This window comes from Sorangium sp. So ce590 (assembly GCF_051521365.1).
GTDB lineage: Bacteria > Myxococcota_A > Polyangia > Polyangiales > Polyangiaceae > Sorangium.
In genome coordinates, this window is the sequence record NZ_CP150346.1 from 8939893 (window position 1) to 8996067 (window position 56175).

General features: G+C 70.1%; 53 protein-coding genes (2 of these 53 cut by a window edge). 26 read left to right on the forward strand and 27 right to left on the reverse strand.

What is annotated here, in order from left to right:
• The 5 genes from WMF28_RS33715 to WMF28_RS33735 all read left to right on the forward strand — a co-directional run.
• Positions 1 to 145: the 3' portion of a transcriptional regulator gene (locus WMF28_RS33715; RefSeq protein WP_437597591.1), read on the forward strand. The gene continues 92 nt to the left of window position 1, outside the view; only the last 145 of its 237 coding nucleotides appear in the window; its start codon lies beyond the left edge, outside the window; it ends in the stop codon at positions 143 to 145.
• A complete protein-coding gene (locus WMF28_RS33720; RefSeq protein WP_437597592.1) occupies positions 142 to 702 on the forward strand; it encodes an RNA polymerase sigma factor in 561 nt (186 codons plus the stop codon). The genes WMF28_RS33715 and WMF28_RS33720 overlap by 4 nt, the downstream gene beginning before the upstream one ends.
• Positions 699 to 947, forward strand: a complete 249-nt coding sequence (locus tag WMF28_RS33725) for a hypothetical protein (RefSeq protein WP_437597594.1) — start codon at positions 699 to 701, stop codon at positions 945 to 947. The genes WMF28_RS33720 and WMF28_RS33725 overlap by 4 nt, the downstream gene beginning before the upstream one ends.
• A gap of 231 nt (positions 948 to 1178) precedes the next feature.
• Complete coding sequence (locus WMF28_RS33730) at positions 1179 to 2030, forward strand: hypothetical protein (protein WP_437597595.1); 852 nt, start codon at positions 1179 to 1181, stop codon at positions 2028 to 2030.
• 1 nt (position 2031) lies between these two features.
• Positions 2032 to 2526: a Panacea domain-containing protein gene (locus WMF28_RS33735; RefSeq protein ID WP_437597596.1), complete on the forward strand. Its 495-nt coding sequence runs from the start codon at positions 2032 to 2034 to the stop codon at positions 2524 to 2526.
• A gap of 93 nt (positions 2527 to 2619) precedes the next feature.
• Here the strand turns inward: WMF28_RS33735 and WMF28_RS33740 are convergent, their stop codons facing one another.
• On the reverse strand, positions 2620 to 3675 hold the full coding sequence (locus WMF28_RS33740; RefSeq protein WP_437597597.1) for an IS1 family transposase: 1056 nt from the start codon (positions 3673 to 3675) through the stop codon (positions 2620 to 2622).
• A gap of 841 nt (positions 3676 to 4516) precedes the next feature.
• On the opposite strand from WMF28_RS33740, the gene WMF28_RS33745 reads away from it, so the two are divergent.
• Complete coding sequence (locus tag WMF28_RS33745; protein ID WP_437597598.1) at positions 4517 to 5521, forward strand: hypothetical protein; 1005 nt, start codon at positions 4517 to 4519, stop codon at positions 5519 to 5521.
• A gap of 246 nt (positions 5522 to 5767) precedes the next feature.
• Complete coding sequence (locus tag WMF28_RS33750; RefSeq protein WP_437597599.1) at positions 5768 to 6175, forward strand: hypothetical protein; 408 nt, start codon at positions 5768 to 5770, stop codon at positions 6173 to 6175.
• 50 nt (positions 6176 to 6225) lie between these two features.
• Here the strand turns inward: WMF28_RS33750 and WMF28_RS33755 are convergent, their stop codons facing one another.
• Positions 6226 to 7470: a cytochrome P450 gene (locus WMF28_RS33755; RefSeq protein WP_437597600.1), complete on the reverse strand. Its 1245-nt coding sequence runs from the start codon at positions 7468 to 7470 to the stop codon at positions 6226 to 6228.
• Positions 7471 to 7664: 194 nt separating this feature from the next.
• Here WMF28_RS33755 and WMF28_RS33760 point away from each other — a divergent pair, with 194 nt between their 5' ends.
• Together WMF28_RS33760 and WMF28_RS33765 are read left to right on the forward strand one after the other, a co-directional pair.
• Positions 7665 to 8399, forward strand: a complete 735-nt coding sequence (locus WMF28_RS33760) for a TVP38/TMEM64 family protein (RefSeq protein ID WP_437597602.1) — start codon at positions 7665 to 7667, stop codon at positions 8397 to 8399.
• A gap of 56 nt (positions 8400 to 8455) precedes the next feature.
• Positions 8456 to 9553, forward strand: a complete 1098-nt coding sequence (locus tag WMF28_RS33765; protein WP_437597604.1) for an IS630 family transposase — start codon at positions 8456 to 8458, stop codon at positions 9551 to 9553.
• Between the two features lie 326 nt (positions 9554 to 9879).
• Here the strand turns inward: WMF28_RS33765 and WMF28_RS33770 are convergent, their stop codons facing one another.
• The 4 genes from WMF28_RS33770 to WMF28_RS33785 form a co-directional block, all read right to left on the reverse strand.
• Positions 9880 to 10092 (reverse strand): hypothetical protein, encoded by a 213-nt coding sequence (locus tag WMF28_RS33770; RefSeq protein ID WP_437597605.1) that lies wholly within the window; start codon positions 10090 to 10092, stop codon positions 9880 to 9882.
• A gap of 73 nt (positions 10093 to 10165) precedes the next feature.
• Positions 10166 to 10774, reverse strand: coding sequence for a hypothetical protein (locus WMF28_RS33775; RefSeq protein ID WP_437597606.1), 609 nt, complete (start codon positions 10772 to 10774; stop codon positions 10166 to 10168).
• Between the two features lie 172 nt (positions 10775 to 10946).
• Positions 10947 to 11411 (reverse strand): hypothetical protein, encoded by a 465-nt coding sequence (locus tag WMF28_RS33780; RefSeq protein WP_437597607.1) that lies wholly within the window; start codon positions 11409 to 11411, stop codon positions 10947 to 10949.
• Between the two features lie 1774 nt (positions 11412 to 13185).
• On the reverse strand, positions 13186 to 13335 hold the full coding sequence (locus tag WMF28_RS33785) for a hypothetical protein (protein WP_437597608.1): 150 nt from the start codon (positions 13333 to 13335) through the stop codon (positions 13186 to 13188).
• A gap of 248 nt (positions 13336 to 13583) precedes the next feature.
• Here WMF28_RS33785 and WMF28_RS33790 point away from each other — a divergent pair, with 248 nt between their 5' ends.
• On the forward strand, positions 13584 to 13844 hold the full coding sequence (locus WMF28_RS33790; RefSeq protein ID WP_437604390.1) for a hypothetical protein: 261 nt from the start codon (positions 13584 to 13586) through the stop codon (positions 13842 to 13844).
• A gap of 53 nt (positions 13845 to 13897) precedes the next feature.
• On the opposite strand, the gene WMF28_RS33795 is transcribed toward WMF28_RS33790, so the two are convergent.
• The 3 genes from WMF28_RS33795 to WMF28_RS33805 form a co-directional block, all read right to left on the reverse strand.
• A complete protein-coding gene (locus WMF28_RS33795) occupies positions 13898 to 14050 on the reverse strand; it encodes a hypothetical protein (protein WP_437597609.1) in 153 nt (50 codons plus the stop codon).
• Positions 14051 to 14116: 66 nt separating this feature from the next.
• Positions 14117 to 14560: a hypothetical protein gene (locus WMF28_RS33800; RefSeq protein ID WP_437597610.1), complete on the reverse strand. Its 444-nt coding sequence runs from the start codon at positions 14558 to 14560 to the stop codon at positions 14117 to 14119.
• 184 nt (positions 14561 to 14744) lie between these two features.
• Positions 14745 to 15686, reverse strand: coding sequence for an FHA domain-containing protein (locus tag WMF28_RS33805; RefSeq protein WP_437597611.1), 942 nt, complete (start codon positions 15684 to 15686; stop codon positions 14745 to 14747).
• A gap of 113 nt (positions 15687 to 15799) precedes the next feature.
• On the opposite strand from WMF28_RS33805, the gene WMF28_RS33810 reads away from it, so the two are divergent.
• Positions 15800 to 17317, forward strand: a complete 1518-nt coding sequence (locus WMF28_RS33810; RefSeq protein WP_437597612.1) for a hypothetical protein — start codon at positions 15800 to 15802, stop codon at positions 17315 to 17317.
• A 6-nt stretch (positions 17318 to 17323) separates the two neighbouring features.
• Here the strand turns inward: WMF28_RS33810 and WMF28_RS33815 are convergent, their stop codons facing one another.
• From WMF28_RS33815 to WMF28_RS33845, 7 genes are all read right to left on the reverse strand, one after another.
• Positions 17324 to 19777 (reverse strand): protein kinase domain-containing protein, encoded by a 2454-nt coding sequence (locus WMF28_RS33815; protein WP_437597613.1) that lies wholly within the window; start codon positions 19775 to 19777, stop codon positions 17324 to 17326.
• A 488-nt stretch (positions 19778 to 20265) separates the two neighbouring features.
• Complete coding sequence (locus WMF28_RS33820) at positions 20266 to 20739, reverse strand: SRPBCC family protein (RefSeq protein WP_129572587.1); 474 nt, start codon at positions 20737 to 20739, stop codon at positions 20266 to 20268.
• A gap of 37 nt (positions 20740 to 20776) precedes the next feature.
• Positions 20777 to 21133, reverse strand: coding sequence for an ArsR/SmtB family transcription factor (locus WMF28_RS33825; RefSeq protein WP_437597615.1), 357 nt, complete (start codon positions 21131 to 21133; stop codon positions 20777 to 20779).
• A 229-nt stretch (positions 21134 to 21362) separates the two neighbouring features.
• A complete protein-coding gene (locus WMF28_RS33830; RefSeq protein WP_437597616.1) occupies positions 21363 to 22253 on the reverse strand; it encodes a transposase in 891 nt (296 codons plus the stop codon).
• Positions 22254 to 22457: 204 nt separating this feature from the next.
• Complete coding sequence (locus WMF28_RS33835; RefSeq protein WP_437597618.1) at positions 22458 to 25343, reverse strand: poly(A) polymerase; 2886 nt, start codon at positions 25341 to 25343, stop codon at positions 22458 to 22460.
• Positions 25344 to 25363: 20 nt separating this feature from the next.
• Positions 25364 to 25585, reverse strand: coding sequence for a hypothetical protein (locus WMF28_RS33840; protein WP_437597620.1), 222 nt, complete (start codon positions 25583 to 25585; stop codon positions 25364 to 25366).
• Positions 25586 to 26072: 487 nt separating this feature from the next.
• On the reverse strand, positions 26073 to 26840 hold the full coding sequence (locus tag WMF28_RS33845) for a hypothetical protein (protein ID WP_437597621.1): 768 nt from the start codon (positions 26838 to 26840) through the stop codon (positions 26073 to 26075).
• A gap of 539 nt (positions 26841 to 27379) precedes the next feature.
• On the opposite strand from WMF28_RS33845, the gene WMF28_RS33850 reads away from it, so the two are divergent.
• Together WMF28_RS33850 and WMF28_RS33855 are read left to right on the forward strand one after the other, a co-directional pair.
• Positions 27380 to 29002, forward strand: coding sequence for a hypothetical protein (locus WMF28_RS33850; protein ID WP_437597622.1), 1623 nt, complete (start codon positions 27380 to 27382; stop codon positions 29000 to 29002).
• A 31-nt stretch (positions 29003 to 29033) separates the two neighbouring features.
• A complete protein-coding gene (locus WMF28_RS33855; protein ID WP_437597623.1) occupies positions 29034 to 30314 on the forward strand; it encodes a hypothetical protein in 1281 nt (426 codons plus the stop codon).
• Between the two features lie 201 nt (positions 30315 to 30515).
• Here the strand turns inward: WMF28_RS33855 and WMF28_RS33860 are convergent, their stop codons facing one another.
• Positions 30516 to 30638: a hypothetical protein gene (locus WMF28_RS33860; RefSeq protein WP_437597624.1), complete on the reverse strand. Its 123-nt coding sequence runs from the start codon at positions 30636 to 30638 to the stop codon at positions 30516 to 30518.
• 1784 nt (positions 30639 to 32422) lie between these two features.
• On the opposite strand from WMF28_RS33860, the gene WMF28_RS33865 reads away from it, so the two are divergent.
• The 3 genes from WMF28_RS33865 to WMF28_RS33875 all read left to right on the forward strand — a co-directional run bounded on the left by WMF28_RS33865 (position 32423) and on the right by WMF28_RS33875 (position 35815).
• Positions 32423 to 32869, forward strand: a complete 447-nt coding sequence (locus tag WMF28_RS33865) for a DUF2147 domain-containing protein (RefSeq protein ID WP_437597625.1) — start codon at positions 32423 to 32425, stop codon at positions 32867 to 32869.
• 119 nt (positions 32870 to 32988) lie between these two features.
• Positions 32989 to 33648, forward strand: coding sequence for a response regulator transcription factor (locus WMF28_RS33870; RefSeq protein WP_437597627.1), 660 nt, complete (start codon positions 32989 to 32991; stop codon positions 33646 to 33648).
• Positions 33649 to 34654: 1006 nt separating this feature from the next.
• On the forward strand, positions 34655 to 35815 hold the full coding sequence (locus tag WMF28_RS33875; protein ID WP_437597628.1) for a Kelch repeat-containing protein: 1161 nt from the start codon (positions 34655 to 34657) through the stop codon (positions 35813 to 35815).
• Positions 35816 to 36205: 390 nt separating this feature from the next.
• On the opposite strand, the gene WMF28_RS33880 is transcribed toward WMF28_RS33875, so the two are convergent.
• The gene (locus WMF28_RS33880) at positions 36206 to 37435 is read right to left on the reverse strand and encodes a flavin-dependent oxidoreductase (RefSeq protein WP_437597629.1); all 1230 of its coding nucleotides are present in this window, start codon (positions 37433 to 37435) and stop codon (positions 36206 to 36208) included.
• A gap of 342 nt (positions 37436 to 37777) precedes the next feature.
• Here WMF28_RS33880 and WMF28_RS33885 point away from each other — a divergent pair, with 342 nt between their 5' ends.
• Positions 37778 to 37978, forward strand: coding sequence for a hypothetical protein (locus tag WMF28_RS33885; protein ID WP_437597630.1), 201 nt, complete (start codon positions 37778 to 37780; stop codon positions 37976 to 37978).
• Positions 37979 to 38805: 827 nt separating this feature from the next.
• Positions 38806 to 39633 (forward strand): hypothetical protein, encoded by an 828-nt coding sequence (locus WMF28_RS33890; protein WP_437597631.1) that lies wholly within the window; start codon positions 38806 to 38808, stop codon positions 39631 to 39633.
• 51 nt (positions 39634 to 39684) lie between these two features.
• Here WMF28_RS33890 and WMF28_RS33895 read toward each other — a convergent pair whose 3' ends face one another.
• A complete protein-coding gene (locus WMF28_RS33895) occupies positions 39685 to 40704 on the reverse strand; it encodes a matrixin family metalloprotease (protein WP_437597632.1) in 1020 nt (339 codons plus the stop codon).
• An 18-nt stretch (positions 40705 to 40722) separates the two neighbouring features.
• Between WMF28_RS33895 and WMF28_RS33900 the strand changes: the two genes are divergently transcribed.
• Entirely contained in the window at positions 40723 to 41424 is a 702-nt protein-coding gene (locus tag WMF28_RS33900) for a Mut7-C RNAse domain-containing protein (RefSeq protein ID WP_437597633.1), read from the forward strand.
• A gap of 52 nt (positions 41425 to 41476) precedes the next feature.
• Here WMF28_RS33900 and WMF28_RS33905 read toward each other — a convergent pair whose 3' ends face one another.
• Positions 41477 to 42253, reverse strand: coding sequence for a hypothetical protein (locus tag WMF28_RS33905; RefSeq protein ID WP_437597634.1), 777 nt, complete (start codon positions 42251 to 42253; stop codon positions 41477 to 41479).
• Between the two features lie 254 nt (positions 42254 to 42507).
• Entirely contained in the window at positions 42508 to 44103 is a 1596-nt protein-coding gene (locus WMF28_RS33910) for an MYXO-CTERM sorting domain-containing protein (protein WP_437597635.1), read from the reverse strand.
• 426 nt (positions 44104 to 44529) lie between these two features.
• Between WMF28_RS33910 and WMF28_RS33915 the strand changes: the two genes are divergently transcribed.
• The 6 genes from WMF28_RS33915 (at position 44530) to WMF28_RS33940 (ending at position 48852) form a co-directional block, all read left to right on the forward strand.
• Positions 44530 to 45603 carry an STAS domain-containing protein gene (locus tag WMF28_RS33915; RefSeq protein ID WP_437597636.1) on the forward strand — a complete coding sequence of 358 codons (1074 nt, stop codon included), beginning with the start codon at positions 44530 to 44532 and terminating at the stop codon, positions 45601 to 45603.
• Between the two features lie 113 nt (positions 45604 to 45716).
• Positions 45717 to 46064, forward strand: a complete 348-nt coding sequence (locus tag WMF28_RS33920; protein WP_437575279.1) for an ArsR/SmtB family transcription factor — start codon at positions 45717 to 45719, stop codon at positions 46062 to 46064.
• A gap of 221 nt (positions 46065 to 46285) precedes the next feature.
• Entirely contained in the window at positions 46286 to 47401 is a 1116-nt protein-coding gene (arsB, locus tag WMF28_RS33925) for an ACR3 family arsenite efflux transporter (protein ID WP_437597637.1), read from the forward strand.
• Positions 47365 to 47784 carry a hypothetical protein gene (locus tag WMF28_RS33930; protein WP_437597639.1) on the forward strand — a complete coding sequence of 140 codons (420 nt, stop codon included), beginning with the start codon at positions 47365 to 47367 and terminating at the stop codon, positions 47782 to 47784. Before arsB ends, WMF28_RS33930 begins: the two co-directional genes overlap by 37 nt.
• A 92-nt stretch (positions 47785 to 47876) precedes the next feature.
• A complete protein-coding gene (locus tag WMF28_RS33935) occupies positions 47877 to 48467 on the forward strand; it encodes a hypothetical protein (protein WP_437597640.1) in 591 nt (196 codons plus the stop codon).
• Between the two features lie 34 nt (positions 48468 to 48501).
• Positions 48502 to 48852, forward strand: a complete 351-nt coding sequence (locus WMF28_RS33940; RefSeq protein WP_437597641.1) for a 4Fe-4S binding protein — start codon at positions 48502 to 48504, stop codon at positions 48850 to 48852.
• 31 nt (positions 48853 to 48883) lie between these two features.
• Here the strand turns inward: WMF28_RS33940 and WMF28_RS33945 are convergent, their stop codons facing one another.
• The 3 genes from WMF28_RS33945 to WMF28_RS33955 form a co-directional block, all read right to left on the reverse strand.
• On the reverse strand, positions 48884 to 49819 hold the full coding sequence (locus WMF28_RS33945) for a hypothetical protein (RefSeq protein WP_437597643.1): 936 nt from the start codon (positions 49817 to 49819) through the stop codon (positions 48884 to 48886).
• Positions 49820 to 50038: 219 nt separating this feature from the next.
• Entirely contained in the window at positions 50039 to 51031 is a 993-nt protein-coding gene (locus WMF28_RS33950; protein ID WP_437597644.1) for a hypothetical protein, read from the reverse strand.
• Positions 51028 to 51576, reverse strand: a complete 549-nt coding sequence (locus WMF28_RS33955) for a hypothetical protein (RefSeq protein ID WP_437597645.1) — start codon at positions 51574 to 51576, stop codon at positions 51028 to 51030. Before WMF28_RS33955 ends, WMF28_RS33950 begins: the two co-directional genes overlap by 4 nt.
• Positions 51577 to 51993: 417 nt before the next feature.
• On the opposite strand from WMF28_RS33955, the gene WMF28_RS33960 reads away from it, so the two are divergent.
• Positions 51994 to 53496: a serine/threonine-protein kinase gene (locus WMF28_RS33960; RefSeq protein ID WP_437597646.1), complete on the forward strand. Its 1503-nt coding sequence runs from the start codon at positions 51994 to 51996 to the stop codon at positions 53494 to 53496.
• Positions 53497 to 53672: 176 nt separating this feature from the next.
• Here WMF28_RS33960 and WMF28_RS33965 read toward each other — a convergent pair whose 3' ends face one another.
• The 3 genes in view from WMF28_RS33965 to WMF28_RS33975 are tightly spaced (at most 19 nt apart) and all read right to left on the reverse strand, a layout consistent with a single transcriptional unit that may run on beyond the window.
• The gene (locus tag WMF28_RS33965; RefSeq protein ID WP_437597647.1) at positions 53673 to 54479 is read right to left on the reverse strand and encodes an ABC transporter permease; all 807 of its coding nucleotides are present in this window, start codon (positions 54477 to 54479) and stop codon (positions 53673 to 53675) included.
• 19 nt (positions 54480 to 54498) lie between these two features.
• Positions 54499 to 55323: an ABC transporter permease gene (locus WMF28_RS33970; RefSeq protein WP_437597648.1), complete on the reverse strand. Its 825-nt coding sequence runs from the start codon at positions 55321 to 55323 to the stop codon at positions 54499 to 54501.
• A protein-coding gene (locus WMF28_RS33975; protein WP_437597649.1) for an ABC transporter ATP-binding protein crosses the window boundary here: on the reverse strand, positions 55320 to 56175 show its 3' portion. It continues 134 nt past the right edge of the window; 856 of the gene's 990 nt are visible here — the last part of the coding sequence; its start codon lies beyond the right edge, outside the window; the stop codon is at positions 55320 to 55322. Before WMF28_RS33975 ends, WMF28_RS33970 begins: the two co-directional genes overlap by 4 nt.

Here is a 56175-nt window from a genome sequence, read left to right on the forward strand (position 1 = left end):
CACGAACTTCGTCTACGGCTCGCACCCGAGCACGACGCACGGGCTCGCCGCGAAGGCCGCGCGAGCCGCTGGCGTGCCGACCGATCGCCTGCTCGGCCGGCCGGTCGCCGCTGACCGCTGCCCAAGCTGCGGGAGGAGCGGGTGAAGCGCCCGCGGAAGGGGGCGACGAGCCAGCCTGCCGCACGACATCCCCGAAAGAAGCCGACGATCACCGCGATCCTTGCCGAGCGCGGCATCATATTGGCAACGCTCGCCGGCATCCCGAAGCGGGACCGCCGCGACGTGGAACAGCAGGTGCTCATCGGCGCCTGGAACGCCATCCGGCGCGGTCTCTACCGGCCGGACCCCACAGATGAGCCGCGCAAGGCGCTCCGCAAGTGGCTGCACGGCATCGCCTGGAGACAGGCGTCGCACTACTTCGGCAGCGCCTGGGTGCAGCGTGCGGTGCTTCATGCGCAGCCACTCGGCTTGCTGCGCGAGCCCGTCGGCATCGACCTCCACGCCCAGATCGAGGCGCGTGAGGTGCTGGAAGCGCTGACCGAGCTCCCGGACTGGCAGGTCGACGCGCTCCTCTCCGTCGACGACCCGGAGAGCCTCGTCGCGTACGCCAAGCGGCGCGGCATGAACCCAAGCACGGCAGCGTCTCGGCTCCGCATCGCCCGGGAAGCGCTGGCCCTCAAGATTCGGAGGTGGCGCCGATGAGCGGCCCCGACTTCAAGAAGCGCGTCCTGAGCGACGAGGACCTCTCCCTCATCGCCAGCGATGTCCCCGCGCTGGCTGACCTCCGCGGCGTGCGCCCATGGAACCGCGACAAGCTCTGGGCCGCCGTGCTCGACGCCATCATCGAGGCCCGAACCAAGTCCGAGCGCGCAGCGGCCCAGCAGGCACTCGGCGCGATCCAGGTGCTCGACGCCATCGACCGGCTCTTCGTGCGGCACGACAGGTAGGCGCTCGCCCGGCTCAGGATCGCCCGCGAAGCGCTGGCGCTGCGGCTCAAGCGGTGGCGCCGGTAGCTTACCGATCGACTCGCCGCGCTCCGACCTCAGAGGATCTCTACCACATCGCCTCACATTGTCAGCACAAGTGAAGCGAGCGGGCTCACATTGTTCGTGGACCCCGTCTGGCGGCTCCGGTACCGTCTCCTGTACCGTCCCGCTATTCGGAGCTGGCCCAAGAACATGTTCGAGTGGTTGTCTCACGTGCGTCTGGCGCAATGTGCTAAACTGGGCGCCTGGCTTCTGGACAAGTGGGGCGCATTGTGCAGTTTCGTCTGCCCGACGGCCGTTGGCACAATTTTGGCATTCGTGGACATGGATGCCGAAAAGAAGAAGTGGCTCATCGAAGATGTGGATGGGCGACTGGTCACGGCAGCGTGCGGCTTCTTGCTGCTCGGTGGCATCGCTGGGCTTATCTCGACGTTGCGCAGAGAGCCCACGCTCGATGAGCGAGTGGCGGACGAGCGAGAAAAGATGGGCGATGCGGTCGAGAAACTTCGGTCCAATTACACGGACATGCTCGATACCCAGCTATCGATCCTATCGAACGCGCTTCGGCTGACAGACAAAGAAAGAGTCAGCGTCTACATGAGAAGCGTGAATGTATTTGTCACGTTTGCGCGGTACTCACGGCATCCGACATTCACCGAGCGTGGCCGAAAATTATACCCAGCAACAGAGGGAGTAATTGCCCGCGCCTGGGCAGATGGCTCCGCGATCGAGATGGATCTTCCGGATCCAGAGCGCAAGGAAGCCGAGTACCGCAAGGTGCAAGGCAAGAGATGCGGCATGCCTGCTGCTAGCCTCAGTTCAATTCGAATGCGCAGCAGGTCGTATGCGGCATTTGCAATTGACGACATAGCCGACATCAGGCGCGTCGCCGTCATTGTCTTCGAGAGCACGAGCCCGTCCCTCCCGGTGGACGAGATCAGGAAAGAGCTCGCAGACGGCGAAGCCCGCAGGATCGCAGAGTTCATCAATCGATACAAGGCATACGAGCCTGATGTTGGCTACGCGCAACAGGAAGGATTTTAGTATGCCGCAGACAGCCAGTCTCGCCGAAGTTGTGGCTTACCTGTGCAGGCACTATCCGCATCAAAGCGAGCTCTCGAAGGCAAGGGTCACAAAGATGGTCTACCTTACTGATTGGCGTTCTGCCATCAAGCGAGGTCATCAGGTGACATCTACGCAATGGTACTTCAATTGGTACGGGCCATACGTGGAGGACGTATGGAATGTCGCCAAGGGGAACCCTCAGTATTTTGTCGTTGTCGACACGGTGAACTTCTTCGGCGGACAGAAGCAGCTTATTCATACGAAGCGTGAACCGAAGTACGAAACGCTCACCGACAAAGATAAGGAGATAATCGACTTCGTTATAGAAGCCACCAAGGGGAAGAACTGGGACGACTTCATCAAGCTTGTGTACTCAACGTTCCCTTGTGTTAGTCAGCCAAAAGGATCCAAATTGGACCTGGTCGACCTGGCCGCTAGGTATAAGAAGGTGCAGCCGATGTTGCGAGAGTCGTGAGCCATTTGGGCCACTGATTGGGCCTTTGAGCGAGCGGGCTTCGCAAGCTTTGTTGAGTGCTATAACGCGGCGCGTTGCGGAAATCGGGTCGTCTCAATCGTCGAACAAACTCAACTGTACCATCCTTTGTGGCCCTGGCGCTGGCGGCGGCTCCGGCCCATCGGGCAGCGGAAACGCCACAGGCGCAGCCGGCGCGGATCCGACCAGCCGGAGGAACCCCCTCCCGTTCGGCAACGCCCGTGCAGGCGTCGTAGGTGCTCCCGGCGGCGGCTCCCGGAGCTTGAGCGGCTGCGGGGTCGGCGGCGCGGTTTCTGGCTCCGCCATAGCAGCCTCGACGAGCTCCGGGATCGACCAGACGTGCCGCGCGATGCCCGCCTCCATGGCCGGCGTGCAGCGGATCGACTCGTGGATCCGGCACAGGTTGTACCAGGCGAAGTGGAGCGCGACCGCGGCGCGGTGGTTCACGAGCTTCCGCGAGAAACCGTTGCACAACCGAGTGAACCGGCGGATGTGCATGCGGATGGTCCAGTTCTGGCGTTCGATATAGCTCGTAGAAGCATGCTCTAAATCAGGTATGCCGAACACCGGCGTTTTCGTGATGAACGGCTCGCGCGGCGGCTCGTAGCGGTGGTCATCGTCGCGCCGCGCCTTCCGGTTGTAGCGCTTGACCACCTGGGCGTAGTCGACCGAGCCCGCGAGCGCGAACGCGCCGCCAACGGCAGCGACGTAGGGCGCCCATCCATCGGTGTAGAGTTGCGGTATCGTGGTCAGCCGAGCGCGCAGATCCTTGATGAACGCGTTGGTGTTCTCTTCATCGCGCTTCCCGACGCGGTAGCTGATGATGAGCTTCGACGCGCTCGCCATGCCGACGAACGTGTATGCGTCGCCGTACTCAGCGGGATCGGAGTTCGTCACCCGAGATTGCTTTTTCTGCACGTATGACCATATTTCATCACATTGTGCGACATGACATGTGATACTGCGAACGAGCCTGTTGTGCAGCCGCTCGCATCCGGCTCCGATGCGGAGCAGCAGGGCAAGCACGGTCGGCTTGCTGACCCCGGTGAGCCTACACGTGGAGGCGATGGATGATCCTTCTACGAGCTGGGAGACGACGCTTACGCGCGCCTCCGCCGACAGCAGAGACATGGCCTTGCCTTGCCTTTCTCGGCGGCATGGCCCATGCTCGGCGTTGTGGGGCGACGGGCGGGCCTACCGCTCGGTGCTCTGGCGCCATGCTCGGGTTCCAGCCGGGCATGGCGCTTTTGCTTGGTAGGCCTTCATTTTAGCTCATTTTGCGATTCTTCGCTGTCGGAGACGAAGGTCAGCTAGGACATCTGGTGTCCTACCATTGGTCAATGTGATAGGCACTTTGACCATTACCGCTCAGCTACCCGGCCAGGACCGTTTCCGGTGCCAGGGGCAAGCACAGCTACCCGGCCAGGACCGCTTCCGGTGCCGGAGGGATGCTCAGCGAGTCACTGGCGACCCCACGTGGCGACCCGGAGCGTCTTCGTCCCGTGCACCGGGCGGTGCGTTTCACAAACGGACCCGGAAAGCTCCCCGCAATTCTAGGTATGAGCACACCCGTTTCGCACTCCGATGACACCTCCCGCGCTCCTACCTGGAATTCCGTTCACGCTGCCGCAGTCGAGGTCCTCCCCCGCGCGCTTCGGCTCCTCGGGGTCGCCGAGCCCTGTGTCGACGACCTGGTCCTGGCGGTCCTGCTCGCGGCGTACGAGAGCCGGGCTTCGCCGGCTAGTCTGCCGGTACCGCCGGCACTCCCGCCGCCCTCACCGCCCACCTCGAACCTGAAACGGACGCTGGCCCGGAGGGGCGGCGCCCTCGGGTCGGCTGCCGCGGGCAGAGGAGCGCCGTCGCGATGAGCGGCCCCAGGGTCAGATACGGGCTCGGCACGCGCCGGGCCCGCTCCGTCGTCGGACGCCTTCGGGGCGCGAGGCGCCTGGCACGCGCAGCCATCGCCGCGGCCATGGACCTGCTCTGGATCACCCTATGCCTGCTCTGGATCGCGGAGGCGCACGCCGCGCCGGCTCCGCCTCAGGCCGTGATGCGGCTCGAGATCATGCGAGGCCCCGGCGCCAAAGGCTGCCCCGACGAGACGTTCCTGCGCACGGAGGTGACGCGCAGGCTCGGCTACGACCCGTTCCGGGACGACGCGCCATGGGCGCTCACGGTCGGCCTCGCGTGGGATGGTGCGGAGCTCGCGGCCTCGCTGGCGCTGCGCGACCCCAAGGGCGAGACCCAGTGGGCCGACGGGTTCGGCACCCGGAATGGCTGCGAGCAGCTGCTCTCCGGCGTGGCCCTCGCGATCGCGGCGCAGCTCCTCGGCGCGCCGGAGCGGGCTCCCCCGCCGCCCGCGCCGGCGCCGCCGCCTACGCAGGCGCGGCGCGACGCACCGGCGCCACCCCGCCGGGCCGAGCTGCCACCGGCGCGACCGCGGCCGGAGGCAGCGCCGGCTCCGGCAAAGCCGCTCCGGCTCGAAGCGGGGCTCGGGGTGACGCTGGGCCTGGGAATCACGCCGGGCGCCGCAGCCGGGATGATGCTGTCCCTGGGCGTTCGCCGGTCTGACTGGTCGATCGCGGTGGAGGGGCGTGGGCTCGTCGCTCTGGCGCAGGAGGTGGAAGCGGTGCCCCTCGGCACGAGGGCCTTCACGGCGGCTGCGCTGGCCTGTCATCGCGGCCACTACCTGTTCGCCTGCGGGGTTGTCACAGGCGGCGTCGTCCGGTTCGTCCCTCAGGGTCCGTGGGACGTCGTTCCCCCCGCCCAGCCGCTGCTCGGTGCTGGCACACGGCTCGGAAGCAGGTGGCCCTTCTCGGACAGGTGGTCCGCGTACGGGTACGCCGAAGCTGTCTGGTTCGTCGCGGACGCCGTGCTCCGACGCCGGCACGACCCCAGCGAGACCCCCGCGGCCCTCACCTGGTCGTCACCCCCGGCCGGCGCGGCGTTCGGATTCGGTGTCACGGCAACGTACTGAACGAGCTCGCATGACCATGGAGCCTTTTGACGTTGATCATGATATTTTTCGAAACGAATCTGTCTGGCGCCGGAGCCGCTCGCCTGCGCGGCCTGCCTGTGCGATCCACCGGAGGCTGCCTCGTGCCAGCTCCCTCTCGGCTGGTCAGCGCACGCCTCGGCATGGTGCGACGAGGCCGCCGGCAGCGTCGCGACTGCCTTCGCGGCGCCCGACGGCTGGGAGTGCCCGGGCGACCGGAGCACCTGCATGCCATCGCCGGAGCAGCCCGGAGCTCCGCCGCCCAGCGGCTTCCTGACGTGCATCTTCCACGAAGGTGACGTGACGTGCGCGGACCCTTATCTGGACAGACACGTCTTCTACGGCAGCGCCGACGACACGCGCGGCTGCTCCCCGTGCGCTTGCGGGGAGCCGCAAGGCGCTTCGTGCACGATCATGGCCTCGGTCTACAGCGACGGCGCGTGCGCCGAGCAGGTCGCATCGACGCTCATCAGCTCGATGGCGCCGTTCTGCGGGGTCACGCCGCCCGGCGTCGCCCTCGGCAGCAAATTGGCGGAGGTCGTCGCCGTGGATCCCGGCGGCTGCGTCCCGAGCGGCGGCAAGACGGTCGGCGAACTGCTGCCGGTCGCGCCATCGACGTTCTGCTGCCAGGCATAGCCCTCACACTGGAGTCCGATAGCGGCGGTCACCCGCAGCGGGTGACCGCCTCAGAAATCCCAGAGCGTGTGCAGGTGCTCGTAGCCACGGAAGCCGATGATCCGGGCTCGCTCCAGCGGATGATCCGGGTCGAGGCGCAGGTTCGGAAGGCGCGCGAGCAGCTGCTCCAGCGCGACGCGGGCCTCCAGCCGCGCGAGCGGCGCGCCGAGGCAGAAATGGGTGCCCCGGCCGAAGGTGAAATGCCGATCGGCGTTCGGCCGGCAGGGGTTGAAGGTCGTCGGCTCGCCGAACACGCTCTCCTCGTGGTTGGCCGAGCAGATCGCGAGCTGGACCGTCGCGCGCGCCGGCACCGTCACGCCGCCCAGCTCGACCTCCGTCGTCGTCTGTCGCGCGAGCCAGAGGAGCGGCGAGTCGAGCCGCAGCGTCTCCTCGATGACGTGGCCGAGCTGCGCCGGGTCCTCGCGCACGGCGGCGAGGTGCGCCGGGTGCACAAAGAGCAGCGCCAGCGCGTTGCCGATCAGGTAAAGCGTCGTCTCGTGCCCGGCCAGGATCAGCTGCATGGGCACGGCGATCAGCTCCTCCTCGCTGAGCTGCGCCTCGCCGTCTTCATGCGCCCGGATCAGCGCCGAGAGCAGATCGTCGCCCGGGCTCCGCCGGCGCTCCGCGATCACCTCGGCGAAGTAATGCTGGAACGCGCGCAGCCCCTTCGCCGCCTCCACCAGCTGCGGGACGGGCTCGGCGTTCCAGACCAGCTTGATCCAGCCGTCGGACCAGCGCTTGAGCAGATCGATGTCGGCGCGTGGCATGCCGAGCATGTCGCCGATCACGAGCGCCGCGAACGGGAACGCGAACCGCGGGATCAGATCCGCCCGGCCCTCGGCGGCGAACCCGTCGATCAGCTCGTCGGCGAGCGCCCGGAGCTGCGGCTCCATCGCGGCGACGCGCTGCGGGGAGAAGCCTTTGTTGATGAGGCCGCGCAGCCGCGTGTGGTCGGGCGGATCGGTCGTGAGCAGCGTCGGCAGCCGCCCTTCGGGGTCCCCGAGCACGGCGACGACCTCGGGCGCCAGCGGGGTCCTGGGGCTCATCAGGGATTTCGAGGAGAAGCGCTCCGTGTCGCGGAGGACGGTCATGATGTCCTCCGCGCGCGTGACGAACCAGCTGTTCGCCGGCGCGTTGAAGAAGACGGGGGCGCCGCGGCGGGCCTCTGCGTAGAACGGATAGGGATCGGCCGGGTGCCCGGGGTCGATGAGGCTGTGCGCGCCGAGGGCGGCGCTCAGGTCGTCAGGGGTTGTCATGCTAAGTCTCCTGTTCTGACGAGTTCGCGCGAGCGAGGCGCGAGCGCCCGGCGCCGGGAGGGAGCCCCGGCCGCGAACGCCTGTCGATGTTATGCCGCGTGGGCCCCGACACATATACTTGTCCGCTAATTGTCTGCCGGCCGGCCAGCTCCCCCCTCGCGGCGGGCCGGCCCCTCCCCGGACCCGAGCGCTGCATGCCGCCTTCCCCTGGATCGACCCCGCCCCCCGACAGCCCCCGCCTCCCCGGCGCACCGGCGCGCCCGCGGCGCTCCTGGCGGGGCTGGGCCGGCTTCTCCGGCCTGCTCCTCCTGGCCATCCTCGTGCCCTTTTTCCTCTTCGCGGACCGCCTCGAGGCGGCGGCGCGGGCGCTCCTCGCGGCCCCGCCCTCGGGCGGCGCGGCGGCGCTCGTGCTGGGGGGGCTGCTCGCGGGCGATGTGGTGCTGCCGGTGCCTTCCAGCTTCGTGAGCACGGCCGCGGGCGGCCTGCTCGGGTTCTGGCGCGGGACGGCCGTCTCCTGGGCGGGCATGACGGCGGGCGCGGGGCTGGGCTACCTGCTCGGCGCGCGGGCGGGGGCGCCGGCCCTGCATCGAATGGTGGGCGAGGCGGAGCTCGCGCGGCTCACGCGCGCCGCCGAGCGGCACGGCCCCTGGTTCCTGCTCCTCCTCCGCGGCGTGCCGGTGCTCTCCGAGGCGTCGGTCGTCTTCGCGGGCGCGGGCCGCATGCCCCGCCGCGCGTTCTTCACGGTGACGGCCCTGGCCAACCTCGGCATCTCGGCCACCTACGCGGCGCTGGGCGCGTCCGCCGCGCGGTTCACGTCGGTCCTGCTGCTCTTCGCCGGGATCGTGCTGCTCCCCGGGATTGCGCTGCTGCTGGTTCGCCTGGCGGAACGGCGGCGGAGGTCGGCGCAAATGCGCAATGGGTCCGGCTAGTGTCCCGTCCCTGAAGAGCGCGAACTAAATCGCCCCCGCGCGCATCGAAGTCGATCATGCGAACGGGACGACCAAAGGCAGAGCTGGTCCTCACGGAAGAAGAGCGCGCGCAGCTGGGCGCGTACGCGCGCCGAAGCAAGACGGCGCAGCACCTGGCGCTGCGCGCGCGTATCGTGCTCGCCTGCGCGGACAAGCTCGACAACCAGACCGTGGCGAGGAAGCTGGGCACCCGACCGGCGACGGTCGGCAAGTGGCGGGGACGCTTCGTGCGCGAGCGTCTGGAGGGATTGCTCGACGAGCCCAGACCCGGCGTGTCGCGCACGGTCTCTGACGAAAAAATCGAGGAGGTCGTCGTCAAGACGCTCGAGTCCACTCCGCGGGGCGCAACGCACTGGAGCACGCGCCAGATGGCCAAGCAGGTGGGGCTGGGGCGCATGACCATCAGCCGCATCTGGCGCGCCTTCGGCCTGCAGCCGCATAGGGCCGAGACCTTCAAGCTGTCCAAGGACCCGCAGCTCATCGATAAGGTGCGCGATATCGTTGGGCTGTACATGAATCCGCCCGACAAGGCGCTGGTGCTGTGCGTCGACGAGAAGTCACAGATCCAGGCACTCGACCGCACCCAGCCGTTACTGCCGATGCGGCCCGGGCAGGCGGAGCGGCGCACCCACGACTACGAGCGCCACGGAACGACGTCCCTGTTCGCTGCGCTCGACGTCAAGACCGGCAAGGTGATCGGCGCCTGCCATCGGCGCCACCGCGCGGTGGAGTTCCGCAAGTTCCTGGACACGATCGAGGCGAACGTTCCCGCCGACCTCGACGTCCACGTCGTCGTCGACAACTACGGCACTCACAAGACGGCCGCGATCCGCGCCTGGTTCGCCGAGCGCCCGCGCTTTCACATCCACTTCACGCCGACCTACGGCTCGTGGCTCAACCTCGTCGAGCGCTGGTTCGGATTGCTCACGGAGCGACAGATCAAGCGCGGCGCCCATCGCAGCGTCCGCGCGCTGGAGGGCGCGATCAAAGCGTTCCTCGACGCACACAACGAGGACCCGAAGCCGTTCATCTGGACCAAGACGGCGGACGAAATCCTCGCGAGTGTCGCTCGATTCGCGCAGCGCACGCTCGACGCTCACGGCGAGAGGACTTAGTTCGCGCTCTTCAGGGACGGGACACTAGTTCCGTGTGTCAGAAATCCCGCCAGAGAAAACGGTCGATAACGAGCAGTTGCCGGAAACATTAGCGATTTTCATGGCTTCCGCCTGTTTCGCCGCCGAGGGCGGCTCCGGTGTGGCCCAACGGGGCGCCCTCCGCCGTCGCGCCGCCCGCGGTGAAGGGCTCGCGGCATCACCGGTCCCACCGTACGGCCACGCTGCACGCGCTGGTTGACATGGAGAACCTTACGCGATCCGCATCCATCACTGGAAAAGTGACGCTGTACCAGCAACTTATCCATGCATCGACGATGAGGCAGCCTTCACTCCACGGCCTGCGGGGCGTAGAGCGAGCAGGCGAGGGCGAGGATCTCGATGCCGGACCGATCTCCGCTGGCGAGGCGCTCGACGGCCTCGGGGGAGGGAGCGGACCGATGGAGCTCGAGATCCTGCCCGAGGCGGCGTTGATAACGATCGAGCGACCTCCGGAGTAGCCTCTTGCGCTCCTGCCTCTTGCGCTCCTCGGGCACATCCATGTTCCCCCTCCTCACACGACGCAGCATGTTGGTCAGAGGGGATGCACGGTCAAGCGAGCGGGCCTTGCCGCGCCTAGTTGAGCTGGGGCAGGGGCTCGCCGTCCTTCACGAAGTACAGCTCGCTCGTGACGCTCCCATCGGGGTTCTGCTGCCTCCAGGCCATCCTCGCGCCCGGCCAGTAGTCGTTCGCACGAAACGCCTGCTCGACGAAGGCGATCTGCTCCGACAGGCCCTGATGAGATACATTGACCTTGCACAGGGACGTCCGGCAATCGACGGACAGCATGCGCGACCCCTTCCCGAAGTAGCTCCGCAGCCCTTCGTCCAGCCGTTGTTCAGCCGAGGCAGCCCAGCTGCGATCGACAGGCTCGCCGCTATACAGCGCCTCGACGTGCGCCACCTGGTCCTCGGGCTCCGGAGCGGCGGGCTCGACGTCCGCTGCTCTCTCGGCGGCAGGCGATTCTGGCTCAGCGGTCGGCTCCGGTGCGAGCTCTCGGTGCGGCGGCCGCGCCGGTGCCGCGTGGCGCTCCGGAGCCCTGGCGCCGCGGGTCGGCTCGGCAACCGTGACGCGGTACTCGCGCTCTCGGTGTTTCGGTGAGCGGTCCACGAGAAATTGCACGACGCCGACGACCGCAACGGCGATGGCGATCACGGAGACCCCGAGCTTGAGTGTCTGTTTCATTTTCTCACCGTCGACTGATGATCTGCAGGCATGGCTCACGAGCTTCGCGCCCGGGAGGGATCCGCACGCGGGGTGCGGTTCCCTCCGGAGCACGCGTTGGCGCATGAAGCGCGCTCACATGCGGCGCGTCGCGCCTATCGTTTCTTTGTGGCGGCGTCCCGCCTCGCCCCCTTCAGAACGTGAAGGAGCCGATCGCCGCCGAGGGGCCCGGAAAGTCGCAGTCGTAGTGCGCGACCGATGTGCTGGACACCGTGAGGGTCCCGAGGGAGACGGCCGCCGGAGGGCTCGCACTAGAGCAGATGAGGGTGGCGCCACTCTGAGCAACAAAGCCGTTGCTCGGAGTGGTCACCACGGCCCGGCATGTCGGCGTGGCGACGCAGATCGGACTGGTGATGGTGGGGGTCGCCCTGAAATTGACCGAGCCGTTCGCTCGCGACTGAATCGGAACGAGGAGCTTCTTGGTGCTGCCGCACGTATTTCTCACCTCGGACCAGGCCGAGGCAAAACAACCGGCATCGGCGGCCACCCAGGCATGGCCCGCCATCGCCGGCAGCGTATCAGAATAGCCGATCGCGGCTCCGGTGGTCAGGAGAGCAAACGCAGCCGTTCCCAGCAGACCCATGGCCCATTTCTTCATAAATCCTCCTTACGCGTCCCAAATTGGCAGAACAGTTACTCGGACACACGGCGACCCTGACAGGACCTCGTTCGGGTCCGGCCTCCTCTCTCGATGTCACGTCGCAGATCGACACCGCGACCCATGAGGCTCCCGCTCAGAAAGGCTCTGAGCCGTCGCCCCCTCGGATGCCTGCGGAGAGAACGCGCTCGCCCCCGAACAGGGGCGCACTGCGAGGATCACCGCTCGCGCAGGCGCACGATCTCATAAACCCACAATCTATAGCGAGCGTTCGATTTTACTACAACGGCGGAATCATTCCACGCCGCGCAAGAACACTTCCCCTCCCTCCTACGTCAGAGCACACACGGAGATTCTACGAAAAGCATCGAAACGTCAAGAACGTTCTTCTTGCGATTTGTTTCGTCCGATCGCGAAGATTTGGAATGAAGGTGGACGCAGCAGCATTTTTAAATAGCACCACTAAACTAATAAAATCAGTTTTGGACTCCTCTCTCAGGGTATGCGCGGAGCGGGGACGCGCGCTCCGGGCGTCGACGAAGACCTTGAGCAAGGCGAACGATGCTGGGTCCTCCGTGAACGGGGCGTGGTTGATCGCGAGCAGCGAGCCGCTCGTAGAGCTCGATGCTCGCGGGTGCGCGTAGGCTACGGGGCTGCCGTTCGGCCCCTCGGGGCGCGCCATCTCGCCGCCCGCCGAGCTCCAGCACCGAGGCCGCGCTCGCGCGCTGGAGCGCGACGTCGAGCCGGCCGGACCCGCCAAGCGCGCCCCCGTCGGGCGCCTCATGGTCCAGGGTTGCGCCTGGGCTCCTCCCGGTGTGTTCCAGCAACCGTTGCGCGAGCGCGCCCCGGCTCGGTATTTGGCTCGCCGTGGGTGGAGCGGATCGTCCCGCCCGTCCGAGCGTCTTCGGCGAGGTGTTCTGCAAGGAGGAGAAGATCCCCTCGCCGAGCGTGAGCCGCGAGCTCCCCCACGATGCGCCCGAGCGCGGAGCGCCGGCGAGCTCGGGGCCGTCGCCAACGTCGAGGCCCGTCTGGTCGAGCTCGGGAGCAGCGGAGGTGATGAACCCCGCGCACGAGCTCGGTGCGGCGCGCGTCGGCCAGCTCGGCGCCCGTCATCCGCGCGGCGCAGTCGCACGAGCAGGCAGCGCAGCCCAGGCGTCGAGATCAGCGCTTGCGGAGCGGCCGCGGCGTCGTGCGGAGCTCCGGGCGGGGGCTGTTCGTCGACCGGTTTGGTTGACGAACGCCCCGACCCCACGAAACGGCCGCCGCTCGACCACCTCGTCGCACTGAACAACGAGACGAACGCCAGTCGCTTTATAAAGCGCTTGAGGGCGGTCTATAGGGCGTCTTAAATGGTCCTGGGCCTATGTGGTAATGCTTTCGAGAAGAAGCATGTGGGTCGGTGCGGCTGAGTCTATAGGGTGCGCCCTCTTCTGCCGCCGGGCTGAAGCTGTAGGGATACCCTGGCTTGACCGACTGTTTCTGCATCCAGATCGAGTGATCGATGTGCCCCGGCGGAGCGCGATGCCCCGCCGGGGCCTCGCTCCGGTGCGGAGTGCCCTCGGGAGGCCTTCCACGGGGCGCTAAGCTCTGGGATCCGCCCGACTGACGGTACACGCCTGGGCCCAGAGTTCTCCGGGGTGCGTCTCGCCGCCTCGCCGACGGCGAGCCTGCCGAGCCCCCCAGAGCACACCCACGCCGCCGCTGGTGCGAGCTCGACGTTCGGTCCAAGCTTGCTTGTCAAGCGACAGTAACTTTTACTGACGCTCTACATTGCTCACCGCTCCGGTGCCACCGGCAGCCCGAGCAGGCGACCGATCGTCTCGTGAACGACCCGGGCACTCACCTCATCCCCGAGGGCGACGGCGCGGCTCAGGGTGCTGGCGAGCGAGGCGACCACGGCCGCCCGAGGCGACGGATCGGTCACGGCGAGCTCCCCAGGCCCGAGGCTTGACCATATCGGCATAGGGGCGCCGGGTTTCCCCGGCGGCCCCTGCCACACCACCGGACAGGCGGGTCCGCATCCGGCGGTTCGAAGAGTTGAGGTCACGCGGCAAGTCGGGGAAGACCCAGCTTGTCGAAGAACGAGGGTGGCAGCGCGAGGTTGATGAGGCGCATCCCCGAGTTGTGCCACCAGCACCTCCGCTGCGCACGGGCCTTCTCTCACGATCCGGCGTGAGTTCGCGCAGGTCACCGCGCCCTGGCCAGCTTCAGCTCCTTGTTCTTGAGGGTGACCTGCGCGAGCAGAACCGGGCCGTAGTACGGCTCCCAGACGTCATCGGCGTCGCCTACCTCGACGAGGACCAGCTCACGCTCGAGGGCGTCACCATCAAGACCGGACGTCCGGGCAAGGGCGGCACCCTGTGGAACCACGAGGACAGCACGACGGTGGGAGAGAGCGGCGAGGTCCACGAGACGCTTCGCTTTCCCGAATAGCCGCAGTCACGTCACGGGAGGTCGGCGCGGAGATCCGCGACCGAGTCCACGGGTCAGCTCGCCAGGAAGCTGGAGGCCCAAGCGACCATGGCGGCCGGCGGCTCGCCTTCGCCGTCCCACGAAGCGACCGGCGCGTCGAGCTTGTGCGTGGCAGCTTCGAGTTCGTGCGTGGAAGCGATGCCGCAGGCAGTCCTCGGCAACTCCATGAGAGATCGAATCTTCGCAAGCACTCTTGACACCCACCCTTTGTGCAACGCCCCATCCGTCAGCGATCAGGAAGGAGCCCTCGCCACGCCGCTCGTGGGCCGCTCGGCGGCGCGCGCCGCGCTGGAGGAGCTGGGCGCGTAGCCGTACTGGAGGTTGGAGGTGCTGCCCTGGACCGTCGTGCCCTGGAGCACCACCACGCTGCTCCCGGTGCCCTGCAGCTGGAGATCGATGTCGCCGCCGTCCGTGTCGCACGTGGCCTTGAAATTGATCGAGGTGCCATAGAGGTTGTTCGAGGTGTCCGTCCACATGACGGTCCAGTAGTCGCTGCTGCTGGGCACGAGCGCGGCCGTCCACCCCTGCGCCAGGGTGCTCTGGCCATTCGCGACGTTCTCCCCGATCCAGCACTCGATCCACGTGGTCTCGCTGGTGGTGTGCGAGAGCCAGACCTGGCCGATCCCGTAGCCGAGGTTGTTGGAGACGTAGATGTTCACGTAGGTATTGTCGGACATGATGTTTCCTCCATGCGCGGTCCACGAGGGGTCCGCGCGGTCTGTCCGCGAGCGAGCGAGATGCCCCTCGCGAGCCGCCGTGGCGCGGGGTGCACGGGTGGAGCGAGCCGTCGCTCCTGCCCGTCGCCCCGCGGGTACAGAGGAGTCTTAAGCCGCCGCGCCCGACAGCACCATTACACGAGTCTTACGCGCCCACGCCCGCCGCCGGCATCGGCGTGATCACCAGCCGCTCCGTGCCCACGCGGAGCTGCCGGCTGCTGCGGCGCCGCTCGATCACCGCGGCGGCTCTGGCGAGGCCGGCGGCGCTCATCTCCTGCCGCACCCGGTAGATCTCGACGTTGAGCTTGTTCTCGTCCATCGACAGCATCCGGCAGAGATCGTCGACGAAGACCCAGCCGCGCTGCGGGGGGCCGAGCGACCCCGCGTCGCGGTCCCGGAGCCGGGCGCGCGCCAGCGTGAGCAGCATGTAATGGTGCGAGCGGGGCGGGAGCACGCGCGCGTCTCCGCCTCCCGCCACGGTGAGCTCGACCGCCTCCTCGTCGCGGCTGACCCGGAAGCGCAGCTCGGTCTCGTCGATGCGGCCGGCGTGCTCGCCCGCGTCGTCGGTGGCGGCGGGGGGCGTGGGCAGGTGCAGCGCGAACGCCTCGCCCCCGAGCTGCAGGACCTCGCCGTCGTGGGCCGGGCGCGATTGCCCGTCGATCTCCACCAGGAAGCTCCCGCCCTCGGCCTCCACCACGCAGGCGCGCAGATCGTCCGCCGAGGGCAGGGCGAGCAGGGCGCCCGCGCCGGCGAGGAGCGCGCCGTCGGAGAGCCGCCGCGCCATGGGCACGGGCGGCGAGGCGTCGGCGAGGGTCCACGTCGCCTCCGGATCGCCGAACGCGAGCTGGTCGCCCCCGGCGAGGGCTCGCGCGCTTCCGGGCGCGAGGCGCTCGCCGTTGACGAAGGTGCCGTTCTTGCTGCCCAGATCGCGCACCGACCAGGCGCCGTCGCGGTACGACAGGCGCGCGTGCTCCGCAGAGGCGAGCCGCACCTCGATCCGCACCGCGCACACCGACGACCGCCCCACCAGCGCGTGCGCCGCGAGCGCCGCCCGGGTGCCGCCGCCGCGTTGCTCCAGGATCGCCACGGTCGCGAGGCTACCACCGCCCCCCGCGCGGAAAGAAGGGGCAGCTGTAAGGTTCGCGTCATGGATGCGGCCCGGCAGGTGCTTTAAAGGTGGGATCGACAAGGAGGACGAGGATGACGAAGCTCGACGAGACCGCCGTGGGATCGAAGCCGCGGCCGTATCAGCTCACCCCGGACATGAAATATTCGCTGTCGATCTCGGGCGTGACCAGCGCGTCATGGGCTGTTTACGTGACGGGCCCGGCGTCGGGTTTCGGTGCGATCGACCCCGCGTCATCCAACAGCAACAGCTACCCGACGAACACGGAGCTCTGGGAGATCGATCCCACCTTCCTCGATGACCTGAAGAACCCCGAGACGGGGACGACCCAGATCACGATCGGACCAGGGGAGGAGCTGGGGAATGCCCCTTCGACCCCGCCGCCGGTCGACATGCCCGCGCAGAGCCTGTGGACACCGGTGACGGCATCGGCGTTGCCCCCGGCCGGCCTGTTCCTCGGCACCAACGCCGCCGGGGACCAGGTAGGGCTCGATTTCGCGCTCAAACACAAGACGCCCTGGCGAGGGACCGTGACCTGGTATGTCGGCACGCAGAGTGGAAGTCCGCCGCAATATGCCGTCGACAGCAACGGAATCACCCTGACCTACAACACGGTGAGCTCCCCCGCCGGCGTCACGTGGTACAAGATGACGCAATCGCCGCTGTCGTGGGACCAGCCGGCGACCGTCGGCGGCGCCGCGCTCGGCGTGGGGCTCGCGCAGCTGGGCGATACGTTCTACCTCGCATTCACGAACGCCAGCGACAACACCGTCTCCTGTTCCACCTCCGGGGACGGCGCGACGTGGTCGGGCCCGACCTCGATTGGCATATCGGCCGCTGGCGAGCCGGCGCTGGCCTCGCTGGACGGCACGCTGTACCTCGTCTACCTGAAGAGCGGCTCGTCCTCGGTGAAGATGTGCACGAACGCCGGCGAGGGCTGGTCGAAGAGCACCCACACCGGGGCCAGCGCCTCGAGCGCGCCGGCGCTGAGCGTGTTTTCCGCCGGATCGACCAGCGTGTTGTGCATGGCCTACCTGACCGCGTCAGGGAAGCCCCACATGCACGTGCGCACATGGAACGGGTCGCGCTGGTCTCCCAACCATGGCAGCCCGGGTGTCGAGGCGGCGGGCGCGCCCGCGCTCATTGGCTATAACGGGCAGCTGCTCCTCGCCCAGCAAGGCGCCGCCTCGCAGACCATCGAGATCTACGCGACACACGACGTCCAGGCCTCGCCCGAATCGTGGTCCTGGCACAAGACGGCGCTCCTCTGGGTGGACGCGTCGACCTTCACGGTCACGAGCGATCCTTCGGCGCCGGAGCCCGCGAGCCCCCTGGTCCTCTCGAACCCGAGCTTCTGCGTCTACCTCGACCGGCTGTACCTCGCGTTCACGGACGCGTACCAGAACGTCTGGATCTGCTCCAGCGACGACGGCAAGAGCTGGTCTGGCTTCGCGCAGCTCCCGGAGCAGATCGCCGGCTGTGAGGCGCTGGCGAATCCGGCTCTCGCAGCGCTCACCCCCAGCGGCGACGTCACCACGCTCGCCCTCGCGGTTGTCACAGGGAGCGGCGTCTCCGTGCTCACCGCGACCTGATCCCGATCAGCCCGGAAAGGAGCGCGCCGGCCGGATGCCCACGAGCGGCCGGCGGATCCCCGGGCGCGCGCCGAAGCGCACGGCGGCGCGCGAGTACGCGATCGAGCTCCCCCAGCCGCCCCCGCGAATGGCGCGGAAATCGTCGTCCTCCGGGTCGGCCGCCTCGAGCCGCAGCCGCCCGCCCTCCACGGGCGGCCCGCCGTGCCGCCACACGTTCGCGCACCAGTCGCGCGCCGTGCCGCCGAGCCCGCGCGCGCCATAAGGGCTCTCGTCGGTGGGCGGCTCGTCCACGGGCCACGGCGTGGGCTCGCCGCGGTGGATCTCCAGCACGCACGCGAACGCCGGCTCCGCGTGATCCCCCCAGGGGAACAGCCGCCCGTCGGCGCCACGCGCCGCCTTCTCGCGCTCGATCTCGTCCGGCAGCCGCCACGGCTTCCCCGTGCGGATCGCCAGCCAGCGCGCATAGGCCCCGGCGACGTGGCCGTCGACGATCGCGGGCCAGCGCTCCTGGGGCGGCGGATCCGGCGTGTCGCGGCGCAGCGCGAAGCGGCCCGCGGCGTCGCGCGTGATCCCCGGCCCCCCGAGCGCCTCCGCGAGGACGCCGGGGTGGGCCGCAGGCAGCCCCAGCGCCGCGTTGTCGAGGCCCTGCCGCGCGAGGTCGTCGAGAAACTCCAGGAGCTCGCGGTTGGTCACGGAGAAGCGCCGGAGGACGAAGCCGTCCACCCAGATGCGTCGCCGCGGCAGCGCGTCGGCCGCCTCGGGATCGCCGCCGGTCCAGGCGTACCCGGCGGGCACGTAGACCTCGTTGGGGCCGAGATCGCCCTCGCGCGGGAGCGCGATGGGGACGGGCGCGGACGCGCCGGACGGCGTGCTGTCCCAGTGCTCGCCGCGCTCGACGAGCACCGGATAGCGGACCTCCCGGCGCCCCGGCGCCGAGACGCGGAGGAGGTAGCTGCCGTGCGGCAGCGCCGCCGCATGGAGCGGCGTACGGCCCAGCTCGCCCGCCGGCTCCTCGACGAGGCGCCGCCCCCGGAGCACGTAACGGTGCACGGTGACGCGCGCGCCCGGCGGATCGGTGACCAGGGTGACGGCCCCGTCGCCGCGCAGGAACGCCGCGTGCCTGCCGCGATCGTGGGCGCGCAGCAGCACCTCGGCGCGGGCGGCGTCGGCGAGGCGGCGCGCGCGCTCGGCGTCGAGCAGCTGATCGCGGTAGTGGTCGGCGAGCGCGCCGTGCGCTTCGGGCAGCTCGGGGTCGATCGCCAGCGCGCCGTGCACGGCCTGGATCCACTCCGCCTCCCGAAGCGAGGCCTCGCGCTCCAGCCGCTCGGCCTCGTCCTCGCGCTCCCAGCCCGGCGCCTTGGCCTCGATGGCGTCGGACGGCTTCACGCCCGCGAGCGCGCGCCGCGCCTCGTCGCGCGCCGCCGCGGCCCGCGCCCGCAGATCTGCGCGCGCCTCGCCCAGCGCGCGCACGCCCACGAACGCCGCGAGCGCCCGCTCGCGCCGCCGCGCGCCGTCGAGGAACGCCTCGACGTCGCGCGCCAGCGCGCCCGCGTCCGGGTAGCGCGCCTCCACCTCGAGCGCCATGGCGCGCCGGCAGATGGCCGCGAGCTCCGGCGGCACGTCGGACGTCCCGCGCGCCCCGTCGAGCAGCGGCGGATCGTCCGACGCCACCCTCGTTGACGCGGCGGGCGGCGGGCGGCCGACGAGCACGTCGTGCAGCATGGCCCCGAGCGCGTAGGTGTCCGTCGCGGGCCCGTGCCGCCGCACGTCGCCGCGCGCCTGCTCGGGCGCCATGTACGCGGGGGTTCCGATGATGTCGCCCGCACCCGTCAGCCCGGCCGGCGCCGCCGCTCGGCCCGCCCCCGCGCCGGGCCCGGCGACATCTTCCCGCTCTCCGGCGCTCCGGGCGATCCCCCAGTCCATCACCAGCACCTCCGCAAACGCGCCCACCATCACGTTGGCCGGCTTCAGATCGCGGTGGATGACGCCGCGGCTGTGCGCGTAGGCCACGGTCTCGCAGACGCGCGCGAACACATCGAGCAGCCGGCGCCGCGGCACGTGCCCGCCGCCCGCGCGAAACGCCTCCTCGATGACCGCCCGCAGCGTCCGCCCCCGCACCTCGGCCATCGTGAACCACAGCTGTCCCCCCTCGAGCTCGCCGTAGTCGTAGACCGCCACGATCCCCGGGTGCGACAGCCTCGCGGTCAGCTCGATCTCGGCGAGGAACCGCGCGCGGCGCGCCGCGGACGGCGCCACGTCGGGCCGGAGGATCTTCATGGCCACGGCGCGCTTGAGCTTGCGATCCCAGACGCGCCGCACCTCCCCGAAGCCGCCGCTGCCGAGCTGGCCCCGATCCTCGTAGCGCTCGGGCAGCTCCAGCGCGCCCGCGAGCGCGCCCGCCGCCCCGGCGCCCGTGGCGGTGCTCTCCGTGTCGTCGCTCGGCGAGAGCTTCGAGGCCATGCGGCGCGGCGATGGTACCGGCAAAGCTCGGCCGGGACAGCCCTCGAGGCGCGCGGGAGGCGCTGAAATACTCGCGTCAGCGCGTAGGTAAAAGAAGCGCCTGTCGATCCAGCTCTTTGATGGCGGGGTGCTCGACCCACCGGAGAACGCCATCGCCGAGGCGGATCAGGCGCGATGACGGGGGGTCCGGAGGAGGCAAGCCTTCTCGGAAGCCGCCCTGGCGAGTCGGTCGACGTTCTCGCAAACGCCCGACCGCCCGTCCATCTGGAAGCGCGGGTCGGTTGCGCGTGGCCGTAAGAGGATCCACTCGAACGAACGCGGTGACGACGCGTGCATTTGCAGAGAATCCCGCCCGAGCTCCGCGCCCTCTTCGCGCGCGTGCCGAGGCGGCGGCCCTCGTGCGCCTCGCGCCGCCCGCGTGAATGCGCAGCGCCGAGAAGGAGGACCGCGCTCGTCGCGCTCCCCGGCGCCCCTCCCGCGCGATGGCTTCAGGACGATCGCGCCGTCGTACCAAGCGTGACGAGAAGCTCATCGAGCTGCTCGAACGTCTCGCCCATCCCGCTGTACGCGCCCGAGGCCAGGGCGGCGTCGCGCGCTTGCTTCGATCGATAGAGCTCGTGCAGCACCTGCAGCGTCTTGCCGCCTTTTTCCTCGAGGGTCACGGTCGTGACGGCGCCATCGTCGCCCGCTTCGTCGTTCGTCCACACGATGCGCGAATGCGGTGTCACTTCGAGGTACGTGCCGAAGAACGCCATCGGCTGCGCGGCATCGTGACCAAAGACCAGGCGGTAGCTGCCGCCGGCGCGAATATCCGCTTCGTAGGAAAGTAGAGGCACGGGCATCGACTTCGGTATCCACCACCGCCTGAACAGCTCCGGCGTGGTCCACGCCTGGAACACGATGCGCGCCGGGGCATCGAAGGTCCGTGTGACGACGATCTCGCGATCGGACTTCGGTTCCACCGTCGTGCGATTACTCGTCAATTGGGGCTCACTCTCTTTACTTGCGTCCATCGACGTTCTCCTTTCGTTTCAGCTCCTCGATGACCTTGTCCAGCTCGTCGAAGCGTGCGGCCCAGAGGTGGCGGTACCTCTCGATCCACGCCGTCTCTTCGTCGAGCCGGCGCGGGCCGAGCTTGCAGGTACGCACGCGGCCGACCTTCTCGGTGGTGACGAGCCCGGCCCGCTCGAGGACGCCGACGTGCTTCTTCATGCCCGTGAGGGTCATGTGAAACTTCTCGGCGAGGTCCGTGATCGAAGCGTCGGCTCGTCCGAGCTGCTCCAGAACGCCGCGCCGGGTCGCGTCGGAAAGCGCGGCGAAGGAAGCATCGAGGCGGGCACTCGAATACTGAACCATGTGGTTCAGCATCTAACGCGCGAGTCGGCATCGTGCAAGAGGAGATCGAGCGCGTGCTCCGTCGCGAGCCGACTTTGATTCAGAAATTTGCGACAATTTGCAGTGACAGCGGAATACGGCTCGGCGCCGCCACCCCGCCTCGCCGGGCCAACGCGCCCCCGGCCGCGGGGGTACGGGGCCAGCAGGCGGTTGGACTACCTAATCCCGTACGGGGCAGCAGGCGGTTGGACTACCTAATCCCCGACGACGACGGGTGTGGGTGCGCTATGCCTGGTAGCAGCGCGTAGGTAAAAGAAGCCGGATCGCAGCGCGAAGAAGTGTAGCGCAGCAAACCGAAAGGGTGGGACCGCGAGCGTCGTGATGGCTCGGTCCTGGGTCGAAAGAGCGTGGTCCGGGCGGCGCCGCGCGCGCTGAGGGGCGCATCGGCGTGCCGTGGGCACACGTGTCCGTCCGGGTGTTGGTCTGGCCCGGGAGGCGCGTCGCGAGACGCTATGCGGCGTCGCCGGGCGCCTTGCGGCGCACAACGGTGCTTTTCCAGTACGGCGGCCGCCGCGTGGACGCTGGGAGAGCGTGCTGGAACATCGGTCGGCTCGCCGAGCGCGGAGAGGAAGCGGACGATGTTCCGGGGCTCGGTGACCATGGCGACGAGCTTCATCCGCCCCTTGCAAGTTGGGCACTCGAGGACATCGATCGCAAATGTGCGGCGCAAGGGCTCGGCGCGGTTTGTCGACCGCTCGATAGCCGCCACGCTTGCGTTTCGGAGCGGCGTCATCGTCCGCCTTCGTAGGCTCTTCTGGCTTCGCAGGGCGCGGTCCGATGCGCTTGCGCGCCAACGTGGGCGACTTGCCGAGGCGAGCACGCCCGCGCACTTGACGGTGTGAAAGCGCGGCGGCGGGACGCTGGCCGCGAGGCGGCACAGGAGCGAGAGCGGATCCATGTCCACCGCGACAGTCCCGTCAGCGAAGGCGCGCTTGAGCGAGAGCCGCACCAGGCCGTCCTGCTGCGGCTCGACGCGCTCCTCTGCGATCGGGGGTCGCAGCACGTAACGCAGCAGCGCCTCCCTCGCCGCGGCATGGTGCGCACCGGCGCGCGTCGTCGTGCCCGGAGCCGTGCGCGCCATGGGAGCAGGTCACCGGTTGCCACGCGCCGAGTCAACTCCAGGGTGACTGCCGCCTGACCCCCATCTCGCTGGCGGCCATCCACCGACCCCACCACGCCCGTGCCCCAGCTCCACGTCACCGGCGCCGCTGTCGAGACGGCGCTGGCGTCGCCTTCGCCACCACGCAGGCGCTGGGCGACGTGCGGCGAACCCCTCTCGAAGCGCTCACGCGCCCTGTTCAGCGCGCAGCGTCGGCACCCCGCCGCCCTCGACCCACGCGACGTGCACCCCGTGCAGGCCCGCAGCCCAGGGAGCCGCGAGCTTCTCGAGGGCCGCGGCCACAGGCGGGCTCTTGCCCAGCCCGATGGCATGGCGGGCGAGGCGCGGGCCCCTGTCGAATGCATGAGGCCAGGCCCGCAGATCTCCGACCCCGGCGCGCTCGAAGGACGAGAGCAGCGCGCGGATCCGGCCGCGCACCCAGCCCAGGCCGGAAGCCACGCCCTCGGGTTCGGGCGCCTCGACGGTGATCACGGCCCAGGCGGCGTGGCGCCGGTGCAGCGGCGGGGGCGCGAGCAGATCGGGCAGCGGATCGCGGCCGGCGGCCAGGGCCGACTCCACGGCTTCCCAGGCGGAGTACAGCTCGTCGGACAGCGTCGCGAGGGCGGCGGCGCCGACGGTATCGCTGCACGAGCGCACGGGCGCCGTCGGCGTCGCGATGCGCACGGGATCCCCGGGCGTGCCGACCGCCGGAGCCGAAGGATCCAGCGCGATAGGCCGGCGAAAATCCCAGGCTGCCCAGGCGCCGAAGAAGCGGGACAGCAGGGGCCCGGGCTCCAGGTCCGGGGCGTCGCAGACGACCCGCGCGGCCAGGACGAGCCATGCGATGCCCGGCAGACCACCGAACGGCGCAGCGTCGATACCCTTTGCGCGAGCCCATGCCTTGACGGCGCGGGCCAGCGCCAGGAATGCCTCGCGGCGCCGAGGAGCAGCGGAGGGAGCGGACGCCGCATCGACAGCCTCGAGCAGCGCGTCGGCGTCGGTGACGGCGCTCAGGGCCACCGCGGCGGCCTCGCCCAGCTCGAGGCGCCGCGCGACGGCGTGCTCGGGTCGCACCGCGCCCGCGTCGACGAGCGTCAGGTCCGCGTCCAGGCCAACCGCGCAGAGCTCGAGGCACGGCACGCGGATCGCCTGCACACGCCGCACGGTCGACGCCTCGGGCAGGGCCGAGCGCACCTGGACCTCGACGGCGTCGAGATCGATGGGCCCCGGCAGGGCGGCGACGAGGTCGAGGTCCGCGCCGGGCAGCGCGCAGCCGAGCCGCCGCGAGCCCGTGACGTGGAGCGCGCCCCCGGGCAGGGCCGCCTTCAGCCGGGCCACGAGCGCTGACGCGCGGTCGGGCTTCGGAGCGCGGGGGGACGCGGCCGGCGCGGGCTCGGCCGCCCAGCGCACCGAGCCGCTGCCCAGCGCGACCGAGGCCCGCACCTGCATCGGCTCGGCGCCGCGCCGCGACAGCAGGACCAGCTCGCCGACCGCGGCCTCGCGGCGGCCGAGCTGCGCGGCCCAGCCGGGCTGCACGCGCGCCGGGTCGTCCACGCGGCCCAGGGTCAGGTGGGGCGTATAGCCCTCGGCGCGCCCCACGCACCGCGGAAAGCGGCGCGCCAGCGCCTGATGCAGCCGCGCCCACGGATCTTTGCCGCCCGCGGCGGGGTCGAGCCAGACGGTGGCGTCCGCGCCGTGCCGGAACGAGCGCGTACCCTCCAGCACCGCGGGGAACGGGCCGACCTCGCGCGCGGCGGCCGACAGGAGCGGGAGCGCCGCCTCGAAGCTCGACTCGGGCACGAAGCCGAACAGGAGGTTCACGTGCGGCGGCCAGCGGTCGATCTGCGGGTCGTAGAGCGCGCGGATGGCCTGGATCTCGGGCCAGAGCGGCTCGGGCGGTACCCACGCGAGGGCCGTGCGCGCGGTCGTCGCCACGTCGAGGACCTCGCCCGGCGCCTCGCCGACGGAGAGTTCGACACGGACGCCGTAATGGTCGGACAGGAACAGGCCATCCGGCGGAAGCGGCGTCGTCCCTTCCAGATCGGCGGTGATCGGGCGCAGCGCCGCCCCGCGAAACATCACACGATCCAGCCGGGAGGCGCGGCCGGTCAGCGACGAGACGGCGGCCAGCGGGTTGACGGTGGGATCGAACGTGGGCGCCTCGTCCCCGGCGCCGCGGGCCTCCAGCCAGGCGTCCACGAGGCCGAGCTTCGACGCGGGACCCGGCCCGCCGTCATTGAGGTCGCCCAGCAGCACCAGATCGCCCTCGACGGCGGAGAGGCCCACGGCGAGGTCTTCCAGCTCGGCCGCGCGTTTCCGTGCCCCCTCCTCCGCGTGATCGCTCGTGAGGTGCGTGGCCACCACGACGAGCGGCTCTCCCGCGAGCGCCAGCGTCATCGCGACGGCGGCCTTGTACTTCCCCAGGGCGTGCCACCCCACCTCGATCACCGGCAGCCGGCTCAGGAGCAGCAGGTGGCAGGTCTCGACGTCGCGCCCGCGCGGCCCATCGCTGACGGTGTAGTCGGCGCGGACCCAGCCGGCGCCGAGCAGGAGATCGAGCAGCGGCAGTTCGACCTCCTGCAGCGCGATCACGTCGGCGTCGGCGCGGCCGAGCGCCTCGACGAGCAGCGGCCGGCGCCGCGCGGTGTGGATGCGCTCGGCGTCGTAGCGGTCCCAGAGCGTGTTCCACGAGAGGACGCGCAGCCGCGCGCTCGCTCCCGGCGTGAACCGGGGCGCCGCGGCCTCGGCCGGCGCCCAGCGGCCCTCCGTCGCCTCCCAGCGCATGGCCACGCGCGCCGTGAAGAACGGCGGCCGCAGCCGCTGCGGCGCGCGCACCCGGCCGGCCTGCGTCGTGTCGAGGGAGTCGAGGCCCGTCTGACGATCCCAAACCCTCTCGCCCTCGGCCTCGATGTACACGACCCGATGCCAGGGCAGGTCGCCCCCCGGCACGAAGGCCGGCAGCGGGACGCGCTTGGGCTCCGCCGCGTGCACGTCGATGCCCATCACGAAGCGTGCGGGATCGAGGCGCGCATCCCAGCGGATGCGGTGGTAGATCTCCTCGCTCGTACGCATCGCGATCTTTTAGGTCTCCTTCACGCGAATCGTCCAGTGTGGCGGCCAACTGAAGCCTCCGGCCAGAGATTCATCTCTCCGGGGAGGCTGTCGACAGCCTCCGGCCAGAGATTCATCTCTCCGGGGAGGCTGTCGACAGCCTCCGGCCAGAGATTCATCTCTCCGGGGAGGCTGTCGACAGCCTCCGGCCAGAGATTCATCTCTCCGGGGAGGCTGTCGACAGCCTCCGGCCAGAGATTCATCGGTGGTGGCCGGATCCGGCCACTGGGCTGGGCTGGTTGAATTTGGGTTCTACCCCTCCGGCGTGTCCGACGGGCCGGGCTTCGAGGCGAACAGATCGAGCTGGACCGGGTCACGGGGAGGGTCGTCCGCCCCCCCGGACGACTTCGTGCTCCTCCTCCTCCAGTGCGCAAGAAAACGAAGCCGGCTCGCCGCGCGAGGAAGTGTGGCGCGGCGAGCCGCCGTGGCCGGACGGCGCGTGGCGCGAAGCCTCGTTCATGGGTCGCGGTGAGGAAGCGGGCAATGCTGCCTCAGGATCTACCCGTCCCTCCGTGAGAGCGCTCGGCTTCGGGTACTGAAGACACCCGAGCAGCTCCGGGTCGAACCTCGTGATAGGTGGCACGGGCTCGGTATCAACGGATTGCTCGGCCGTCATGGTTCCATAGACAGGTCATCGGGGGCTGCCGCTCCGGCGGAGCGCCACCGGCGGCGCCGCGGGGCGCCGGCGGGTCACGGCACCGCGTGGCCGTCGGACGGATCGAGCGAGTAGCGCCGCTGCCGCCGGAGCGCGGCGAGCTCCGCGTCGAAGGTGGCGCGCGGGATGTCTGGGAGCGCGGCGCGGAGGGCGTGGAGTGTGACGTAGTTGAGGCGGCCGGAGGCGCGGGCGAGGGAGGAGAAGGCAGCGTCGAAGCGATCGACGAAGGGCACGGGCGGGGCGGCGGCTTGGGTGGGGGCCGCATGGCCGGGGCCGTCGGAGGTCGCGTTGCCGGGGCGGTCTGGGGCCGTTTGGCGGGCAGCGCCGTCGGTCGTCGCAGGCCGCGCCGGCGCGCCGGCGGCCGGGAGGACGGCGTCGGCGAGGAAGAAGAACAGCGGTTTCTTCCCGGTCAAGACGCCGATGGTGCAGGGGAGCCGGCGCTCGGCGATGCGCTGAGCGAGCGCCGCCGTGAACGCGCGGCCCAGGGCAGGCAGGAGGCCCTTGGGGAGCTGCGCCAGATCGACCGCGGGAGCGTCGGCCTTGCGCGCTGACTGGAGCTGCAGCTCCAGGAGCCGATCGGACTGCGCGACCGCCTCGACGTCCTCCGCGAGCAGCACGAGCGTCGCACCGGGCGCTGGCTTCTTCTCGCGGGAAAGCAGCACGCGCGCCTTTGCCTCCTTCAGCGCCTTGCTCGTCTTCGCGGGCTTCTCACCGAAGAGCTCCGCGAGCCGCTCGAGCGTCGGCGGGTACGACGCGCCGCCGAGCTGCTTCTGGGACTCGAGGACGCCGAGGAGCCTCGGCACCGGCGAGGGCGGCGGCTCCTTCTTGCGCGTCGCAGCCTTCTGCCTCGCGGGAGCCTTCTCCTTCGGCGCAGCGGCCTTTCGGGGCGCGGCTGCCTTCTCCGGCTCCCCGGCGCTGTTCCTCCTCGCTGCTGTGGTCTTCGTGGTCGTCGCCCGCGCGCGCGAGCACGATGAGCTGTTCGGGTTCGTGGCCCACCTCTCGAGTGCCCGAGATTACCCGGGCGTCCAGCCATGGGAAGGGGCTCTGCGCCGCCGTGCCGCCGCCGGGGAGGGCGCGCAGCTCGTGTGTCGCTGGGTCGGCGCGCAGCACGGGGCCGTCAGGCGGCGCTGCGTCGGGGGCGGTTCGAACAGGATGGGGAGCACGACAAGGGCGCTGGACGATTTCTTGGCCCGCTCTTCGAGACGAGGGGAGAAGGCCAATCATGGATGGTCCCTCGATCTCGGCTCCGGTGGCTGACCCGGCGGCGCAGGGCGCAGCGCCCCCCCCCGAGATCCGTACGGCGAGCCCGGCGTGTCCGTGCTCCGGGTCCTGTGCGGTCCCTGTGCGCGCCGCCCCCGGGGGGCAGAGCGCCGGCTCCGAGCCCGTCGTGCTGGAGCGCGCGCAGCGCCTGTCTCGCTCCGTGCTGTGGAAGCTCCAGCGAGCCTACTTCGAGAAGACGGGCATCGACGCATGGCGCAGCGGCGAGGTGCCCCATTACATCACGTCGAATGCCTTCGTCGCCGCCTCCTATGCGCGGGTCGTGACAGGCTTTCTGCGCGATGTCGCGTCCGCCGGGAGGCGCGCACCGGGCGAGCGGCTCACCATCGTGGAGCTCGGCGCGGGCTCGGGGCGCTTCGCCTACCATTTCCTGCAAAAGTTGCTCGCCGAGCCGCGGATCCCGCTGCTCGAAGGCGCCCTCGTCCGCTACGTCATGACCGACGTCTCGCCCGCGAACCTCGCTTTCTGGCGGGCGCATCCACAGCTCCGTCCCTTCTTCGACGCCGGCGTGCTCGACGTGGCCCTGTTCGACGCGGAGCGCGACGAAGCCCTGCACCTCCAGGTCGCGGGGACGACGCTCGCGCCGGGCTCGCAGGCGCCTCTCGCGGCGATCGCCAACTACGTGTTCGATGGGCTTCCGCAGGAAGCCTATCGGCTGAAGGCCGGCGAGCTGCTCGAGGCGCGGGTGACCCTCCGCGCGCGCGGCCCGGTGGGGGATCGGTCGGATCCGGCGCTGCTCGACGGCCTCGGTGTGGAATACGTGCTGTTTCCCGTGGAGGGAGAGATCGATCTCGACCCGGATTTTCGTTTCCTCGTGGACGACTATCGTGGGGTGATCGGCGACGGGGCATTTCAGATCCCCACGGCGTCGCTCGCGTGCGTGCGCTCGCTTTCGCGGATCGCGGGCGGCGGGCTCTTGCTCCTGTCGGCCGACAGGGGGTATTGCCACGAAGAAGAGCTGCTCGATCGGCCGGAGCCGGACATCGCGCGGCATGGCAGCGTGTCGCTGCCCGTGAACTATCACGCCGTCCGAAGGTATGTGGAGCGGCTCGGCGGGCGCGCGCTCTTCCCACCCCAGCCGTCGCGGAGCTTGTGTGTCGGCGCGTTCTTGATGGACGCTCCCGCGGGCGGCGCGGAGACGGTCGCGGCGTTCTCCGAGGTGGCCTCGGGGTTCGGTCCGGATGACTGGTTTTCGTTGAAGCAGGCGGTGGAGGCGGCGCAGGGGGCGATCGGGCTGCGGCACGTCCTCTCGGCGTTGCGGCTCGGCGGCATGGACGGCAAGTTGTTCATGGATGTGTTCGACCGTGTGATCGAGCTCTCGGGCTCGGCGTCGGCCGAGGAGCGGCGGGCCTGTTTCCGGATGGCGCGGCGCATGGAGGAGCTGCACTACGAGATCGGCGAAGAGCGAGATCTGTTGTTCCATCTCGGTGTGTGGATGCGCGAGCTGGGGTATCTGGCGGAGGCGATTCGCTACTTCGAGCGCTCGTGGAGAGCACGCGGGACGACGCCGGCGACAGCCTACAACCTGGCATACTGCCACTTCGGTCAGCAATGCTGCGAGGAGGCGCTGCGATGGCTCGACGCGGCGCTCGCGGAGGACCCGGACGTGAGAGGGGGCAGGGCGCTGCGCGTGCAGATCGGCGCGGTGATGCGGGACGAGGGGGCGGGGACAGATGGCGGGCGGTGAGCGCCCGCCGCTGCCGCCGCATCCGGCGACCGTGCAGCTGCAAAAGCGGCTGCACCCGGCGATGGAGACCCGACCGCGCCTGGTGAAGCCGAGCCTCCCGCCGCACCCGGCGGCCGTGGTCCAGCGGCATCCAGCGACCGTGCGCCCCACGGCCCTCCCGCCGCACCCGGCCACCGTCGTCCGGCTGCGGCCGGCGATGGGCGCACCGGTTTCAGGAGCCACCGCGGTCCAGCGGTCGTCCATGTCGAAGAAGCTGTCGCCCGGGGAATTCTCGCACGTGCTCGCTGCCCTGGCGCTGGGCATTCCCGTGCCGACGTCGCTCCTCGATCAGCTCACGGCTGGACAGAGCGAGCTGGCATTGATGGTGCGCAGCAACCTGAAGGCGGCCGACCTCAAAGGGAGCGACCTGAAGAGCTTCAACGCCATGGATGGATTCGTGTGCAAGCGCTACACCGCGGACGCGGCGCCGAGCATCGCCCTCGCCTTCACCCACCACGAGCCCGGCAGGCTCCCCAAAGAGCTGAGGACTCTCGTCGACGCGCAGCTCCCCAAGGTGAACGACGACAAGCTCTCCGTGATCATCCGCCTCCGGCCCTGCAAGCACTCGAGCCCCATCCTGTCGTCGGAGGTGATCGAAAAGCTCCGCGCGCTCGCGAGGACCGCCGGGATCGGCCACATCATCTTCCTGGGGAAGCAGCCGACCCAGAGCGCCCTCCGCTACTCCATACCCAGCGCCGCCGACATCGTGGACTTCACCGTGGACAACAAGACGACGCTCGCCGCGATCGACAAGGTCGCATCGCATTTCGAGAACCAGCTCACCGAGGAGGCGGCTGGCATCCTCGCCGAGCACCTCCTGCTCTCACGCCTGTGCCAGCGCTTCAGCGTCGTCGCCCAGTTCGGGGCCAAGTCGGGCTACCTCGATCTGCTCGCTTATCCCATCATCGGCAAGACGGGGATCAAGACGTATTCAATCGACTCGACCGACACGAATGGCCGGCTCAAGTCGATGATCGACTGCGGCATCCTCAACGTGGTCCAGGTGAAAGCCACGTCAACCAAGGACGAGAAGCTGAGCGACGGCAGTGCCATCGTCATCCAGGCCATCGATCCGGCGAAGGTCGGCGACATCTCGACTTTTCTCTCGCGCCGCATCGCCGAAGTCCAGCAGCAGAGGAAGGACTTCATCCGACAGCGGGAGGCCAAGGCGGAGGCGAAGCTGCAGGCCGAGGTCGAGGCGAGGAGGGCGGAGCGCGCGCGGGAGGAAGGCACGCTCGAGTGGATGATCGAGCAGGGCATCGGGGGGTCGTGATCCCCCAGGCTCAGTCGTCCTCGCCCTCCTCCACCGGCACGGCCACGTCGGACACCGGCGCCACGATGCCCGGCGTGCGTGACTGCGGCCCGCACTCGAGTCCCCAACGCACGCCGGTGCTGCGCTCGGTCGCGGATGGCCCGATCGATGGCGATGCGGTCAGCGCCGTCGCTGAGCATGTACTGGGGCCCCTGCGCCTGTCTACTCGTCCTCGTCCTCTTCGTCGTCTGCGTCCGTGGTCTCCGGGGCCTCGCGCTCGAGCTGCTCGGTGATGGTCTGCACCTGGATCTCCGCGGCGTGGATCTTCTGGCGGCAGAGCGTCACCAGATAGGAAGCGGACGATGTTCCGGGGCTCGGTGACCATGGCGACGAGCTTCATCCGCCCCTTGCAAGCTGGGCACTCGAGGACATCGAGCATCGCGCTGCCGCCGCCGGACGGCGGCTGCTTCGAAGGCCGAGGCGGACCGCCCCTCTGTTCCAGACGCTCCCTCCACGAGATCGAGGTCGTCGGCCCCGCAGGCCGCGGCGTGCTCGACGGCATCCGCGCATTTCCCCGTCTTGCAGCCGGCCGCGAGGAGCGCGGTCGCAATGAAAATCGACGCCATGAGATAACTCTTGCGCATAATCCAGCTCTGCAGCTCGCAACGTGTGGATGGAGGGGAGCCGGCCGGCCCATGCAGCGCGGCGCCCCGTAAGCGGCCCGCCGTTGCCGCCGGCCCCTTCACCCGATGGAGAACGTGGGGGAGCCAGTTTGGGCACGGGCCGATGTCGATTTTTTGGCTTCCAGTATTGCTGGAATACTGCGAAGGTTGAACCGGAGGATCGGCCCGCTCGGATGGGAAGTGATCGCGTCTCGCAACTTTCGGCCGGGCGCATCGCGTACCAACTCAAGTACCCGACGCGGGGCGCCCCACACCGGATCATGACGCCGGTAAATTCATTGCTCGACCTGCCGCATTGATTCCTCCGCCTCGGCATCCATTGGTGCGATACAGCAGCGTGCTCGCACCGCGCTCGAAATGGCACGGCGCCGTGACACCACGCGTCCCTTCGATACCACGGAAGGACAACTCGGCAGCTACCCGGAGCGGCGGGCCGCGACGCTCGCTGCCGCGGCGGCGGAGGTGCTCGCCGAGCACCCGGCTCGCGCTCGATATGTCGGCCCAAGCTTGCTCACCCGTCCGGTGCCACCGGCAGCCCCGAGCAGCCGACCGATCGCCTCGTGAACGACCCGGGCCGCCACCTCATCCCCGAGGGCGACGGCGCGGCTCAGGGTGCTGGCGAGCGAGGCGACCACGGCCGCCCGAGGCGACGGATCGGTCACGGCGAGCTCCCCAGGCCCGGGGCTTGACCGCTGGGCCCGGGTTGGGTCCACGCCTCCCAAGGGGGTGCGATCCGTCGTCACGCCCTCCCCAAATCCCCGGGGATGCGACGGAACGCGACGGTTCGCCCCCGCGGAATCGTCCCGCCAGGAACACCTGGTCGATGACGAGCGGGCCGCCGAAAACGGTAGCGAATTTCACGGTGTCCGCCTGTTGCGCCGCCGAGGGTGGCTCCGGTGTGGCCCAGCGGGGCGCCCTCCGCCGCCGCATCGCCCGCGGTGAAGGGTTCGTGGCATCACCGGTCCCACCGCACGCCCACGCTGCACGCGCTGGTTGACATAGAGGACCTTACATGACCGACTCAGTCGGCGGGATCGTACCGGCACAGGACGGACCCGCGCGGCCGAGGCGTGGGCCAAGGGCAGCTTGGCCACGGCGGGATCCAGCCCCGTCGAATCAACTGTTCGCTGGCCACCCAACGTCCCGGCGCCCCGCTGCACGGCGCCGTTGCGCTCCACGGGCCCGCTCGGTACCCTCGGGGGAAAAATGACGTCCACCGCGCCGCAGGGCTGCTGCGAGAGGAGCCATGTCCACCGTTCGGCTCCCCCTCTGACCAGAGCTCTGCCTCCGCCGCCGCTCCCTCCGGCCCGATGAACAAACAGCGCGGCGCCCCGTCCCCCCTCCAAGGCATGTTGCACACAGCGGCGCACACCGACATGCGAATCAAACACCACGCCAGGGCCGAACGCCGTGGCTTCGCAGACCGATGAAAGGAGTTCTGACGACATGAAGACGTTCTTGGCTCTTTTTTCCGCCTTGGGTTGCTCCCTCGCCACCTCGCTCGTGCTCGCGGCACCTCTCCCTGTGACCGGCCAGTGGCGGACGATTGATGAGCAGGGGGTCGAGCAGTCGGTGATAGAGATTTACGAGAGGGGCGGGAAGATCTTCGGCAAGATCGTGAGCCTGAAGCAGCCGCTCGACGCGAAGGGGAAGCCGAAGATCTGCACCGCCTGTGAGGGTGCCGACAAGAACAAGCCCCTTGTGGGGCTCGTCATCATCAAGAACATGGTCCGCGATGACGACGAGTACGATGACGGTACGATCCTGGATCCGAACAACGGCGAGACCTATAGCTGCAAGCTCGAGGCGATCGAGGGCGGGAAGAAGCTGAAGGTGCGCGGCTTCCTGGGCATCTCCCTCCTCGGCAGGACCCAGACCTGGCTGAAGAAGTAGCGGGCATGACGCGGGACCACACGAGGATCCCAGTCGCAGAGGGTGGCGCGTGTGCGGTGCGGTCTCTCGATCCGCCATGCTGAATCCGTTTCTCCCCTTACAGCCTGCCCGAGACAACGGTGCTCGACCGATCCGCTCGCCAGGGGCTCGAACGCCCTCCGCTCATCCATACGCGCGATCTGGAGGCGGCCCGCGTGCTCCTCGCGACGGTCTACGGCGACCTCACCGCCGACGTCGTCGGCCGCGGTCACCGTTTCGAGTGGCGCGGGGCCGCGGCCGGGCGGCTCCAGGAGGCGGGGCACGCGGTGCAGGCGTTCGCGTCATCGCTCGCCTTCCTGGAGGCGGCGCATGCGGCGGTGTCGGGCTGCGCGGTGATCGACGTCCAGCTCCTCGATTTGAACGGCCTCGAGGTGAGGGCCCTCCTGCGCGAGGACGGGCGCGCGCTCCCCGTGGTCTTCACCAGCGACGGCGGAGACGTGGGGGTGGCCGTGGAGGCGATGAAGGCGGGCGCCGTGGACTTCCTCGCCGAGCTCCTCGACGCGGAGGCCCTGCTCGCCGCCGTGGCGCGCGCCCTGGCCCGCGACGCGGAGGCGCGGGCGGCGCGGGCCGAGGTGGAGGCGCTCGCCGCTCGGCTCGCGGCGCTCTCGCCGCGCCAGCGGGAGGTGTGCGAGCGGGTGACGCGGGGGATGCTGAACAAGCAGATCTGGCGGGCGAGCCCGTCGCAGCACGGCACGTTGGCGTCGCAGGGCGCGTCCACCGGCAGACAGCCGCCGCCCTGACAGGTCGGGTCGAGCACGGCGATGTAGTCGTGGGCGTGGCCGGAGTGATCGTGAATGCAGGCCTGCACGCTGGCGTTGATGATGATGTAGGGGTAGCTCGCCGAGCCGGTGTAGTGGCAGAGCTGGACCTTGCCGTTGACCGCCAAGAGCGGGCACAGCACGCCGAGGAGGAGCTCCTGGTCCGCCGCGCCGAGGTGCTCGGCGGTAGGCCCGTCGGCCGTGTCCGTGCTGGAGCACGCGCCGCCGAGGCCAGCCACGCCGCCGAGGCGCCCGCGGCGCCGCCGCTGGAGGCGGCGGAAGAGGAGCCGCTGGCCGATCCAGCGTGAGGTGAGCCTGCGGTTGTGAGATCGCTTGCGTTTGCTCTAAAAGCCGAGGGGTATTCATAAGATACAGCTCCGCGGACCAGAATGCGTTGTGGTCGCGGGCGAGCGCGCTCCCGAGGGGACCAGAGGTCAGCGCGCCGGCGTCATCGGTCGTCCCTAGAACGCCGAATAGGTTGAAATTCGGCTAAATTCAACAGATTGTGGCACCCGTCGGAGCCGCCGAGGAGCACGCTGGAAGGGCACGGCCCCCAGTCAGACGAGAGACCGCAAGGGCGCGAGAGGCGCAAGGGAACAGAGATAGAATTATATTCTTCTCCCCCCTTGCGCCCCTTGCGTCCTTGCGGTCCTCTTCCCATGAGTCGATCTTAGCGGAATTTCAATGTGATCGACGTTCTAGGGTGAGGCTGAACGCGCTTCCCCCGTGAACGAGGCATAACAGCGCTGCGCAGGTAGCTGCGAGCTTTCTCATCATCATCTCCGTATGTGGATTCGTGGTCTCAACATAGAGACCTACGCCCGGAATGGCCGGGAGCGTCACCCTGCGCCGGCACGTCCGAGGTCGCGGCCTGGATCGTGATCCAGCTTTCGAAAGCGCAGGCTCTCGTGGTAACGTAAAGGTCTGCCGGCGACCTGCTCCAGCGAGCCCGCCGTTGCCTGAAACCTGAAACAAGGAGGTCGCTCGGATGACACGCAGGGGTCAGCTTCGGATCGTTCTCATCGCTTCTTTCTCTCTCTTGCTCTCGTTCGCCGGGATCCGCCCGGGCGCCGCCCAGTCGAGCTTGCCCTACTGGACCGAGATTCCGCAGGGCGGCGCCGTCCCCGACGCCATCTGGGACGGCGCGAGCGCCTATCACCAGGGCCTCTTCTACATCTTCGGCGGGTTGAACGGGACCTACCCGGATGACGAGCCCGTGGCCGCTTTTAGCGCCTTCGACGTCGACACGGCGACCTGGTACGACCTCGGCCAGTACCCGGGCGGGCCGTCCGCCAGGGCCGAGTCGATGATGTGGTGCGTCGCCGAGGAGGACGCGCTGATCGTCTCCGGCGGGAGAGGTCCTTTCCGGCGCGGGCTCGACCTCACGCACCAGGACACGTTCCGGTTCGACCCGGCGCACGGGTGGACGCAGATCGCGCAGAGCGCGGCCGAGATCGGGCGCGCCAACCGCTCCACGGAGGCGGTCGCCGTGCGCAAGAAGGGGAAGCACAAGACCGTCGCGTACGCCTTCTCTGGCTCTTCGTCGACGCTGCCGGCCTTCATCAACCGCCCTGACGGCCTCCAGCACAACATGGTCCGCTACAAGAACGGCTGGAAGCAGGTCGCGACCGGCTCGCCCGCCCCGCGCGCTCGAGCCCATCATCCGCTCGTCTACGCCGCGGGCTGGAACGCCCTGCTCGTCTACGGCGGGTACACGAACGACGCCGTGAACGGGACCGGCCTGTTCGCGCCGGAGAACTACCTCGGCGATCTCTGGAGGTTCGACGTCGACAGCGAGACCTGGGATCAGCTCGTCTTCGACGAGGCCGGAGGACCGGGCCACCGCGACAACGCGAAGCTGATCGCCGATGAGCACAACGACGGCATCTGGCTCTTCGGGGGCAGCCAGTTCGACGGGTCCACCCTGTCCGATCTCTGGTACTTCGATCTCCACACAGGGACCTGGACGCGCGTGGACACCGCGATGACGGGGCCGGCGCCGGCGCCGAGGTTCGGCCAGTTCTACTTCTCTCGCAGGACCGCCACGGCCTACGAGCTCTACGTCTTCGGGGGAGCGACAGCGGAGTTCGCGCCGGTGCTGCTCAACGACATGTGGAGATTGACGATCCCCCTCGGCTGCGGCGGCTGATCGCGAGCGATCCAGGTGGGCTCACGCCTGGACGAGCGGCGCCGGAAGGAGGGAAACCGTGAGGCGATGCCTCAGGAAAGCCTCCTCACGATACCACGAGAGCCTGCGCCTCCGAAAGCTGGATCACGCTCCAGGTCGCTCCCCTCCTCCAGATCACCCCCGAGACAGCCGTGCAGGTCGGCGGCGCCACATCGGCGGCTCCCGTCACCATCACGCTCCAGGCGCTCAGCGATCCGTCGCTGCTCCCCTCCTCGCTGCCCACCGCGGATCCGGTGCTCTTCCCGATCTGCCAGTTCGGCCCCTGCTGCGCAGGGACGGCGCTTCAGGTGTCGTGGGGCACGGGCTTGCGCGTGAGCTGGACGAAACCCGCGAGCGCGCCGGGGGCTCCTGTCAGCGCACGAGGGGCTCCGAGGCGTACTTCAGGCCGGTCAGCACCCTGTAGCGGGCGGCGATGGCTTCCAGCTCGCCGGGGGCGAAGACGTCCTCGATACGGTCGAAGCCGTCGGGCGCGCGCTCGTAGGCGACCTGCAGGCACTGCTCCGGACCGTTGCGGCGATTGGCCGCGACGATGGCGGCGGTGGCGGGAAGGCGCTCGGCCTCGTAGGCGGCCAGCGCTTCCACCGGATCGGCATGGGCGGCGAGCGCGCGGACCAGGGCGCGGGCGTCCAGGATGGCCTGGCTCGCCCCGTTGGAGCCGTTCGGATACATGGGATGGGCGGCGTCGCCCAGCAGCGTCATGCGCCCATGGCTCCAGCGCGGCAGGGGATCGCGGTCGACGAGCGGGAACTCGTAGATCGCCTCGGCGCTCCGGATCAGGCCGGGCACATCCAGCCAGCCGAAGCGCCAGTCCTCGAACCTGGGCAGGAAATCGGCGGGGTCGCCCGGCCGGTCCCAGTCCTCCCGTCGCAGGTTCCTGGCGACCGCGAGATCGGCGGCCCAGTTGATCCTCTGGCGGCCGTCCGGCCCCGGTGGGGAAATCGGATAGACGACGAACTTCTGGTCCTGATGCCCGGCAATGATCATGCTGGCGCCGGTGAGGAAGGGCGCCGCCAGGCTGGTCGCCCGCCACAGGATGCGGCCGCCATAGACCGGCGGCCCCTCGTCCGGATAGAGGCCGGCGCGCGCCGCCGAATGGATGCCGTCGGCGCAGATCAGGAGGTCGGCGGGAACCTTCGAGGCCGCACCCGCGCGATTGAAGAAGCGCGCCACGATGCGGCCTCCGTTCTCTTCATGGTCCGAAAGGCGCCGGTCGCAGATCACCCGGCCTTCGCCCAGCCGCTCGACGGCGGCGTCGAACAGCACGTTCTGCAGGGCGCCGCGGTGCAGGGAGATCTGCGGCGCGGCATGCCCGGCGAAGCGGCCGCGCGGCTCGCCCCAGATGCGCTGACCGAAGCGGTTGAAATAGACAAGCTCGCGGGTCGCCACCCCGTTGGCCAACAGGGCCTCGAGCAGGCCCAGCTCGCCCAGCACCTCCACGGCGTGGGGCAGGAGGTTGATGCCGACCCCGAGCGGCAGGATGCTGGGCGCCGCCTCGAACACCGCCACCTCATGGCCCGAGGCGTGCAGCGCCAGAGCCGCGGCCAGGCCGCCGATCCCGGCGCCCGCGACGATCACTTGCATAAGTCCTCCCGTGGACATGCGGCTCGACGCCGCCCCTTGTTGAAGCCGCTGCCCTCTCGATCGCCGGCACGGCGGCCGCGGAGGGTCATCATCGCGGCCGCCGTGCATAGCCCCGATGCAGGCGAGCGGCCCGATCTCGCCGTTCTCGTCGGTGCCGGCGAGCGCGCGGGCTCGCCCATCCTCCGGACGCTGCCCGCCAGCGCCCGGAGGCCGGCGAACCAGGACGGCTTTCGCGGCAGGCGCTCCCGATGTCGCGGGAGCCGATGACAGCGAGACGTCGCGTCACCATGTACCCCGCGGTCCTGGGGACATGCCGCTCGTAGATCAGGGAGAGAGTTGGCCATGGTTCATTTCGAGCTCGACGAGCGCGAAGCGAGAGATATGAGGACAGCGCTGTCCATCCGGCTCGTGGGGATGCGAGAAGAGCTGGTCCATACCGACAATCGAGAGTACCGGGAGTATCTGAAGGCGGCGATCGAGCGGCTCGAAGGGGTGCTCCGGCGCCTCGATGCGATCCTGGCCGGGCTGACATCGAGACCGTAGACCGGGAGCGGCCGCTCGATCCAGGCGCCGTCGGCCACGTGCCAGGCGCCGTCGGCCACGTGCACGGGAGGGCCGTGATCGGCGACCCCTCCTCGGCGACGACCGGCCGGGGAAGGATCGCGCTCACGGAGCTCGAGGACGGCCGGTGCGCGTTCATCGGATGGCCGGCCGTCCTCCGCGAGCCCGCTCGTGCCATCCAACTGCTCGGCGACGGGCTGCGAGGCCAAGGAGCCCGGGGCGGGGACTTGAACGGCCCTCTCGCGGGCCCTGCCGCCCGGCGGCCGTTCAAGCCTTGAGGGCGTCGTACTCGCCCGGGCTGTGGATCCTGGGGGGATGGGTGCCACCGCCGATGAAGTCCTCGGTGCGGTCGTACATGCCGAGGGAGAAGGAAATCGAAACCCTTCGGAGACGTCAAGCCCCATCTGCGGGACCTGCCCTCGGTCGACAGACCATTCCGCCATGCGATCCGGCCCTCCTGGAAAACGACGCTGTATCAACAAACTATCCATGGCACGCTCCACGCCACGAACGAGCGCGATCCGGATTAGAGGTTTGCTGTCGCAACACACGACCTGAAGCGGATCTCGATGGGCCGGATAGCGGAAGATGCAACGAAGCTGGCCATGAGGACGACTTGAGCCGCGAACGAGTCGAGCGATGGCGCCTCGACCAGTTCGCTGCGGACGGTATTGGCGACGTGTATGGCCCCCGCGCCGAGCCCGTCGGAATCGTGCGCATGCCAACCAGCGGCAGGCGCGCGGGGCGCCCGCCCAGCGCACCGAACAGCCCACCTCGACGCCCCGGGGTCGCACGTTTAATCTGCCGCGATGGGGTTCGTCGCGAGTCTCCTCATCGTTTACGGCGTCGCCGGGGTGGTGCTGGGCGCCGCCGTCGCGATCGCGATCGGGCGCTACCTCCACCACCAGCGGCGCTCGCAGATCGCCGCGTACGCGCGGAGCCCTTCGGCCTCGCCCGGCGCGATGCGCGAGGGGTTCGCCCTCCTCCGCGGCGAGGTCGTCGCGGAGGACGCCGCGCCGGACGACGCGGTGATCGCGGTCGAGATCCCGTGCAGCGGCCGGGCCGGCGCCGCGCCGGGCGCGTGGCACACCCGGGCGCGCGCGTTCTCGCTCCGGCTCCCCTCGGGCGCCGCCGTGCGCGTCGAGCCGGTGTGCAGCCGGCTGAACCTCGACACCACCTTCGTCCCGGCGTGCCGCGGCGGCGTGCCCGTCTACCTGTCCGAGGTCCGCCCGGGCGACGCGATCTACATCGCCGGCTCGGTGCGCCGCGAGGTCGACGCGAGCGCCGCCGGCAAAGGGTACCGCGACGCCGCGCAGGCCTGGGTGCTCCGGGCGCCCACGTACGGCAGCCTCTGCGTCTCCTCGGAGACGGTCATCGCGCACCACGCCCGGCGCGCGCGCTTCCACCGCGCCTGGGCGCTCTCGCTCGGCGCGGCGCTCACGGCGCTGCACCTCGGCCTCTTCCGGGCGTTCCACGCGAGCGTCTTCGGCGCCCTCGGCCCGGCCGGCGACATCGGCGTCGGCCCGGCGGCGCTCGCGGTGCTCTTCGTCGGCGCCGCCGCGCTCGCCTACCGCACCCTGGCCGAGCAGACCTCGCCCTGGACCGAGCTCCGCGTGGAGCGCCCCAGGGCAGCGTAGACCGGCGAGGTGACCGCGCTCCCGGGAAGCGGACGCTGGAGCGGGGGTCGCCTACGCGCTCTCCCGCCGCGGCCCCGGCGGCGCGGCGCCGGGGCCGCCGGCGGAGCGCCCCCGCCGGGGCTCCTCGCGCCGGCCGCGCGCGCCGGCGCGGAGCCGGGCGGCGGCGCCGATCGCGACGGCGGCGAGCGCGGCGAGCCACCCCGAGCCTGAGCCCGGGCGGCGGGCGGCGGGCGGCGCCATGCCGCAGGTGATCTGCTGGTCTGCCGCGCACTCCGGCGAGAACCCGTGGGGAGGGATGGGGTTGCACTCCGACGTGGAGAGATCCCGCGGGGGGTAGATCTGGCAGATGCCCGCGATGTCGTCCGCGTGCAGCGTCCGGAAGTTCATCGGATCCGACCGATCGTACCGCTCGTGCATGGTCGCCTCCGGGCCGGCCTGGGAGTGGTCGAGACCCAGGAAATGCCCGGCCTCGTGCGTGACGATGGCGAGGAGGTCCTCCCTCGGCGCCGCGGAGTCGTCATCGACGGTGAAGTCGTAGAGATGGGTGTTGATCTCCATGTCGGCGCCCCAGAGATCACCTGTGTTCTTGTCGAACTGCACCGTCGTGAGCGCGAGCATCTCGCTCCTGTGCCCCGCGGCCGCGAGCCAGTCCAGGTCGCGGAAGGCGACCACGTTGGCGTTGCCCGGCACGAGCCCGTCGACGACCCGGGTCTTGCCGTCCCTCGCGTTCAGCTCCACCGCGCCGCAGCTCACGGGCCCGAGGTTCTGCACGCGGAAGCCGGGGGTTCCCCCGTCGCAGGGCGCCTCCTGCCATGTCCTGAACGCGGCATCGAGCACGTCGGAGATCTCCTGGTAGGAGATCTCGCTCGACGCGTCCTCCTGGATGCTGAAGCCGATGCAGCTGCCCCGCCAGCGGAGCGGCTTGCAATAGCCGACCGGCAGGTCGTCCTGCAGGCAGAGATCCGAGACCTTGCAGGTGTTCGAGCGGCAGTAGGCCGAGGCCTGCTGCGCGCTCGCCAGCGCGGCGAACGCGGCAGCCGCGCAAAGGCACCTCGCACTCTTCGTCGACATCGACTCCTCCACGATCGCTTGACCGTACGGCGACGGTACCAGCCCGCGACGGGGGCGTGGGGATTTCGCGGCGGCGCCCTTGCCGCCCGCGGGCCCGGCGCCATCCTGAGCCCATGGGGCGAGCTCGTGGGTGAGGCGGGCGGCGGCGAGGATCCGGCCCAGGACCGGGAGGATCCGGCCCAGGGCGGGGCGGCGGCGCCGAGCTTCCTGTGCGACGCGATGCTCGGCGGCCTGTCGCGCTGGCTGCGCGGCGCGGGGTACGACGCGACGTTCGAGCACGGGATCGACGACGGCGATCTCGTGCGGCTCGCGCTGCAGACCGGCCGGGTGCTGCTGAGCTCCGACGCGGGGGTGTTCGAGCGGCGCCCCCTGCGCACGGCGGCCGTGCGCGGGCTGTACGTGCCCCGCGGGCTGCGGCCGATGGAGCAGGCGGGCTTCGTGCTGCGGGAGCTCGGGCTGCGCGTGCGGGATCCGCGGTGCATGGCGTGCGGCGGCGCGCTCGCGGCCGCGCCGAAGGACACGGTGCGCGGCGCGGTGCCCGGGATGGTGGCGGATCGCTACGACGAGTTCTGGCGCTGCGAGCGCTGCGACAAGGTCCTGTGGAAGGGCAGCCACTGGGAGGGCATCGCCGCCGGCGTGGCCGCGGCCGCGGCCGGCGCGGGCGCCGAGCCCCCCGCTGCGATGTCGATCGCGGCACGTCGACAGCGCAGCTCAACCTGAAGGTCGAGCGTCTCCCCCCGCCCGAACGGCTCGGCGGCCCGGCCGGCGCACGCTACAGGCACGTGTTGTCGACGACCACGCCGGTCGCCTCGAAGCGCTCGGTCTCGGGCTCCCCGTCGAGCGTGGCGGTGATGTCCATGTCGATGATGCACGGGATGCCGGTGGCCGGCTCGGACTCCCACGACATGGTGCCGGCGGCGCCGGTCACCTCGTGGAGCCCGTCGGCGTCCGGCGTGCGCGGCTGCGTGCAGTCGCGCATCTCCCCGGTGAGCGACACGCTGAGCAAGGCCCAGAGCTCCGGGAGCTCGACGGCCGCAAAGCGCGGAGGGCTCTCGGTCGGCCAGGCGAGGTAGAGCGTCAGGCAGCGGTTCGCCTCCAGATCGGCGTGGTGCACGTAAACGCTATCGTGCGCGCCGATCACGTAGTCCGCGCTGGCGCAGGACGTATCCTCCGACGCGTTCATCCCGGCCGCGTGCGCCAGGCACGCATTGCAATAGACGCGCTGATCGCACCCGCAGACCCCCGGGCAGTCCTCGGGACAGTCCCCGAGGCTCGGCCGGGGGACGCACACGCCCTGCGCCTCTCCGGGGCACGCGTCGCCAGCCGTCTCGCGGGTATCGCAGTACTCCGTCTCGCCGCAGGTCGCTCCCGCGCTCCCCCCGCAGACCACCGGCGCCCCGCCCCCGCCGCCCCCCGTCGAGCTTGCGCCCTCGCCGCCCTCGCCGCCCGCGCCGCCCGCACCGCCGCTCCCGGGCGGCGCCTCGGTATCGTCGCCGCAGGCAGCGAGGAGGAGTGCGAAGAGAGCTGAGCCAAGCAATCGACGATTCATGCGCGCACTATGCCATGACCGGTTGCCGGAGAGGAGCTCCACCTGAGGTTACTGCGCCGTGGACGGTGCAGTGAGGCCCGAGAGCGCATCGTGGAAGTCGACAAGAAGTTCTTCGTGGACTTCGGCGCCGAGATGAACGGCGACTGGTCGCCGTGGGGTCTCGACCGAGTCGCAGGGCGCCTTCGTGCGCATGGCGAACGATCCGTATTTCAATCCGTGACGGCGGGTGCCCGGGCGTGGTCCCGGGCCCCTTTCTAACCCTTCGCCGAGGCGTCGCCGCGCCGCCGCCGGCGGAGCGCGCCGGCCACCACGAGCGCGATCGCCGCGAGCGGCGCCCCGAGCGAGCCCTGCGCGCCGGCCACGCGGCAGCCGCAGCCGCCGTCCGCGCCGGCGCCATCCGCGCCGGCCCCGCCGGCCCCGCCGGAGCCGCCGCCGGCACCGCCGCTGCCACCCGCGCCGACGCTGCCGGCCGGACCCGTGGCGCCGCCGCCCGCGCCGACGTCCAGGCCCACGCCCGTCGAGTCGCCGGCCCCGCTGCCCGCTGTCGTGCTCGGGTCGTCCACGCAGGCGCCGCCGGCGCAGGTCTGCCCGCTCGGGCACACCGCGCCGGCGCACGCGTCCACGCAGGCCCCGGCGTCGCAGCGCTGGCCGGGCGGACACGCGACGTCGACGCAGGCCGGCTCTCTGCAAAGCCCGCTCGCCTCCTCGCACGCGCTTCCGCCCGGGCACGGCGTGCAGGGACAGCTCGGCTTGCACACGCCGCCGTCGCAGACCGTGCCGCTCTCGCAGGTCACGTTGCTGCACGGATCGACACAGACCCCGACCCGGCACACCGCCGGGAAGGGGCACTGCACTCCATCGCAAGGCGCCCGGCACGCCCCGCCGACGCACACCTGCCCCGCGTCGCAGGCGACCTCGGCGCAGGCTGGATCGACGCAGAACCCCGCGGCATTGCACGCCTTCTCCGGCGGACACCCGAACTCGCCCCTGCCGCACGCCTGCACGCACACGCCCCGGTCGCAGACCTGATCCGTCGGGCAGAGCTCGCCCTCGTCGGTCGTGCCGTTGCAGTCGTTGTCGAGCCCATCACAGGCCTCCTGCGATGAGGGCACGAGCCCCTGGCAGGTGAGCCCGTCCGCCGCGCACTGGGTCAACCCCGGCGCGCACACGCCGGGCAGCCCGGTCTCGCACGGCTCGCCGCCGCCGGTGCAGGTGAGGCCGCTGAAGAAGTAGACGTAATCGTTGTAGTCGCCGTCGTTGTTGAAGTCGTCGGGGTTCGGGCCGACGCTGCCGTCCTCGAAGGCAACGTAGAACGCGTTCGGCGTGACCACCGAGGTATAGATGACCGCGGTGACCCAGGGGCCGGGCGGGGCGCAGCCCGTGCACACCTGATTCCACCGCTGCTCGGAGTAATGAATCTGCGAGCCGATGAGCGCGAAGCCGATCTGCCCGCCCGCATAGGCGGGATCGCTCCGGATATCCGCCGCGGTGACGAGGGTGCCGACGGGGGCGCCGGCGGGGACGATCTCGTGGATGTCCGCGAGCGCCGGCGGCGCCGGGGCGACCGGGTCGACGTTGTACCAGCCGACCCCGAGCCGAGCCCCTGTCTGGGTGAGCACGAGCTCCGCCGTGAAGCCGCAGAGCGGCGAGAAGGTGGACGGCGTGGTGTTCCCATCAGCCTGGTAGTCGATCGCCTCTCCCCGATCGGCGAACAGCGTATAGAGCTGGACCTCGCGATTCATCGAGTCCCGCGGCATCACGGCGCCGTTCGGCTGCGTGACCAGCGCGCTCGCGGAGAGCGACGAGAGGCCGAGTGAGAGAGCCCCCGAGAGAATCGAAGCGTACTTCATCACACGGTGATACAGAAACGCGCGCCCCAGCGTCAACGGAAACATTCGATGACAGCAGACGAACCAAGTGTCGGGCGCCCGCCTGCAACGCCGCTCCCTACGCGCACCTCGGCGTGAACCGCGGCTCTGCGATCGCGGCGGCCGCGACCCGACCCGAGTTGCGCGACCGGCGCGGCCCGACCCAGGTCGCCGCGAAACGGCCCAGCTCGCTGTGGCCCGCGGCTCGCCTCCGGCGGGCACATCCTGTCGCCAGGTTCAGGACATCAGCCGGCACGCGCTCGGAGCGCTCTCGGGGCGGATACGCGATGCGCGGTCACGCTCGTGCTTGCCGCTCCGGCGCGCCTGAGGCAAGGAGCACCTGCGGCGACGGATCGCAACGCAAGCGGCGCCTCGTCTCCGAGCCAGATCAGACCGCCCCGTGAGCCCATGACAAATCCCCGAATAACAATCGCTGGCTTCGACATCGAATGGGACCTGGAGAACGGCATCAATCAGTGGGCCGGAATGCCCACCCTGAGCATGTGGATCCCGAGCTCGGTGGCCGGCCTGATGTCGGGCATGGTGGCGATGGTGGGGGTCGACCGCTTCAATCTGTGTCTCCAGCTCGGGGGACGGCAGAGCGTCGACGGTGACTGGTCCATCATCAGCACACAGCCGAGCTTCGAGGAGGGCTTCCGCCGGCTCAACGAGATCGCCAGGCCGGCCGGGTGGGGCCGGTGGGACATCGTCGCGCTGGACCGTGAGCGCCGTGAGGCCCGGTATCGCACCTTCAACAACTGGGAGTCGATCTACCAGCGCGCGCTGGAGGTCAGCTGGGGGAGCTCGATGACAGCCGGCAAGCTGGCCGGCATCACCGAGCGCCTGTTCGGGGTCCCCTGCTGGGCCGAGCAGACCGCGTTCGCGGCGAAGGGCGCGGAGTACGACGAGTTCCTGGTCCGTCCGACCCACGAGACCGTCGAGGCGCGGCTGGCAGCGTTCCGCGAGACGGATCAGGCCACGAGCACGGATCTCGCGGTCGCGCTGGCCACGCTCAAGAAGGAGGTCGCCGAGCGGGAGCGGACCGAGCTCGCGCTGCGCGAGAAGCTGCAGCTCATCGAGCAGCAGGAGTCGGCGCTCTGCGCGATGGTGGCGCCGATCATCCAGGTGTGGGACGGCGTGCTCACCGTCCCTGTCATGGGGGGGCTCGACAGCCAGCGCGCGTCCGCGATGATGGAGCGGCTGCTCGGCGCGATCGTCGACAGCCAGACGCGCCATGTCATCCTGGATCTGACCGCGGTCGATGCGGTGGATACGGGCACGGCCGATCACCTGATCCGCATCGTGCGCGCGGTGGAGCTCCTCGGCGCCCGTGTGGTGGTGACCGGCATCCGACCCGCGGTGGCGCAGACCGTCGTGTCGCTGGGCATGGACCTCGAGCGGATCGTGACGCTGCGCAACCTCCAGGAGGGCCTCAAGGCGTGCATGGCCGCGGGCTCCGGCGCTGTATCCCGCCTCGGGTGACGGTGGGTCCCTGCGCGATCCCCCTCCTGAAGAAGCGACCTCGACACCGCGACGACCAGGGGTGAAATCCGCCGATTGACAGAGGGCGCATCCTCTCCTATCGTCATCTTACGATGAGAACGACGCCAGAGGCGACCGACCGCTGCTGTCCGCCTGCGCGCGAGCAGGTAGACCTCCGGCCGATCGAGGGCGACGAGGCCGACGAGGAGCTGGCCAGCCTGTCGAAGGCGCTCGGACACCCGGCGCGCGTGAAGATCGTGCGTATCCTGATCCGAAAGAACGCGTGCGTCTGCGGCGACATCGTGGACGAGCTGCCGCTCGCGCAGTCGACGGTCTCGCAGCACCTGAAGGTGCTCAAGGAGGCCGGCCTCATCCGCGGCGACGTCGACGGCCCCCGCGTCTGTTACTGCATCGAGCCCCGGGCGCTCCGGCGTCTGAAGGCCCTCGTCGGGGGGCTCTGATGGCCGTCGCACGTCCAGATTATCGTTAATCGACGATTAACGAAATGAAGCTCCCATGCCCGTGCCCCTCCGCGTGTTCGACCCCGCCGTGTGCTGTTCCACCGGCGTCACAAGCCCGGCTCGCTCTCTTCGCGGAGCCCGGCCAGGTGAGCGCGGAGGCAGCGCCATGACAGCGCAGTCGGGTACGGACGCCTCGCACGACCACAAGGAACTGAACTCGCATGACCAACGCGAACGCCGGCCTGCTCGGCAAGCTCTCCTTCCTCGACCGCTACCTGACGCTCTGGATCTTCCTCGCGATGGGCCTGGGCGTCGCCCTCGGCTTCCGCGCGCCCGGCTTCACGACTGCGCTCAACGACATGAGCGTCGGCACGACGTCGATTCCTATCGCGGCCGGGCTGATCCTGATGATGTACCCGCCGCTCGCCAAGGTCCGCTACGAGGAGCTCGGCAAGGTCTTCCGCAACAAGCGGGTGCTCACGCTGTCGCTGGTCCAGAACTGGATCATTGGCCCGCTGCTGATGTTCGGGCTCGCGGTGGTGTTCCTGCGCGACAAGCCCGAGTACATGCTCGGCCTCATCCTCATCGGGCTCGCGCGCTGCATCGCGATGGTCATCGTCTGGAACGATCTCGCCAAGGGCGATACCGAGTACTGCGCCGGGCTCGTGGCCTTCAACTCGATCTTCCAGGTCCTGTTCTTCTCGGTCTACGCGTACTTCTTCGCCACGCTCCTGCCGACCTGGCTCGGACTCGAGGGAGCCGTCGTGAACATCAGCATCGGCGAGATCGCGACGAGCGTGGCCATCTACCTCGGCGTGCCCTTCGCCGCCGGGTTCCTCACGCGACGGGTGCTCGTGCGCGCGAAGGGGCGTGACTGGTACGAGAAGGCGTTCGTGCCTCGCATCGGCCCCATCACGCTCGTCTCCCTGCTGTTCACCATCGTGGTGATGTTCTCGCTGAAGGGCGAGGCCATCGTGCAGCTGCCGCTCGACGTCCTTCGCATCGCGGCGCCGCTGCTCATCTACTTCGTGCTGATGTTCGCGGTGTCGTTCTTCATGAGCAAGCGCGTCGGCGCGGACTACAAGCAGTCGGCGACGCTCTCGTTCACGGCTGCGTCGAACAACTTCGAGCTGGCCATCGCTGTCGCGATCGCGAGCTTCGGCATTCACAGTGGCGCGGCGTTCGCGGCGGTCATCGGTCCTCTCGTCGAGGTGCCCGTCCTCATCGGCCTCGTGAGCGTCGCCCTGTGGGCGCGGAGGCGCTTCTTCCCCAACACCCCGCTCGAGGTCGCGCCGCCCGCATGCGCCGGCCCGAGCACTCCCGAGAGCAAGGCCTGACCACGATGAACACCGGCAAGACGATCCTCTTTCTTTGCGTCGCCAACTCGGCACGTAGCCAGATGGCCGAGGGCCTCGCTCGCAAGCTCTTCGGCTCGCGCATCGCCGTGCAGAGCGCGGGGAGTGAGCCGTCGAAGGTGAACCCGTACGCCATCGAGGTGATGCGCGAGGTCGGGGTCGACCTGACGACGCACCACACGCTCATCGCATCCGCGATGGGCGGGCAGCCTTGGAGAAGCGCGGGAGCACGGGTGCTCGCGCAGCTCTGTGGGGCCGGCGCGGCGACGTTGGTCGCATCACAGATCGCGCCGCTCTGGGCTACCGGGAACGCGACCGTGGCCGGCGCGCGCGGCGACGGCGGTCATCTGCCCGGGCCGCGTTGACCGGCGTGGGTGGAGCTGGTAGCCCCCTTGGCCGGGCCCGCGCGACAGCGCTGCGCGCCGCCCCGGCGCCGACACGCCTCGGAGGTCCACGCATGTTCCGCAAGACGCTCGCCGCTGCGCTCCCGCTCTCGCTCGCGCTCTCCGCCGTCCCCCGCGAGGCCGCCGCCTCGAACTACCCGCCCAGCTACGATCACTGCGGGCCCACGGCGACGGTGCACACCGGCCCGTTCGAGCTCATCCAGGATCCGGTGCGGAGCGACGCCGCGAAGCTCACCGTGGCCTATCGCGGCTACCTGCGCGCCTATTACCCGGATCACGAGATCAACCTCTACGTCCGGCTGAACGGCAGCGACGCGTTCCTCCCGGCGAGCGCGGGCGCGCACGGCGACGCCTACGTCCTCGCCAGCAACGCGCCCCGCGACTGCGCGTGGTGCTCGCCGCCGCCCGACGACGCGGGCCTGCGCCTCTGCGGCGGCGCGCCGCTCCCGCCGGGATCGAGCGGCACCTGGGTCTGCAATGAGCCGACCGCGGTCGAGGAGGCTCTCTTCCTGTGGGCCTACGATGAGCACGGCCACATGAACGCCTGGGACATCGAGGTGGCCGCCGAGTCCCACGGCCTGTGGGACAGCGACCTCGGGGCGAACTACGCGGCGCGCTTCGAGGCCCGATCGAGCTGCTTTTGAGCGCCCCGCGCGGGCGACGGTGGGAGACACGCAGATGGCAGAGTCGTTGAACAAGGAGAAGGCGCGGCGCGCGGCCTCGCGCCCGGACAGGCCGGGAGAGCAGTGCCGGGCCGAGCCCGGCGCCTTCCGTCCCGTGGTGGACCGGAACCGGTGCGAGGCGAAGGGCGATTGCGTCGAGGTGTGCCCCTATCAGGTCTTCGAGGTCGCCCGCATCACGAGCGCCGATTTCGAGGCCCTCTCGCTGCGCGGAAAGCTCAAATCGCTCGTCCACGGCCGGAAGACGGCGATGACGCCGGACGCGGCGCGGTGTCAGGCGTGCGGCCTCTGCGTCGTCGCCTGCCCGGAGAAGGCGATCCAGCTCGTCCCGGCGCGCGGAGCGGGGTAGCCGGTCCCAGGGCCCGGGCGCCCGGCCGGGCTCAGGCGACGCTGCGCGCGGCCCCGGACGCCGGCGCGGCGCCGTACGCGGCGCGGTACCGCGCGCACCGCTCCATGAGCTCGCTCGTGGTCTTGGGCATCGGCACACGCGCGCGCGTGATGTACGAGATCACGTTCTTGCCGCGGACGATCAGCTCGACGCCCCGGGCCGCCTGCTCCCGCTCGGCGGGCGAGGCGTCCGGGCCGAGCAGCGGCTGAAAGGCGGCGAGCTTCTCCGCCGACACGACGAACGACGTCCAGACCTCGAAGATCTCGGCGTCGGTGCGCAGCGTCTCGCACTTCACCTTGGCCGCGTGCGCGAGCTCGCAGGCCAGGCGGTCCAGCCCGGCGAACATCGGCAGGCCCGCGAAGGTGGCGAGCATCTCGTCGCGAATGCCGTCGATCGCCCTCATGCTCTGTGCGATCTTCACGTACCGGCTGTTGTAGAACGCGTCGATCGGGAAGGAGAAGGCCTTGAACGGCTCTCCCCAGAGCTCGTCGAGCCCCTCCTCCCCGCTGCGGTGGAGCACCATCTTCCCGAGGGTCAGCGCCTCGAGGAGGTGCTCTCCGCACTCGCGCATGAGGGCGTTGTCGGGCTCGATGGTGACGCCGAGCTCCTGGATCTCGACGAGCTTGGTGAAGATATCCGCCGCGCGATTGAAGATCGCGCCGGCGAGCATGGCGCCCTTGACGCGCTTGCGCTGCGGGTCGGGCTCGGACTCGAAGGCGCGCCGCGCCTCGTCCAGCCGCTTCCCGGGCACGTTGATGCCGTGCTCGACATGGTTGAACAGGCGCCGCGTCAGCGCCTCGATGAGGCGCTTCTTCGCGAGCAGCGTGTCGGCCGGCGCCTCGTACGCCTTGATCCAGTAGCCGTGATAGTAGACCCGCAGCTGGCCGTCGATGATCTGCTTCTTCCCGAGCGGTATCGCGCTGTCCATGGCCCGCCTCCGATCGGCTGCCAGGCGGCGCCCCGCGCCGGAAGCGCGGGGATGCGTGCCCGTGCGAGATGCGAGTAGCACGGGCGCGAGGCGGCCCGCAAGGCGCGAGCGACGCGATCCAGCAGAGTCGTCCGCCCGAAACCGGGACTCAACCGACAGGAAAGACAGAGGCTCGTGGGGTGATCCCCGCGGCCGCGCGCGCCCGCGCGCGGCCCGGGGCTACTGCGCGCACCCCTCGAGCTCGGCCATCATGCGCCAGAAGGCCATGGCCTTGCTCTCGCAGCTGCCCTGCGTCGTGTGGGTGTGCTCGTACTCCGCGTTGCCGGACGTCTCCACGTCGAAGCGCGGGTGCTGCATCGGTATCTCGACGCCTTCCACCTCCGCGGTGTGCCGCTCGCCGTTCCAGTGAACGTCGAGGTCCTCGAAATCATAGAGGATTTTCCCGTGCTCCCGGGAGAAGTCGCGGATCTGCTGGTTGCGCTTCGCGCGGTTCACGCCGTTGTACTCCTCGTCCCCTGGCCCGGTCATGTAGATGAAGGTCACCTCCGGGAACTCCTGCCCGAGCGCGTCGAGCACGTCGAGGTAGCGCTGCACGTCCTCCTCGGTCTGCTCGGAGATCTCGGACGACCATGCCCACATCGTGTACCGGATCTCCGGGTGCTCGCTGAGGATGGTGCGCAGCTCGTCGACCCCGGCATCGCTCCCCCAGTACTGGTCGCCCACGACGAGGTTGTTGTCGATCATCCCGTCCCACATCCGAAAGACGCCGGTCTCCGCCGGGACGCCGCAATACTCCGTCTCGAAGCCGTAGGCGGGAGAGTTTGCCTCGAGGCTCTCGGCGCCGACGATGATCTGGTAGCCGTGCGAGCGATGGGCGTAATGGAAGACGAAGTCAGCCGACTTGAGCGCATCGATGCAGCTCGCCGGGATGCCGTCGAGCGTCGCGTGCCGGTGGTCGAAGGTCCGCGCGTCCGCGGGATCGGGATCGGGATCGCCCCCTGACGCCGTGCTCGCCCCGCCCCCTGACGCCGTGCTCGCCCCGCCGCCCGACCCCGTGTCCGCCCCGCCGCCCGACCCCGTGCTCGCCCCGCCCGTGCCGCTGTCGCCCGCGGGGCGGTCGCCCGCCGGGTCGTCGCTTCCACAGGCCGCGGCGCCGAGAGCAAGGGTGAGCCCAACGACGATGAAACTTGAATGGTACAAGAATTTTATCATGGCACTGTGGATTTTAGACGCCGGCAAGGAGAGCGCAACAGGTCTCGCAGGCGATATCGTGCTGGCGCGCGGGGGCCGCGCTTGCGCAGCGCAGCACGCCGAGCGCGGACGCAGCGCGCTGTCGCCGTGAAGGAAGCGCAGCGACGCGGGATGCGGAGGACGAATCCGCTCGTGCTCGGCGACGCGACCCGACCCGACCCGACGTCGATGGAACCGCGGAAGAGGCCCGCGACCCAGAGCGTGCCGCCGGAGGTGAGCGCCATGCCCTCGGAGGAGCCGGCGCTCGACGCGTAGCGCTGGAGCGCCGTCTCCTCCGAGGACGCGCTCGCGTGCAGCGCGAACGGGGTGTAGTCGAGGGTGACGCCATCGTCGTAGCGACCCGCCGCGTAGGCGCCGCCGGCCACGTCGGGCGCGAGGCCGTACATCGTGCCGCTCGGCTCCGGCGTGATCACCCACTCGGCGGTCCCGCTCTCCGTGAGCTTCGCGACGAACGGCGCGCCCTCGATGTCCGCGTCCCAGGCTGGACGGATCGCCGTCGTCGCCACACGCCGCGCACAGGAGCCCCAGAGTCAACCAGGTCGAGATTCTCATCCATGCACCGTAGACGAGCGGAGCCCGCCATCGCGCGTCCCTCGCGCTCCGGCGCTCGACAGAGCACGTTTGCCGCGCCAGATATTACTGAATTCTATCAGCGATGGTGGACAGCCAGGGACAGACGCGCGCCAGCGCTCGATCTCCGTCTTGCTCGAACGTGCGTGCCGGCGTGCCGGCCGCCTCGGGCGGCCCAGACGGGGTGTTGGCGATCGCCGGTCGCCTTGTGGCTGTGTGAAGCCCGGAGTCGCCCGGAACGTGGCGCGCGGAAGAACAATCTATCTGTCATCTCCCGGCGCATCGTGGCCGGAACCATTCCTATCCTGTAGGCTCATCTCACCTCCCACGGCGGCCAGGAGGAGGCCATCACCATGCATTATGCCCCGGACTCCGTCGTAGGTGGGAAGTACCGTCTTGAGCGACCGCTCTCGGCCGGCGGGATGGGCTCGGTGTGGGTGGCGCGGCACGTCAGCTTGGGCTCTCGCGTCGCGGTCAAGTTCATGGCGCCGACGTATGCGACGTCGTCCACGTTCCTTGCCCGCTTCGAGCGCGAGGCGAGGATCGCGGCGAGCCTCCGGAGCCCGCACGTCGTCTACGTCCAGGACTACGGCATCGACGACGACACCCCGTTCCTCGTGATGGAGCTGCTCCAGGGCGAGGACCTGGGCACGCGGCTCCAGCGCGTCGGGCGGCTCTCCCTCCTGGACGCCACGCTCATCCTCGTGCAGGCCGGCAAGGCCATCCGCCGCGCGCACGAGGCCGGCCTCGTCCACCGCGATCTCAAGCCGGCCAACCTCTTCCTCGTGCGCGTGGAGGAGGAGCAGGAAGAGGTCGTCAAGGTCCTCGACTTCGGCATCGTCAAGGAGACCCGCGCTCATCTCACGGACGAGGTGACGCGCACCGGCGAGATGATCGGCTCCCCTCACTACATGAGCCCGGAGCAAGTTCGGGGCGAAAAGGACGTGGACCAGCGCAGCGACCTCTGGTCGCTCGGGGTCATCCTCTTCTGCGCCGTCACGGGTGAGCTGCCGTTTCAGGGGGAGCAGCTCGGCGCGGTGATCGCCAACATCCTTGTCACGCCCATGCCGAGCGCCTCCCAGCTCGCGCCCGACCTGCCGCCGGCGATCGACGCCTTCTTCGCGCGGGCGCTGGCCCGCGACCGGGCGCAGCGATTCCAGTCGATCGGCGAGATGATCGGCGATCTCCGCCGGCTCGCCGGCATCGCGTCGCCGTCGATCCCGGATCTGCAACATCCCTGCTCCGGCACACCGAGCTCCGCTCAGCCGAGGATGAGCGGGACGATACCGCTGCACGCCGTGGCGCGGAACAGCGTCCCGCCGGCCGCGCTCCGGTCGGCGACGCCCGGCACCCTGACCGGCGCCGGAGCGACGGCGCAGGAGGCGAGGCCGCAGGCGCCCACGCGCGCGATGCTGGTGATCGGCGTCGCGATGGCGTTGATCTTCGGCGCCGGCGTCACGGTCGCCGTGGGAGAGGACAGCACGCGCGGCAGGGGCGAGGCGGCCGCGGAGGTCTCCTCGGCGGCCGCGCTGGAGCCGGAGCGAGGCGCCGTCGGGACGCCGGTAGAACAACAGCTCTCGCCCGAGCCGCCGCCGAACGTGCCCCCCGGGGAGCCGTCGTCGCACGAGCCGCTGACGACCCCTGACGAGCCCTCCTCGGCGGCGGCGGCGACGGTCCCCGGAGACACGCTGGTGCGACCGGCCCCGCCGCCGCCGACCAAGACAGCACGACCGCCGTCGGCGGCCAGGCCCAGAGCACCGCGTACGGCGGCGCCCGAGCCCGCCAAGCCGCCTCCGGTTCCAGAGCCAGCAGCACCGGAGCTGGATCGCGCTCCCATCCCAGAAGTGCCCTTTTAACGGGTGCTCGGCCGCGCCTGGCATGAGGACCCCGGACGAAGAAAAAGAACCGCCAAGGCGCCAAGGGACGCCAAGAGAGAGAGAGAGAGAGAGAGAGATAGATAGATAGAGAGATAGAGAACATCTCCTTGGCGCCTTGGCGGTTGAATCTCCTCTCTTTCGAGCGCCGTTTCGGTCTACGACCCGGTGGACTGGTATCGCCGCTCCCCGAAGCGCCAGATGCGCAGCGACACGAGCAGGAACACCACGCCGACCAGCGGTGACGCCCAGCGCGCGGCCTCGGGCAGCGCGGGGACCGTGGGGCGCTCGAGCAGCGCCCCCGCGGGGATGTAGCTCACGAACCCGAGCGGCACGACGAACGTGAAGAAGCGCCGGAACCAGTCGCGGTAAAGGGTCAGCGGGTACTGCGCCGCCTCCGTGCCGCCGTAGGTCAGCGTGTTCATGAGCTCGAGCGACTCGACCGTCCAGAAGCACAGCGTGGCCTGGAGCACGAGGAGCCCGTAAAACACGCACGCGCCGCCCGTGATCGCGCCGGCGAGCAGCGCCACCTTGGCTGCTGTCCACCCGACGTCCAGCGCGGAGGCCGCCCAGAAGAGCATCACGAGGCCGACGGCGAGCCGCCCGGCGCGCAGGAACTGGAACTCCCGGGTCGCCACCTGGAAGGCTGTGGAGCGCGGGCGCAGGAGGAGCCGGTCGAAATCGCCGGACCTCACCATCGTGGAGAAGGTGTCGAACCCGCGGCCGAACGACTCGGCGAGCGCAAACGAGACATTGACCAGCCCGAACAGGAGCGCCACCTCCGCGAAGCGCCAGCCCCGGACCGCGCCGAACCGGTCGAACAGCGCCCACGCCCCGAGGAGCTCGATGCCCACCGTGATGAACTGGCCAATCGACCACATCGCGAACGACGCGCGATACTGCATCTGCGCCCGCAGCGACGCGGCGGCGAGGCGGAGGAAAAGCTTCGTTGCGTCCAGCGACATCTCGCCTGCTCCTCGCCCCTCAGCCGCCCTGCACCACGAGCCGCCGCAGGCCGCGCGCCACGAGCGCGCGGCCGAGCGCCACGAACGCGGCGGTCCACAGCGCCTGGTGCAGCAGCACGCCCGGGAGCGCCGGGGCCGGCAGGTGGCCGAGGTAGAGGCGGAACGGGGCGTCGACCATGCCGCGGAACGGCAGCGCGTCGAGCCAGGGCTGCATCCACGACGGGAACAGCGGCAGCGGCACGATCATGCCCGAGGCGATGAGGACCACCGACGGCACGATCCGCGAGATGCCGTCGCCGGACGTTGTCCACAGCATCGTCGACGTCACCGCCGTCGCGAACGCGCCGACCAGCGCCGCCGCGAAGGCCATGGCCGCCGCCCACGCGCCCGCGGCGGCGAGCGACGGCGGCAGCGACATGCCGAGGAGCGGCACCGCGACAGCGAACATCGGGACCGCGCGCAAGGCCGTCGGCGCGACGCGCGCGGCGAGCGCGCGGGCGAGCCAGAGGGTGTGGAGATCGAGCGGGCGCGCGAGCTCGTAGCCCACCGCGCCGGTGCGGATCAGCTCGCGCACCTCGGGGTCGGGGTTCGTCGAGAACGGCATCAGCTGGAAGAACGCCTGTCCGAGCCAGGTGTACGTGATGGCCTGTCCGAGCGACATCGGCGGATGCGCGCCCGGCGCGGCGTTCGCGTAGAAGGCCTCGAGCACCATCACCTTGATCAGCCCCCAGAACAGCTGCGTGCCGAACCCGGCCGCGGCCGCGGCGCGGTACTGCAAGAGCGCGCGGAAGCGCGCGCGAAAGACGGCGAAATAGGCGGCCAGATCCGCGAGGTGAGCGCTCACGGCCGCGCGCCCGCCGCGCCGTAGAGCCGCGCCACGATCTCGTCGATGGGCGGGTTCTGCACCAGGAGGTCGCGCACCGGGTAGCGGGCCGTGACGCGCCCGACGAGCTCCGCCGTCGAGATCACCGCGGGATCGAAGCGCAGCGTCACGCGGCCGCCCTCGCGGCGGAGCACCTCGGCGTGCGGCTCGGCGATCTCGGCGGCGGGGTCCGTCAGGTCCACGATGAGCCAGCGCTCGGCCGTGACCTTGGCGCGGAGCGCCTCGAGCGAGCCGTCCGAGAGCACCCGGCCGCCGGCGATGAGGAGGACGCGCGAGCACAGGGCCTCGATGTCGTCCATGTCGTGCGTCGTCAGGATCACCGTGACGCCGCGCTCGCGGTTGAGCCGCTGGACGAAGCGCCGCACCGCGAGCTTCGAGACGGCGTCGAGGCCGATCGTGGGCTCGTCGAGGAAGAGCAGATCGGGCGCGTGGAGCAGCGCGGCCGCGAGATCGCAGCGCATGCGCTGGCCGAGGCTGAGCTGTCGCACCGGCGTGTCGAGCAGCGGCGCGAGATCGAGCATCGCGACGAGCTCGTCGCGCGCGCGGGCGTGATCGGCCGCGCCGACGCGGTAGATGTCGCGGAGGAGCTCGAACGAGTCGATCACCGGCAGGTCCCAGAGGAGCTGGGTGCGCTGGCCGAACACGACGCCGAGCCGCCGCACGTGCGCGACGCGCTCGCGCCAGGGGACGCGGCCGTCCACCTCGCAGCGCCCCGAGTCCGGCACGAGGATGCCGGCCAGGATCTTGACCGTTGTCGACTTGCCGGCGCCGTTCGGCCCGATGTACCCGACGAGATCGCCCCGCTCGAGCGAG

What these genes read in the sequence shown, in the direction of transcription:
- WMF28_RS33740 (WP_437597597.1), bottom strand. Translation starts at nt 3,675, where the DNA reads ATGTCTCTGCTGTCGGCGGAGGCGCGCGTAAGCGTCGTCTCCCAGCTC.
- WMF28_RS33945 (WP_437597643.1), bottom strand. Translation starts at nt 49,819, where the DNA reads ATGGACAGCGCGATACCGCTCGGGAAGAAGCAGATCATCGACGGCCAG.
- WMF28_RS33965 (WP_437597647.1), bottom strand. Translation starts at nt 54,479, where the DNA reads ATGTCGCTGGACGCAACGAAGCTTTTCCTCCGCCTCGCCGCCGCGTCG.
- WMF28_RS33835 (WP_437597618.1), bottom strand. Translation starts at nt 25,343, where the DNA reads ATGCGTACGAGCGAGGAGATCTACCACCGCATCCGCTGGGATGCGCGC.
- WMF28_RS33895 (WP_437597632.1), bottom strand. Translation starts at nt 40,704, where the DNA reads ATGTCGACGAAGAGTGCGAGGTGCCTTTGCGCGGCTGCCGCGTTCGCC.
- WMF28_RS33910 (WP_437597635.1), bottom strand. Translation starts at nt 44,103, where the DNA reads ATGAAGTACGCTTCGATTCTCTCGGGGGCTCTCTCACTCGGCCTCTCG.
- WMF28_RS33730 (WP_437597595.1), top strand. Translation starts at nt 1,179, where the DNA reads ATGTTCGAGTGGTTGTCTCACGTGCGTCTGGCGCAATGTGCTAAACTG.
- WMF28_RS33810 (WP_437597612.1), top strand. Translation starts at nt 15,800, where the DNA reads ATGACGAAGCTCGACGAGACCGCCGTGGGATCGAAGCCGCGGCCGTAT.
- WMF28_RS33960 (WP_437597646.1), top strand. Translation starts at nt 51,994, where the DNA reads ATGCATTATGCCCCGGACTCCGTCGTAGGTGGGAAGTACCGTCTTGAG.
- WMF28_RS33840 (WP_437597620.1), bottom strand. Translation starts at nt 25,585, where the DNA reads ATGAATCTCTGGCCGGAGGCTGTCGACAGCCTCCCCGGAGAGATGAAT.
- WMF28_RS33920 (WP_437575279.1), top strand. Translation starts at nt 45,717, where the DNA reads ATGAGAACGACGCCAGAGGCGACCGACCGCTGCTGTCCGCCTGCGCGC.
- WMF28_RS33915 (WP_437597636.1), top strand. Translation starts at nt 44,530, where the DNA reads ATGACAAATCCCCGAATAACAATCGCTGGCTTCGACATCGAATGGGAC.
- WMF28_RS33890 (WP_437597631.1), top strand. Translation starts at nt 38,806, where the DNA reads ATGGGGTTCGTCGCGAGTCTCCTCATCGTTTACGGCGTCGCCGGGGTG.
- WMF28_RS33905 (WP_437597634.1), bottom strand. Translation starts at nt 42,253, where the DNA reads ATGAATCGTCGATTGCTTGGCTCAGCTCTCTTCGCACTCCTCCTCGCT.
- WMF28_RS33765 (WP_437597604.1), top strand. Translation starts at nt 8,456, where the DNA reads ATGCGAACGGGACGACCAAAGGCAGAGCTGGTCCTCACGGAAGAAGAG.
- WMF28_RS33750 (WP_437597599.1), top strand. Translation starts at nt 5,768, where the DNA reads ATGCCATCGCCGGAGCAGCCCGGAGCTCCGCCGCCCAGCGGCTTCCTG.
- WMF28_RS33745 (WP_437597598.1), top strand. Translation starts at nt 4,517, where the DNA reads ATGGACCTGCTCTGGATCACCCTATGCCTGCTCTGGATCGCGGAGGCG.
- WMF28_RS33775 (WP_437597606.1), bottom strand. Translation starts at nt 10,774, where the DNA reads ATGAAACAGACACTCAAGCTCGGGGTCTCCGTGATCGCCATCGCCGTT.
- WMF28_RS33755 (WP_437597600.1), bottom strand. Translation starts at nt 7,470, where the DNA reads ATGACAACCCCTGACGACCTGAGCGCCGCCCTCGGCGCGCACAGCCTC.
- WMF28_RS33885 (WP_437597630.1), top strand. Translation starts at nt 37,778, where the DNA reads ATGGTTCATTTCGAGCTCGACGAGCGCGAAGCGAGAGATATGAGGACA.
- WMF28_RS33780 (WP_437597607.1), bottom strand. Translation starts at nt 11,411, where the DNA reads ATGAAGAAATGGGCCATGGGTCTGCTGGGAACGGCTGCGTTTGCTCTC.
- WMF28_RS33770 (WP_437597605.1), bottom strand. Translation starts at nt 10,092, where the DNA reads ATGGATGTGCCCGAGGAGCGCAAGAGGCAGGAGCGCAAGAGGCTACTC.
- WMF28_RS33825 (WP_437597615.1), bottom strand. Translation starts at nt 21,133, where the DNA reads ATGGTTCAGTATTCGAGTGCCCGCCTCGATGCTTCCTTCGCCGCGCTT.
- WMF28_RS33875 (WP_437597628.1), top strand. Translation starts at nt 34,655, where the DNA reads ATGACACGCAGGGGTCAGCTTCGGATCGTTCTCATCGCTTCTTTCTCT.
- WMF28_RS33935 (WP_437597640.1), top strand. Translation starts at nt 47,877, where the DNA reads ATGTTCCGCAAGACGCTCGCCGCTGCGCTCCCGCTCTCGCTCGCGCTC.
- WMF28_RS33815 (WP_437597613.1), bottom strand. Translation starts at nt 19,777, where the DNA reads ATGGCCTCGAAGCTCTCGCCGAGCGACGACACGGAGAGCACCGCCACG.
- WMF28_RS33760 (WP_437597602.1), top strand. Translation starts at nt 7,665, where the DNA reads ATGCCGCCTTCCCCTGGATCGACCCCGCCCCCCGACAGCCCCCGCCTC.
- WMF28_RS33950 (WP_437597644.1), bottom strand. Translation starts at nt 51,031, where the DNA reads ATGATAAAATTCTTGTACCATTCAAGTTTCATCGTCGTTGGGCTCACC.
- arsB (WP_437597637.1), top strand. Translation starts at nt 46,286, where the DNA reads ATGACCAACGCGAACGCCGGCCTGCTCGGCAAGCTCTCCTTCCTCGAC.
- WMF28_RS33795 (WP_437597609.1), bottom strand. Translation starts at nt 14,050, where the DNA reads ATGGAGTTGCCGAGGACTGCCTGCGGCATCGCTTCCACGCACGAACTC.
- WMF28_RS33880 (WP_437597629.1), bottom strand. Translation starts at nt 37,435, where the DNA reads ATGCAAGTGATCGTCGCGGGCGCCGGGATCGGCGGCCTGGCCGCGGCT.
- WMF28_RS33865 (WP_437597625.1), top strand. Translation starts at nt 32,423, where the DNA reads ATGAAGACGTTCTTGGCTCTTTTTTCCGCCTTGGGTTGCTCCCTCGCC.
- WMF28_RS33930 (WP_437597639.1), top strand. Translation starts at nt 47,365, where the DNA reads ATGCGCCGGCCCGAGCACTCCCGAGAGCAAGGCCTGACCACGATGAAC.
- WMF28_RS33725 (WP_437597594.1), top strand. Translation starts at nt 699, where the DNA reads ATGAGCGGCCCCGACTTCAAGAAGCGCGTCCTGAGCGACGAGGACCTC.
- WMF28_RS33830 (WP_437597616.1), bottom strand. Translation starts at nt 22,253, where the DNA reads ATGGCGCGCACGGCTCCGGGCACGACGACGCGCGCCGGTGCGCACCAT.
- WMF28_RS33800 (WP_437597610.1), bottom strand. Translation starts at nt 14,560, where the DNA reads ATGTCCGACAATACCTACGTGAACATCTACGTCTCCAACAACCTCGGC.
- WMF28_RS33940 (WP_437597641.1), top strand. Translation starts at nt 48,502, where the DNA reads ATGGCAGAGTCGTTGAACAAGGAGAAGGCGCGGCGCGCGGCCTCGCGC.
- WMF28_RS33735 (WP_437597596.1), top strand. Translation starts at nt 2,032, where the DNA reads ATGCCGCAGACAGCCAGTCTCGCCGAAGTTGTGGCTTACCTGTGCAGG.